Source organism: Chitinophaga varians, from assembly GCF_012641275.1.
Taxonomy (GTDB): Bacteria; Bacteroidota; Bacteroidia; order Chitinophagales; family Chitinophagaceae; genus Chitinophaga; species Chitinophaga varians_A.
The window spans coordinates 2,594,727-2,652,397 of record NZ_JABAIA010000001.1 but is presented as its reverse complement, the minus strand read 5'-3'; the positions used below and the strand labels follow the sequence as shown (position 1 = coordinate 2,652,397).

At 47.7% G+C, this 57,671-nt stretch carries 45 protein-coding genes and 6 tRNA genes (1 of these 51 only partly in view); 24 read left to right on the top strand and 27 right to left on the bottom strand.

Going from position 1 to position 57,671, the window contains the following annotated elements; translation table 11 throughout:
- Nucleotides 1–854, bottom strand: partial view of a cytochrome P460 family protein gene (locus HGH92_RS10745; protein ID WP_168870715.1) — the 5' portion only. The gene continues 82 nt to the left of window position 1, outside the view; only the first 854 of its 936 coding nucleotides appear in the window; its start codon is at nt 852–854; the stop codon falls past the left edge of the window.
- Between the two features lie 217 nt (nt 855–1,071).
- Between HGH92_RS10745 and HGH92_RS10740 the strand changes: the two genes are divergently transcribed.
- The 10 genes from HGH92_RS10740 to HGH92_RS10695 all read left to right on the top strand — a co-directional run bounded on the left by HGH92_RS10740 (nt 1,072) and on the right by HGH92_RS10695 (nt 15,452).
- Nucleotides 1,072–2,166: a LytTR family transcriptional regulator gene (locus tag HGH92_RS10740; protein ID WP_168870714.1), complete on the top strand. Its 1,095-nt coding sequence runs from the start codon at nt 1,072–1,074 to the stop codon at nt 2,164–2,166.
- 350 nt (nt 2,167–2,516) lie between these two features.
- Nucleotides 2,517–6,257 carry a DEAD/DEAH box helicase gene (locus HGH92_RS10735; protein WP_168870713.1) on the top strand — a complete coding sequence of 1,247 codons (3,741 nt, stop codon included), beginning with the start codon at nt 2,517–2,519 and terminating at the stop codon, nt 6,255–6,257.
- A 259-nt stretch (nt 6,258–6,516) separates the two neighbouring features.
- Nucleotides 6,517–6,858 carry a hypothetical protein gene (locus HGH92_RS10730; protein ID WP_168870712.1) on the top strand — a complete coding sequence of 114 codons (342 nt, stop codon included), beginning with the start codon at nt 6,517–6,519 and terminating at the stop codon, nt 6,856–6,858.
- A 108-nt stretch (nt 6,859–6,966) separates the two neighbouring features.
- Nucleotides 6,967–7,044 carry a potassium-transporting ATPase subunit F gene (locus HGH92_RS34150; protein WP_211092629.1) on the top strand — a complete coding sequence of 26 codons (78 nt, stop codon included), beginning with the start codon at nt 6,967–6,969 and terminating at the stop codon, nt 7,042–7,044.
- Between the two features lie 52 nt (nt 7,045–7,096).
- Nucleotides 7,097–8,815 (top strand): potassium-transporting ATPase subunit KdpA, encoded by a 1,719-nt coding sequence (gene kdpA, locus HGH92_RS10720; RefSeq protein WP_168870711.1) that lies wholly within the window; start codon nt 7,097–7,099, stop codon nt 8,813–8,815.
- Nucleotides 8,816–8,837: 22 nt separating this feature from the next.
- On the top strand, nt 8,838–10,886 hold the full coding sequence (gene kdpB / locus HGH92_RS10715; RefSeq protein ID WP_168870710.1) for a potassium-transporting ATPase subunit KdpB: 2,049 nt from the start codon (nt 8,838–8,840) through the stop codon (nt 10,884–10,886).
- Nucleotides 10,887–10,907: 21 nt separating this feature from the next.
- Nucleotides 10,908–11,471, top strand: coding sequence for a K(+)-transporting ATPase subunit C (locus HGH92_RS10710; RefSeq protein WP_168870709.1), 564 nt, complete (start codon nt 10,908–10,910; stop codon nt 11,469–11,471).
- A gap of 55 nt (nt 11,472–11,526) precedes the next feature.
- Nucleotides 11,527–12,615 (top strand): porin, encoded by a 1,089-nt coding sequence (locus HGH92_RS10705; RefSeq protein ID WP_168870708.1) that lies wholly within the window; start codon nt 11,527–11,529, stop codon nt 12,613–12,615.
- A gap of 6 nt (nt 12,616–12,621) precedes the next feature.
- Nucleotides 12,622–13,746: a sensor protein KdpD gene (locus tag HGH92_RS10700; protein WP_168870707.1), complete on the top strand. Its 1,125-nt coding sequence runs from the start codon at nt 12,622–12,624 to the stop codon at nt 13,744–13,746.
- A complete protein-coding gene (locus tag HGH92_RS10695; RefSeq protein WP_168870706.1) occupies nt 13,743–15,452 on the top strand; it encodes an ATP-binding protein in 1,710 nt (569 codons plus the stop codon). Before HGH92_RS10700 ends, HGH92_RS10695 begins: the two co-directional genes overlap by 4 nt.
- Here the strand turns inward: HGH92_RS10695 and HGH92_RS10690 are convergent, their stop codons facing one another.
- Nucleotides 15,453–18,461 (bottom strand): PAS domain S-box protein, encoded by a 3,009-nt coding sequence (locus HGH92_RS10690; protein WP_168870705.1) that lies wholly within the window; start codon nt 18,459–18,461, stop codon nt 15,453–15,455.
- 277 nt (nt 18,462–18,738) lie between these two features.
- Here HGH92_RS10690 and HGH92_RS10685 point away from each other — a divergent pair, with 277 nt between their 5' ends.
- Nucleotides 18,739–19,440, top strand: coding sequence for a porin family protein (locus HGH92_RS10685; RefSeq protein ID WP_168870704.1), 702 nt, complete (start codon nt 18,739–18,741; stop codon nt 19,438–19,440).
- A 77-nt stretch (nt 19,441–19,517) separates the two neighbouring features.
- Here HGH92_RS10685 and HGH92_RS10680 read toward each other — a convergent pair whose 3' ends face one another.
- Together HGH92_RS10680 and HGH92_RS10675 are read right to left on the bottom strand one after the other, a co-directional pair.
- A complete protein-coding gene (locus tag HGH92_RS10680) occupies nt 19,518–20,294 on the bottom strand; it encodes an enoyl-CoA hydratase-related protein (protein ID WP_168870703.1) in 777 nt (258 codons plus the stop codon).
- A gap of 122 nt (nt 20,295–20,416) precedes the next feature.
- Complete coding sequence (locus HGH92_RS10675) at nt 20,417–22,402, bottom strand: S9 family peptidase (protein WP_247654865.1); 1,986 nt, start codon at nt 22,400–22,402, stop codon at nt 20,417–20,419.
- 221 nt (nt 22,403–22,623) lie between these two features.
- On the opposite strand from HGH92_RS10675, the gene hflX reads away from it, so the two are divergent.
- From hflX to HGH92_RS10655, 4 genes are all read left to right on the top strand, one after another.
- A complete protein-coding gene (gene hflX, locus HGH92_RS10670) occupies nt 22,624–23,814 on the top strand; it encodes a GTPase HflX (RefSeq protein WP_168870701.1) in 1,191 nt (396 codons plus the stop codon).
- Nucleotides 23,814–24,158: a Rieske (2Fe-2S) protein gene (locus HGH92_RS10665; protein WP_168870700.1), complete on the top strand. Its 345-nt coding sequence runs from the start codon at nt 23,814–23,816 to the stop codon at nt 24,156–24,158. The genes hflX and HGH92_RS10665 overlap by 1 nt, the downstream gene beginning before the upstream one ends.
- 73 nt (nt 24,159–24,231) lie before the next feature.
- Entirely contained in the window at nt 24,232–25,890 is a 1,659-nt protein-coding gene (locus tag HGH92_RS10660) for an ArnT family glycosyltransferase (RefSeq protein ID WP_168870699.1), read from the top strand.
- A 129-nt stretch (nt 25,891–26,019) separates the two neighbouring features.
- A tRNA-Asn gene (locus HGH92_RS10655) sits at nt 26,020–26,093 on the top strand.
- A 172-nt stretch (nt 26,094–26,265) separates the two neighbouring features.
- On the opposite strand, the gene HGH92_RS10650 is transcribed toward HGH92_RS10655, so the two are convergent.
- Nucleotides 26,266–27,444 (bottom strand): M57 family metalloprotease, encoded by a 1,179-nt coding sequence (locus HGH92_RS10650; RefSeq protein ID WP_168870698.1) that lies wholly within the window; start codon nt 27,442–27,444, stop codon nt 26,266–26,268.
- Between the two features lie 369 nt (nt 27,445–27,813).
- Between HGH92_RS10650 and HGH92_RS10645 the strand changes: the two genes are divergently transcribed.
- Both HGH92_RS10645 and HGH92_RS10640 read left to right on the top strand, forming a co-directional pair.
- Nucleotides 27,814–28,419, top strand: a complete 606-nt coding sequence (locus HGH92_RS10645) for a hypothetical protein (RefSeq protein ID WP_168870697.1) — start codon at nt 27,814–27,816, stop codon at nt 28,417–28,419.
- A gap of 55 nt (nt 28,420–28,474) precedes the next feature.
- Nucleotides 28,475–28,548, top strand: a tRNA-Asn gene (locus HGH92_RS10640).
- On the opposite strand, the gene HGH92_RS10635 is transcribed toward HGH92_RS10640, so the two are convergent.
- The 3 genes from HGH92_RS10635 to HGH92_RS10625 form a co-directional block, all read right to left on the bottom strand.
- Entirely contained in the window at nt 28,514–30,076 is a 1,563-nt protein-coding gene (locus HGH92_RS10635) for a recombinase family protein (RefSeq protein WP_168870696.1), read from the bottom strand. The two genes, HGH92_RS10640 and HGH92_RS10635, sit on opposite strands and share 35 nt — an antisense overlap.
- A gap of 384 nt (nt 30,077–30,460) precedes the next feature.
- Nucleotides 30,461–30,802, bottom strand: coding sequence for a hypothetical protein (locus HGH92_RS10630; RefSeq protein WP_168870695.1), 342 nt, complete (start codon nt 30,800–30,802; stop codon nt 30,461–30,463).
- A gap of 286 nt (nt 30,803–31,088) precedes the next feature.
- Nucleotides 31,089–31,337, bottom strand: a complete 249-nt coding sequence (locus HGH92_RS10625) for a hypothetical protein (RefSeq protein WP_168870694.1) — start codon at nt 31,335–31,337, stop codon at nt 31,089–31,091.
- Between the two features lie 260 nt (nt 31,338–31,597).
- Here HGH92_RS10625 and HGH92_RS10620 point away from each other — a divergent pair, with 260 nt between their 5' ends.
- From HGH92_RS10620 to HGH92_RS10610, 3 genes are all read left to right on the top strand, one after another.
- Nucleotides 31,598–31,840 carry a helix-turn-helix domain-containing protein gene (locus tag HGH92_RS10620; protein WP_168870693.1) on the top strand — a complete coding sequence of 81 codons (243 nt, stop codon included), beginning with the start codon at nt 31,598–31,600 and terminating at the stop codon, nt 31,838–31,840.
- 105 nt (nt 31,841–31,945) lie between these two features.
- Nucleotides 31,946–32,638 (top strand): DUF3800 domain-containing protein, encoded by a 693-nt coding sequence (locus HGH92_RS10615; RefSeq protein WP_168870692.1) that lies wholly within the window; start codon nt 31,946–31,948, stop codon nt 32,636–32,638.
- Nucleotide 32,639: 1 nt separating this feature from the next.
- On the top strand, nt 32,640–33,131 hold the full coding sequence (locus tag HGH92_RS10610) for a hypothetical protein (protein WP_168870691.1): 492 nt from the start codon (nt 32,640–32,642) through the stop codon (nt 33,129–33,131).
- 612 nt (nt 33,132–33,743) lie between these two features.
- Here the strand turns inward: HGH92_RS10610 and HGH92_RS10605 are convergent.
- From HGH92_RS10605 to HGH92_RS10580, 6 genes are all read right to left on the bottom strand, one after another.
- A complete protein-coding gene (locus HGH92_RS10605) occupies nt 33,744–34,310 on the bottom strand; it encodes a suppressor of fused domain protein (RefSeq protein ID WP_168870690.1) in 567 nt (188 codons plus the stop codon).
- Between the two features lie 222 nt (nt 34,311–34,532).
- Complete coding sequence (locus tag HGH92_RS10600) at nt 34,533–35,387, bottom strand: class I SAM-dependent methyltransferase (protein WP_247654864.1); 855 nt, start codon at nt 35,385–35,387, stop codon at nt 34,533–34,535.
- Nucleotides 35,387–35,770, bottom strand: coding sequence for a VOC family protein (locus HGH92_RS10595; RefSeq protein WP_168870689.1), 384 nt, complete (start codon nt 35,768–35,770; stop codon nt 35,387–35,389). The genes HGH92_RS10600 and HGH92_RS10595 overlap by 1 nt, the downstream gene beginning before the upstream one ends.
- 77 nt (nt 35,771–35,847) lie before the next feature.
- On the bottom strand, nt 35,848–36,642 hold the full coding sequence (locus HGH92_RS10590; RefSeq protein WP_168870688.1) for a response regulator transcription factor: 795 nt from the start codon (nt 36,640–36,642) through the stop codon (nt 35,848–35,850).
- 144 nt (nt 36,643–36,786) lie between these two features.
- Nucleotides 36,787–36,957, bottom strand: a complete 171-nt coding sequence (locus HGH92_RS10585) for a class I lanthipeptide (RefSeq protein ID WP_168870687.1) — start codon at nt 36,955–36,957, stop codon at nt 36,787–36,789.
- A 275-nt stretch (nt 36,958–37,232) separates the two neighbouring features.
- Entirely contained in the window at nt 37,233–38,501 is a 1,269-nt protein-coding gene (locus tag HGH92_RS10580; protein WP_168870686.1) for a hypothetical protein, read from the bottom strand.
- A gap of 177 nt (nt 38,502–38,678) precedes the next feature.
- Between HGH92_RS10580 and HGH92_RS10575 the strand changes: the two genes are divergently transcribed.
- Nucleotides 38,679–39,746 carry a glycosyltransferase family A protein gene (locus HGH92_RS10575; protein ID WP_262888751.1) on the top strand — a complete coding sequence of 356 codons (1,068 nt, stop codon included), beginning with the start codon at nt 38,679–38,681 and terminating at the stop codon, nt 39,744–39,746.
- A gap of 5 nt (nt 39,747–39,751) precedes the next feature.
- Here the strand turns inward: HGH92_RS10575 and HGH92_RS10570 are convergent, their stop codons facing one another.
- Nucleotides 39,752–40,609 (bottom strand): RNA polymerase sigma-70 factor, encoded by an 858-nt coding sequence (locus HGH92_RS10570; RefSeq protein ID WP_168870684.1) that lies wholly within the window; start codon nt 40,607–40,609, stop codon nt 39,752–39,754.
- Entirely contained in the window at nt 40,606–41,184 is a 579-nt protein-coding gene (locus HGH92_RS10565; protein WP_168870683.1) for a carboxymuconolactone decarboxylase family protein, read from the bottom strand. The genes HGH92_RS10570 and HGH92_RS10565 overlap by 4 nt, the downstream gene beginning before the upstream one ends.
- Before the next feature lie 127 nt (nt 41,185–41,311).
- Between HGH92_RS10565 and HGH92_RS10560 the strand changes: the two genes are divergently transcribed.
- Nucleotides 41,312–41,384: transfer RNA gene (locus tag HGH92_RS10560), tRNA-Gly, on the top strand.
- 11 nt (nt 41,385–41,395) lie between these two features.
- On the opposite strand, the gene HGH92_RS34300 is transcribed toward HGH92_RS10560, so the two are convergent.
- A complete protein-coding gene (locus tag HGH92_RS34300) occupies nt 41,396–41,851 on the bottom strand; it encodes a DUF6438 domain-containing protein (protein ID WP_410493906.1) in 456 nt (151 codons plus the stop codon).
- Between the two features lie 356 nt (nt 41,852–42,207).
- On the opposite strand from HGH92_RS34300, the gene pth2 reads away from it, so the two are divergent.
- Nucleotides 42,208–42,603, top strand: coding sequence for an aminoacyl-tRNA hydrolase (gene pth2 / locus HGH92_RS10555; protein WP_168870682.1), 396 nt, complete (start codon nt 42,208–42,210; stop codon nt 42,601–42,603).
- On the opposite strand, the gene recB is transcribed toward pth2, so the two are convergent.
- The 8 genes from recB to HGH92_RS10515 form a co-directional block, all read right to left on the bottom strand.
- Nucleotides 42,600–46,013, bottom strand: coding sequence for an exodeoxyribonuclease V subunit beta (gene recB, locus HGH92_RS10550; protein ID WP_168870681.1), 3,414 nt, complete (start codon nt 46,011–46,013; stop codon nt 42,600–42,602). The two genes, pth2 and recB, sit on opposite strands and share 4 nt — an antisense overlap.
- Before the next feature lie 3 nt (nt 46,014–46,016).
- The gene (gene recC, locus HGH92_RS10545; RefSeq protein ID WP_168870680.1) at nt 46,017–49,223 is read right to left on the bottom strand and encodes an exodeoxyribonuclease V subunit gamma; all 3,207 of its coding nucleotides are present in this window, start codon (nt 49,221–49,223) and stop codon (nt 46,017–46,019) included.
- A 2-nt stretch (nt 49,224–49,225) separates the two neighbouring features.
- The gene (gene recD, locus HGH92_RS10540) at nt 49,226–51,055 is read right to left on the bottom strand and encodes an exodeoxyribonuclease V subunit alpha (protein ID WP_211092573.1); all 1,830 of its coding nucleotides are present in this window, start codon (nt 51,053–51,055) and stop codon (nt 49,226–49,228) included.
- A 99-nt stretch (nt 51,056–51,154) separates the two neighbouring features.
- On the bottom strand, nt 51,155–51,361 hold the full coding sequence (locus tag HGH92_RS10535) for a YwbE family protein (protein ID WP_078669488.1): 207 nt from the start codon (nt 51,359–51,361) through the stop codon (nt 51,155–51,157).
- A 51-nt stretch (nt 51,362–51,412) separates the two neighbouring features.
- A complete protein-coding gene (locus HGH92_RS10530) occupies nt 51,413–52,507 on the bottom strand; it encodes a slipin family protein (RefSeq protein WP_168870679.1) in 1,095 nt (364 codons plus the stop codon).
- Nucleotides 52,508–53,048: 541 nt separating this feature from the next.
- Nucleotides 53,049–53,135, bottom strand: a tRNA-Tyr gene (locus HGH92_RS10525).
- A gap of 4 nt (nt 53,136–53,139) precedes the next feature.
- A tRNA-His gene (locus HGH92_RS10520) sits at nt 53,140–53,212 on the bottom strand.
- Between the two features lie 10 nt (nt 53,213–53,222).
- A tRNA-Ile gene (locus HGH92_RS10515) sits at nt 53,223–53,295 on the bottom strand.
- Nucleotides 53,296–54,235: 940 nt separating this feature from the next.
- Between HGH92_RS10515 and HGH92_RS10510 the strand changes: the two genes are divergently transcribed.
- Nucleotides 54,236–54,511, top strand: a complete 276-nt coding sequence (locus HGH92_RS10510) for a hypothetical protein (RefSeq protein WP_168870678.1) — start codon at nt 54,236–54,238, stop codon at nt 54,509–54,511.
- 36 nt (nt 54,512–54,547) lie between these two features.
- Here HGH92_RS10510 and HGH92_RS10505 read toward each other — a convergent pair whose 3' ends face one another.
- A complete protein-coding gene (locus tag HGH92_RS10505) occupies nt 54,548–55,639 on the bottom strand; it encodes an MrcB family domain-containing protein (protein ID WP_168870677.1) in 1,092 nt (363 codons plus the stop codon).
- Between the two features lie 31 nt (nt 55,640–55,670).
- Nucleotides 55,671–57,524 carry an ABC transporter ATP-binding protein gene (locus HGH92_RS10500; protein WP_168870676.1) on the bottom strand — a complete coding sequence of 618 codons (1,854 nt, stop codon included), beginning with the start codon at nt 57,522–57,524 and terminating at the stop codon, nt 55,671–55,673.
- Nucleotides 57,525–57,671 lie beyond the last annotated feature (147 nt).

The following is a 57,671-nucleotide window of genomic DNA, read 5'->3' as shown; positions in this document are numbered from 1 at the left end:
AACACCGCTTTTTCACCATAGGGCTTCAGGCCGGTCCCCAGCCACCTGGCCCATCCCCAACCGGCTGTGGATGCATATTTCTGAGCATCTTTAATCATAAATTCAACCTGTACAAAATCTCCTGCCGTGATACTACCGTCTGCATTGGTTTGTTGCTTCCAGGCTGCTTTGGCAAAGATGCTTCCGTCCGGCCATGGATTTGTTTTACATTCCCGGATTGCTTTAACCGCGACTTCATTCCCATAAATAATCCGCATGGTGCCGTTATCGAACCGGTCTGTTATGCTTATTACTTTCCAGTTACGGTAATCAGGCAGGTATTCTATGCCATTGGGCGCAGGCCGGACAGGCAATCGGGAGGGGGCATCCTGGCTGCCGGCAGAACCGGTGAGTTGGGGACGCGCTTTATTCGCTGCCGGCCTGGACAATGTTCTGGCAACCAAAAAATTCTTTAATACCTGAATATCCCCGTCAGAGATTTTTTTGGTTGGATGTACCGTTGTATAGGACGGCAAAGGCATTTCATTTTCAAGGATTTTGTTCAGAGAATAAAATAATATTCCACTCTGTGCTGCAGGAGCCAATGAATCCCACTTCGAAAAATCCAATGCTTTGCGGCCTTTTTGTATATGGTCATATACCAGGAGGTTGGCCGGTGACAGCTTGTCATACCATTGCAGTGTTGTTTGAGACGAATGGCAATCGAAACAGGAATTGCGGATAATGGCATTTACTTCTTCCGGTATCCCGGAGAGATTAGGAGCTGGTACGGATGCTGGTTTGTCCGGACCCAAAAACTGTAGTACAAGGAAGCCTGTTCCTAACAGGGCTATCATCAGACGTATTTTTTTCATCGGTTTTTGAATTTCATCGGTTGGGACAAAATTATTGATATACAAAAGGTTAGGACATATAATGGACGCTGAGAGGGACAAAATAGAGGCTGAAAAGGAATATATGTTTGCGAGAGGGAGTGCATTCCGTTGAAGGTGACTGTTGTGTCTGGAAAGGACTGCCGAATTTTTCAGATCGACCTCAAAAGGGCCTACATTAGCAGCGAATAATCAAACAATGAAAAAGACCCGACTTTATCTGCTGACGTTTGCGGCGCTTGTTTTTGTGGCCATATTGGCAGGCTGGGGAGCACTTTATTATTATTATACAGAGGCCCGGGAAGCTTTATTTGAGCAGAAAATGGAATCGGGGCAAAGGGAAATCCGTGAATTGGGCACCTTGCTGGAGCAACAACTTCTGGCTGGTATATCGCCGGACGTGGTCATTGAAAACCTGCAAAAAAGCATCGTCAATACAGACGTTCAAAGTGAGTTTGTGTGCATGTACAACAGGGAGGGAATAGAACTTTGTCATCCCGATCCCTCATTAGTGGGGAAAAAAATCGTGGAAGGAAATTCCAGGCTTTCGGGATTCGGGAATTCAAAGGCTTTTAGTGATATACTTAAAAGCGGTAAGCTGATCTCGGGCATCAGGACTTTTCCGGTGAGTGCCAACCGCAGTTCGGAAATTGTAAGCGTCCATCCTGTAAACGGCACTGACTGGATGCTGGCCAGTCATGCCAATATAAAGGTTTTAAGAGCGCAACTGGACCATTTGTACCAGAAGTTTTTAGCAGGGAGTTTATTGTTGATACTCCTTGTTGCCGCTGGTTGTTTCGGACTGATGAGGGCCATATACCAGCGATATGAACAGCAGGTGGACCAGACCATTGCCGGATTAAATGAGGAGATCAATGGCCTGAGTGTGCTTAATCGTCAGCTGGAAACAAGGCAACAGAACCTTATTGCAGACAGGAAACCCGGGGAAGAGGCCACCAGAAAGCGGCTGATTACCTACGAGAAGGATGAGATCATTACTGTTGACGTGCAGGATATAGTGTACATATACCTTTCAGACAATGTTGTTTCCGCTGTCACTTTTCAACATAAGGTGTTGGTATTAAACAGTAGTCTGGACGATCTGATGGGGCAGCTTGACAATGAGATGTTTTACAGGGCCAACCGGCAATACATTGTCAATATGAACGGCATTGAAAACATATGGATATATGGCCGCAATCAGTTGAGATTGTTGACCAGTCCGGCATCCGCTGATCCTATCATTATCAGCAAACACAAGGTGGCGGAGTTTAAGAAGTGGTTGGACCGCTAACAACTTTACCGGATTATTCGCGTTAACGGGGCCTGCATTTAAGAGAAATGGCTATTTTTATTTATATGATTATAATAGATTGAAAAACAATGGTAAAATAATATCACCCAAAACGCATTATAATAATTAAATATAAAAATAATTATATATCAAATAAGGCGCCCTCCCCGGGCGGATCGCAGCGAAGTTGCCACCACCAAGAGATTGCTGTTTTGCGAGCATTTTGCCCGCTGTTTATTAAAGATTTCTGCTTACTTTTGTGGATTGCCTTTTTATCAGCGGTTAAAGATTTTTGATATATTTATTTACCCCGTAGTCGCTGATATCAAAAGCAGGCAACAACGAATAGTATGTCGCTGCCCCATTTGCTAAAATATGTTTACAATAACGGCACTGATGAAGTGATCCGCAGGGGGAAGCGTATTTTTTCTACCGGAGGAGTTGAGCTCATTGAGGCCGACCCGGTATTGAAATCAGCTACTTTCCGCGTCAAAAGTGACACGCATGCCAATTATTACCGGGTTTCCATCAATAAATACGGTGAAACCAGCGGTATGTCTATCCGTTGCCAGTGTCCCTATAACCTGGGAGACATTTGCAGGCACGAGGCTGCAGCACTGTTCCAGCTTCAGGAAATGCTGGACAAGAATCATTTCGAGAGCTTCGAAACACATTTTGATCAACAACACACCCTGATCAAAATGAAATCCATCGATATTAAAACGATCAAATTACTGACTTCCAGCACGATCATCGCGGAAGCGGAAGCGATCGTAAAGCAGCATCCCGCCAAGGTTTCATCTGCCAAGGATGAAAAGGTGGAAGCTGTGCTGACGTTGGATAAAAAGGAATACCCGCTGATCATCCAGCGCAATGAGGAACGTTTTTTTGATACCCATTGCACCTGCGATGAAACAGCCCATGCGCTCTGTGTGCATAAAACTGCGCTCTTCCTGCAGCTGTTGCAAAAGAACGGACCGTTTTATTTTGATACGCTGCGCAACTGGGACAAGGAAAAAAACAAGCTCCTCTCCCTCTATGGCTATTCCCTGACAGACGACCTGGACGGAAAGTTCGCCTTCTCCTATATGGACGGCAAACCCTTTCTGCGTGTGCTGGACCCTACCATTAAACGGGTAGACGGCGCTACTGCCGGCAGGCAGCAGCAGCAAACGGCGCCTCCACCGGAAGAAACCCTGACGGTGACACAACGGCTGGCTGCGGTCTTCAACGCCAACGAAACGTTATATCCTTATTTCAAAATAGATATTGTCGCCGGCGAAGTGAACGAAGAGCAGACCGCCTTTGTATCACTGGCCAGCAAACTGGACCTCACCAAGTACGTGGACTTTTACCAGTACAAGGAAAAGGACCGGGAACTGATAGCTCCCATCCGTAAACTCCAGGGGCCGGAAGTCAGCAAGTTTCTCAGCAAAAATTCGCCGTTCGCCGGCATCTGGGAAAACATCACGCATGAAAATGCGGAAGAGCTGCCTACCGAAACCAAAGAACTGATGCTGGAATACCTGCATCCCAAACTGGCGAAGCTGTTTCCGCAGCTGGCCGAACATGGGCTGGTATTTTATCTTCCCAACAGGCAGCAGTTCAAAACAAAAAACCTGGAACCCTTACAGATAGGCGCTGAAAGGCTGAAGCTCATCCTGAAGACCCACAGCGGCAGTTCCCATGTGGAAATCACCTGCTACGTGTCTATAGAAGGAGAACTGATCGACGTATCTAAAAATAACTGGGAAAGCCCGCTGTTATTCCTTTACCAGAACACGCTGTTCCTGTTCGAAAGTCCACAGGACGCCCTGCATGTAGCACTCTTTCAGCAGAACGGCGGCAAACTGAAAATCCCTAACAAGGAATGGCCGGTATACCTGAAAGACTACCTGTTGCCCTTAAGCCGTCAGTACGATATCCGTTTCGATAAAGAACTGCTTGCTGAGGTGACAGACATCGAACCGGAATGCCGCGTATACCTTAAAGAGCTGGGCGAAACCTTCATTATCCAGCCTGGATTCGCTTATCGCGGACAGGAAGTGGAATGGAACGAGGAAGAGAAAATCACCGTACAGGAAGGTAACAAAGTACTGGTCATCCGCCGCAATAAAGAAGCGGAAGATGCCTTTGTGAACCGCCTGCGCACCCTGCATACCAATTTTGCACAAAACGATAACCAGCACTATTTCTACCTGCGCGCCAAAGAAGCCCTGAAGAACAACTGGTTCTTCCTTTTCTTTGACGCCCTGAAAGAAATGAACGTGCGCGTTTTCGGTTTCGATAACCTGCGCAACTTCAAATTCAGCTCACATAAGCCGGTCACCAACCTGCAAATCAGCTCCGGCATCGACTGGTTCGATGCCCAGATTGAAGTGCTGTATGGCGACCAGAAGGTCAGCATCAAAGACATCAAAAACGCGCTGGCCAACAAACAGAACTATGTGCAGCTGGCAGACGGCTCCCTGGGCCTTCTGCCGGAAGAATGGCTGCGTAAATACTCCCTCCTCTTCAAAGTAGGGGAAGAAAAAGACAAAGGCCTTAAACTCAGCAAATACAACTTCAGCGTGATCGATGAACTGTATGAGTTCATTGACGATGAAGCGGTAGTAATAGAACTGGAACAGAAACGTAAAAAACTGTTGCAGTTCGATGAAATCCGTAACATCTCCCTGCCATCCAACCTGCAGGCAACGCTGCGCCCCTACCAGGAAAGCGGCTTCCAGTGGCTTAATTATCTCGATGAGATCAAATGGGGTGGCATCCTCGCAGATGACATGGGTCTTGGTAAAACCATCCAGGCGCTGACCTTCCTCCAGTATTACAAGAATAAAAACGGCGGAAAATGTATGGCACTGGTGGTATGCCCCACTACCCTGATCTATAACTGGGAAAACGAGATCCGTAAGTTCACGCCGGAAATCAAACACCATATCCATCATGGCCCTACCCGTATCAAGGATTCGGAAGAACTGGCCAAATTTGATGTGATCATCACCACCTACGGTACGCTGCGCAGCGATATCCAGACGCTGATGAAACTGGAGTTTGACTATGTGGTGCTGGATGAATCCCAGGCGATCAAAAACCCGCAGTCCAAAGTGACCAAAGCGGCCCAGCTGCTGCAAACCAGGAACAGGCTGGCGCTGAGCGGTACGCCCATGCAAAACAATACTTTCGATATCTACGCGCAGATGAACTTCCTGAACCCGGGCATGCTGGGCAGCGTGGACTTCTTCCGTAACGAATTTGCCACACCGATAGACAAGTTCCAGGATGAAGAAAGAAAAGAACACCTGCGCAAACTGATTTATCCGTTCATTCTTCGTCGTACCAAAGAACAGGTGGCGAAAGACCTGCCGGATAAAATCGAGACGGTCATCTTCTGTGAAATGGACCCCGAACAGCGTCATATTTATGATGCTTACCGGAACACTTACCGGTCCAAGATCCTGGGCGTGATAGAAGACCAGGGCATGGAACGTTCACAGCTGACCATATTGCAAGGCCTGATGAAGCTGCGCCAGATATGTGATTCTCCCGCTATCCTCAACGATACGGAACAGTATCCCAACCACTCTGTGAAGCTGCATGAACTGACCCGCGAAATTGCTGAAAACATCGGTAACCACAAGGTGCTGGTGTTCTCCCAGTTCCTCGGTATGCTGGGCCTGATACGGGAACGCCTGCAACATATGAAGATACCGTACGAGTACTTCGATGGCAGCACCTCTACCATGGACCGTGAAAAGGCTATCCAGAACTTCCAGCATAACGACGAGTGCCGGGTGTTCCTGATATCACTGAAAGCCGGTGGTGTGGGCCTTAACCTGACGGCGGCCGACTATGTGTACATCGTAGACCCCTGGTGGAACCCCGCTGTGGAGCAACAGGCGATAGACCGTACCCACCGTATCGGACAAACGAAAAATATCTTCGCTTACCGTATGATCTGTAAAGACACGGTAGAAGAAAAAATATTACAGTTACAGGAACGTAAAAAATCGCTGGTGAAAGAGATCATCTCCGATGATAGCGGCTTTGTGAAGAAGCTGACCAAAGAAGATGTGTTGTACCTGTTCAGTTAAAGCATTTAAATTTCACGACTGTAAAAAATGATCAGCGCTTCCCTCCCGGGAGGCGCTTTTTTTATGTCGATGCCCACCTTCCCGTTTTTGAAAAGACCATGCAGATTCTGCATGGTTGCCCCCTGTCATTTTTTTATCTGATCATGTTGGCATTTAATTATTTGATTGATTTTTAGATAGTTATATAAAATTTCTAACGCTTTTTTAATACTGGCATTTGGCTGGTATGCCAGTCATTGTATCAAAACATTTGATTCACATGTTACCAGACTCGAAAATCTCACAATTGATCGGTTTACAGATCCCCGGCCTGTCGTTCCCTATGCAACAGTTGACGGCCAGGGAAAGAGTGAGCAAAGTGATCCACACATTTGCCGACTATACCGGCAACATGATCCGTCATGAACAATTGCAGGAAGTGAAACGTTGTTTTACCATTGCCGGGGTGTTATACCGCAATGGTAGCAGCGTGCTGCGGAATGCTATTGAAAGTGTGTTTATGTATGCGTTGTCTCCCATCTTATGCACGCAACACCGGGACATGTTACCAGCTTCCCTTCGAACTGTCAGGATTCAACATTTACAAACAATAGCGCTTTAAAACATTTTTTATGATGACTGTATTACTGGTACTCGCGGGCCTTGCCTGCTTTGCCTTGTTCTTTGCCTCTGTCGATTATTTTGAAAAAATCTGATAAACATCTCCATTATGAACGCATTATTCGTGCTATCAATACTGGTCTTCGGCTACATGATCTATGTACTGCTGAAACCGGAGAAATTCTGAGACGGCCTATTCACTTGTAGCCGCATGCAACATGCTTTTTAACTAATTAGAAATGACAACAGAAATTTTAGGCGTTATTGCCACCTATGGACTAACATTACTACTGGCCTGGCCACTGGCGAGGTATATCGTAAAGGTATTCAAAGGCGAAAAAACCTGGTCCGACTTTATGGCTCCGATGGAGCGGCTGTTCTTTAAGATCTCCGGCATCGATCCCAAAGAAGAAATGACCTGGAAAGAACATCTGAAAGCGTTGCTGACCATCAACCTGGTGTGGTTTGTATATGCCTTCTTTATGTTGATGTTCCAGGACAAGCTGCCACTGAACCCTGACGGTAACCCGGGACAGTCGGCAGACCTGGCGTTCAACACGGCGATCAGCTTCCTCGTGAACTGTAACCTGCAACACTATTCAGGTGAAACCGGTGTTACCTATCTTACCCAGTTGTTTGTACTGGCATTCCTGCAATTTGTGAGCGCTGCTACCGGTATTGCTGCACTGATCGTTGTATTCAAAGCATTTAAAGAAAAGACTACCACCAAACTGGGCAACTTCTGGGATATCTTTGTAAAGACCAATACCCGTATTCTCTTACCCTTCTGTATAGTAGTTGCGCTGATCCTGGCGTTCAACGGCACTCCTGCCAGCTTTGACGGTAAAGATACCGTAGTGACCATGCAGGGCGACACTGTGAATGTGTCCCGCGGCCCTGCTGCCGGCTTTATCGCTATCAAACACCTGGGCACCAATGGTGGCGGATGGTTTGGCGTTAACTCCGCGCATCCGCTGGAGAACCCGAACTACCTCACCTGGATGACTGAAATGGTGGCGCAGGTAGTGATCCCTATCGCCATGGTATTTGCACTGGGCATGTTTATCAACCGCCGCAAGTTTGCCTATGTCATTTTCGGGGTGATGACCATCGGGATGATCATGCTACTAATACCCACTATGGTGGCGGAAATTAATGGCAACCCGGCCATCGCGCATATGGGCATACAACAGCTCACCGGCGCCATGGAAGGCAAGGAGGTCCGCTTCGGCCCTGCCGCTACAGGCTACTGGAGCACCGTGACCACCATTATCTCTACCGGTTCCATCTGCGGATTCCATGACAGCACCATGCCGATGACCGGCCTGATGGAATTGTTGGCCATGATGCTGAACTGCTTCTATGGCGGTTGTGGCGTAGGTATCCTTAACTATTACATTTTTATCATCATCGCGGTGTTTATTTCCGGTCTTATGGTAGGCCGTACGCCTGAACTGATGGGACATAAACTGGAGGCCAGGGAAGTGAAGATCGCTGCGATCATCACCCTGTTGTCACCTTTCCTGATATTGGCGGGCACGGCCCTCTCCTCCTGGGTACTGGCTCATCACCCGGATGCTGACTGGGCCGTGAAGCCGTCAGCCTGGCTGAACAATCCCGGCTACCATGGCTTCTCCGAGATGCTGTATGAATATACTTCCTCCAACGCCAACAACGGCTCCGGTTTCGAAGGCCTTGGCGACGGCAATGTATTCTGGAACGTATCCACCGGCTTTGTGCTGATACTGGGCAGGTTCCTGCCGATCATCGGCCCTGTGGCCATCGCAGGTATCATGGCTTCTAAAAAATACATTCCGGAATCTGCCGGTACCCTGCGTACAGACTCGGTCACATTTGGCGCCATGACATTCGCCGTGATCATTGTCCTCACCGCTTTGTCCTATTTCCCTGCGCTGGCGTTGGGCCCTATTGCAGAGTATTTCTCCCTGTACAGATGATAAACCATAATGAACAATTACCATGAAGAAAAGAGATAATACATTGTTTCCGAAGGAGCAGGTGATGCAAAGCCTGAAGCAGTCCTTCGTGAAACTGAATCCGAGACTGATGATCAAAAACCCGGTGATGTTTACCGTGGAGATAGGTACCGTGGTGATGCTGATTGTTGCCCTGTACGCTGCCTTTACCAAAAATACTGATCAGGGTAGTGCGGCTTATAACTTCACCGTCTTTTTCATACTCTTCCTCACCGTGCTGTTTGCCAACTTCGCAGAAGCCATTGCAGAAGCGCGCGGTAAAGCGCAGGCAGAGAGCCTTCGCCGCACCAGAGAGGAAACACCGGCCAAAAAGATAGAGCTGATAGGAGAAATTTTCACCAACGAAATCAAAGTGATTTCTTCTTCCGCGCTGCGCAAAGGCGATATCTTCGTTTGTGATCCGGGTGATATCATTCCGGCCGACGGGGAGATCGTTCAGGGCCTCGCCAGCATCGACGAATCAGCTATCACCGGTGAATCTGCACCGGTGATCCGTGAAGCCGGCGGCGACAAATCCAGTGTTGTAGGCGGTACCAAAGTACTGTCTGACCATATCAAAGTACGGGTGACCACCGAACCGGGCGAATCATTCCTCGATAAAATGATCGCTCTGGTAGAAGGCGCCAGCCGTCAGAAAACACCGAACGAGATAGCGTTGACGATCCTGTTGGCCAGCTTCACCCTCGTGTTCATCATTGTATGTGTGACCCTGAAACCATTCGCGGACTACGCACAGACACCGATCACCATCGCCGCTTTTATCTCCCTGTTTGTCTGTCTGATCCCCACTACCATCGGTGGCCTGCTTTCCGCTATTGGTATTGCAGGCATGGACCGCGCCCTGCGTGCCAACGTGATCACCAAATCCGGTAAAGCTGTGGAAACAGCCGGCGACATCGACGTGCTGCTGCTGGACAAAACCGGTACCATCACCATCGGTAACCGGAAAGCCACCAACTTCTACCCTTCCAATGGCCATGCACCGGAAGAATTTATCAGACTGTGCGCCCTCAGCTCCCTGTCTGACGAAACACCTGAAGGTAAGTCCATCGTGGAACTGGCCGGTAAAGACATCGTCAGCAAACTGACCGTGAACGGCGCCAGCCTTGTGAAATTCACCGCCGAAACCCGCAGCAGCGGTATCGATCTGGCCGATGGCAACCGTATCCGCAAAGGCGCTTATGATGCCATCAGAAAGCTCACCGAAAAAGAAGGCTTCCATTTCCCGGAAGACACACAAGCCCGGGTGGAAGCTATCTCCCGCGATGGCGGTACCCCGCTGGTAGTGGCCCTCAACAGCAAAGTACAGGGCGTCATAGAGCTGCAGGACATCATCAAACCCGGTATCAGCGAACGTTTTGAACGCCTGCGTAAAATGGGTGTGAAAACCGTGATGGTAACCGGCGACAACCCGCTCACCGCCAAATATATCGCTACCAAAGCCGGCGTGGACGACTTCATCGCGGAAGCCAAGCCGGAAGACAAGATGACGTATATCCGCAAAGAGCAACAGGAAGGCCGCCTCGTGGCCATGATGGGCGACGGTACCAACGATGCGCCGGCACTGGCACAGGCAGACGTAGGCGTAGCTATGAATAGCGGCACCCAGGCGGCCAAAGAAGCCGGTAACATGGTGGACCTGGACAACGACCCTACCAAGCTGATTGAGATCGTGGAAATCGGAAAACAACTGCTGATGACACGCGGTACCCTCACCACTTTCTCTATCGCCAACGACGTCGCGAAATATTTTGCTATCGTACCGGCACTTTTCGTAGCCTCTATCCCTGCCTTGCAGGGTATCAATATCATGAAGCTGCACAGCCCTGAAACAGCTATTCTCAGCGCTGTGATCTTCAACGCGATCATTATCCCTATGCTTATTCCGCTGGCATTGCGCGGTGTGGCTTACAAGCCTATCGGCGCCAGCGCACTGCTTCGCCGGAATCTGCTGATATACGGTGTGGGCGGCGTGGTCGCTCCTTTCATCGGTATCAAACTGATTGATATGCTGATCGCTCTCTTTATGTAGTCAAAAGAAAAAATTAAGAAGATGAAAAAGTATCTCCTGCCCTCTATTAAACTGACCGTTCTCCTGCTGGTGCTGCTGGCAGGCATCTACCCGCTCATCATTGCCGGTATCGCCAAAATGGCGCCCGGTAAAGGCGGCGGGGTAACGGTAACGCATAATGGAAAAGTAGTAGGGTATGAAAATATAGGACAGAAATTCACAGACGATAAGTATTTCTGGTCCCGCCCCAGCACGGTAGATTACAATGCTGCCGGCTCCGGCGGCTCCAACAAAGCGCCTGGCAATCCGGATTACCTGAAAACCGTGGCGGAAAGAATCGACACTTTCCTGGCACACAATCCGGACGTGAAAAAAGCCGATATCCCGGCAGAACTGGTGACAGCTTCCGCCAGCGGCCTCGACCCGCACCTCTCTCCTGCTGCGGCTTATATACAGATACCACGCGTGGCCAAAGCCAGGGGTATTGCTCCTGAAAAACTGAAACAACTGGTAGATGCCAATACCAAAGCACCTTTGCTGGGTATGCTGGGCCCTTCCACTGTCAATGTCCTCAAGCTCAATGTTGCGCTGGACGAGCTAAAATAAACGAATGATTTCCGGTGAGACTTCACCGGAAATCTATTTAACCTATATACGTTTTATGAAGAAGACTTTATTGCTGGTCGCCATTCTGGCTGCCGCGGTTACGCTCTTTGCCCAAACCGAACCAACTACAGAAAAAGAAAAGGAAAAAGGTAAACTGACATTTTCCGGTTATGCGGAAGCTTATTACAGTTATGACTTCAATCAGCCGGCCAATCATACCAAGCCCGGTTTCCTGTATAACTTCAACAGGCACAATGAGCTGAACCTCAACCTGGCCATGCTGAAAGCCAACTACAACTCCGACAGGGTTCGGGGCAATATCGCCCTGATGACAGGTACTTACGCTCAGTATAATATGGCTGCGGAACCTTCCATCTTCCAGTATGTATATGAAGCCAACGTAGGCGTAAGAGTTGGTAAAAACGTATGGATCGATGCCGGTATCATGCCCGCCCACATCGGTTTTGAAAGCGCTATCGGAAAGGACTGCTATACGCTCACCCGCAGCATGCTGGCAGAAAACTCCCCTTACTTTGAAACCGGAGCCAAAGTGACCTGGACGCCCAACGAAAAATGGTCATTTGCCGCCATGTACCTCAACGGATGGCAACGTATCAAACGGGTAGACGGTAATCAGACACCTGATTTCGGCACACAGATCACCTTCAAGCCATCCGATAAAGTGTTACTCAACTGGAGCACTTATGTGGGCAACGATTTCCCTGACAGCACCCGCCGGATGCGTTATTTTAACAACCTTTACGGTACCTTTGGGATAACAGAAAAATTCAGCCTGATAGCAGGAATTGACTATGGCCTGCAACAGAAAGCAAAAGGCAGCAGCGGCTTGTCTGACTGGTATACGCCGATCGTGATCGCCCGCTATGCTTTCACTGATAAACTGGCGGCAGCGGGAAGAGTGGAATACTTTAACGATGCAGACGGCGTAGTGATTGCCACGGAGACTCCGCACGGCTTCCAGACGACCGGTTATTCCCTCAACCTGGATTTCACCCCTGTCAGCCATGTGATGTTTCGTATTGAAGGAAGGATGTTTAACGGCAGAGACAAAACATTCATCAAAGGAACAGAACTCAAAAACAATAATGCTGCCCTGACGGCATCGCTGGCAGTGTGGTTTTAATATACCATGACAGAAAAAGAAAACACCGTACAACATTACCTTAACCTGGCAAACCGCAGTGGCCGGGGCAAGTTCAAGATCTACATCGGCATGAGCGCCGGCGTGGGCAAGACTTACCGCATGCTCCAGGAAGCGCACGCCATGTTGAGGAACGGCATCAATATCCAGATTGGATATATAGAAACACACGGGCGTACCGAAACACACGCCCTGCTGGAAGGCCTGCCTGCGATCCCCCGCAGGCAGGTTTTCTATAAAGGCAAGATGCTGGATGAAATGGACCTCAATACCATCCTGCTGCTGGCGCCGGAATGGGTGGTGGTGGATGAACTGGCACACAGCAATATCCCCGGGTCTAAAAACGAAAAACGCTGGCAGGACGTGATAGACCTGCTGAATGCGGGCATCAACGTGATTTCGGCGGTCAACATTCAGCATATCGAGAGCATCAACCAGGAGGTGAAAGCCATTACCGGCGTGGAAGTGAAAGAACGGGTGCCTGACAGTATGCTGCAAATGGCCGATGAAGTAGTGAACATAGACCTCACTGCCGATGAGCTGATCACACGGTTGAAAGAAGGCAAGATCTATGACCAGTCTAAAGTAGACACTGCCCTGCGCAATTTCTTCCAGGCCGATAAAATCCTTCAGTTGCGGGAACTGGCGCTTAAAGAAGTGGCCACACAGGTAGAACGCAAGGTGGAAACAGAAGTGCCGCGCAGCCAGCAGATGCGCCATGAAAATTTCCTGGCCTGTATTTCCACCAATGACGAAGTGGCGCGCAAGGTTATCCGCAAAACCGCCCGCCTGGCGGCCTATTATCATGCAGACTGGTTTGTGCTGTATGTACAGACGCCGCGCGAAAGCGTTGAAAAAATACCACTGGCCGCACAGCGTCATCTGATCAATAACCTGAAACTGGCGACAGAATTAGGCGCGGAAGTTGTGCAGGAACATGATGCGCGTATTTCTGATGCGATCATCCGCGTAGCGCTGGATAAACAGATCACTACGGTCTGTATCGGCAAACCGCATATCAGTTTGTTCCGGATCATTTTGCGGACCAACCTGTTTAACCAGCTGCTGAAAACACTTTCTTCCAACGATATAGATCTGATTATCCTGTCATGAGTACACTGAGGCTAAAAACGAAGATTACTTTGGGGGTGTTGTTCCTCTACATTATGCTGCTGATAGTAAGTGTACTGGGATACTATTATCTGAACCGGCTGACAGAAAAGGCCAAGATCATCCTGAAAGACAATTATGAGTCGCTGGAGTACGCGAAGAATATGATGGTAGCGCTCGAAGACCTGCCTCAGCACAGAACGCAGGCCTTGCAGCAGTTTGCCACCAACCTGAAGCAGCAACAGGCCAACGTGACAGAGCGGGGGGAACGCACAGCCACTGCGCAGGTAACGGCTTTGTTTAACAAGCTGCAGCATGACAGTGTTCCCAATCCGGCCGATGTGGCGGCGATCAAGAAAGGGATCTATAACATCATGGACCTCAACATGAACGCGATCGTTGGAAAGAACGAGCTGGTAAAGCGCACGGCCGATCATGCCCTGTTGTATATCGCTGTTATCAGCGGTGTATGTTTCCTGCTGGGCTTCACCTTTGTGTATAATTTCCCCGGTTATATCGCCAACCCTATCGATGCGCTGACAGAAGCCATCAAGGGTATTTCCAATAAACAATACAGCAAGCGGCTGCATTTCAAGTCCAACGATGAGCTGGGCGAACTGGCCACGGCTTTTAATACCATGGCGCAGCGGCTGGATGAATATGAGCACAGCAATATTGCCCGTATCACTTTCGAAAAACAACGCGCCGAAGCGGTGATCAGCAGCCTGAAAGACGCCACCATCGGGTTTGATACCCAGAACACCGTGCTTTTTGCCAATGCGCAGGCGCTGCAGCTGCTGAGTATCCCTGAAAAAGAACTGATAGGCCATTCGGCAGATGAGCTGGCGAAGCAGAACGACCTGCTGCGATTCCTGATCAACCCCCGGGAGAATGTGCCCCTGAAGATCGTTGTGGACGGCAAGGAATGTTTCTTTACGCAGGAAGCAGCTGACATCCGGCATGAAGACAATCGTATAGGCTATGTCGTTATCCTCAAAAATATCACTGCTTTTAAGGAGCAGGACCTCGCGAAAACGCATTTTATCGCCACTATTTCTCATGAGTTAAAAACCCCGCTGGCATCTTCCGATTTCAGTCTCAAGCTGCTGGAGGATGAACGTATCGGGCCATTGAAGCCGGAACAACGTGAGCTGCTGGAAAGCATGAAGCAGGACAACCAGCGGATGATCAAAATTGTGGGCGAGTTGCTGGACCTGTCGCAGGTGGAAAGTGGCAATATCCAGCTGCAACCACAGCCTGTCACGGCCTTGAATATTGTGCAGTATGCGCTGGACACCGTGCAGAAACAGGCGGCCCAGCGGGAGATCACCATCCGGCAAAGCGTGCCTGAAGTGCTGCCCCAGGTAATGGCTGATGTGGAAAAAACCGCGTGGGTGCTGGTGAACCTATTGACCAATGCCATCCGTTATTCTACGTTGAAATCGGCGATAGACCTGAAGGTGGAAAACACGGGCACCAATATGTTGTCTTTTTCCGTGCAGGACTATGGCAAAGGAATACCGCTGGCCTTTCGCGACCGGATATTTGAGCGTTTTTTCCAGGTGCCGGGAGTAAAGGGGCATAAAGGAAATGGCCTCGGGCTGGCCATTTCCAAAGAGTTTATCGAAGCGCAGGGCGGTGTGATCGGCGTTTCCAGTGAAGAAGGCAAAGGCAGCCTGTTTTACTTTACGCTGCCGGTAGCACAGTAATCACAGGCAGATGGCTATATGTGCCTCAATATCGGGTTTGTAGCGGTTAAATAATTCTTCTATCCTGGCGGCTTTGCGGGAGATCTCCTCATAGTTGTTATCGAGCACCACTCCCCTGTTGATCTCATGCGCCAGTTGTACTGCTTCGTGCATGGAAACAAACCCCAGGTTGCCTTTCAGCTGATGGGCGAGATTACCGACTTCCTCCCAGTTTTTTTCTTCGATATATTGCCGCATTTGGGAAATGTAGGCGGGCATGGACAGCACCAGTTCTTCCAGCACAATTTTCACTTCATCTTCCGCTACCGCCGAATGGATAAACTCGAAGCTGATAGCCGGTTTTTCGTTGGGCGCCGGATCGGACGGCGGCAGGCCGCTTCCGCCTGAACCGGCTGGCGTGGACAGCTGTTGAGCCGGACCGGGGCGGTGTTCCGGTTGCGGGCCCTGGTCATCGCTGTTGTTGGTAGAAGCCTGGATTTTCCGGAACAGGTCCTCTTTCTCAAAAGGCTTGGACACGTAGTCATTCATCCCCGCCTGCAGGCAACGTTCCCTTTCACCATCCAGCGCAGAAGCAGTGAGGGCAATAATGCTGGTATTGATACCATTGTTACGGATAGCACGGGTGGTTTCATAACCATCCATGCCCGGCATTTGTAGGTCCATAATGATACAATTATAGGATTTGGTACTTAATATTTCGAGAGCGGCCATGCCGCTGTCAGCAACGTCTATGCGGGAGCATCCGCCTTTCTTCAGCGTGTAGTAGGCTACCTGCTGGTTGATGCGGTTATCTTCCACGATGAGGACTGACAGTCCTTTCAGTGGTTGAGCCGGTGGCTGCGGCTGCGGCTGGCCCGGCAGCTGTGGCCGTGGAAAAGGATTTTTTGTGAAAGGCAGTTCAAAGTAAAATACAGAGCCTGTGTCGGGGCTGCTTTCAACTTTGAGCGTGCCGTTTTGCAGGTCTATCAGGTGTTTGCAGATGGTGAGCCCAAGGCCGGTGCCACCAAAGTCGCGGCTATTGCCTTTGTGGCTCTGGGAGAAGCTTTCGAAGATCACGTCCAGTTTATCGGCGGGAATACCGATGCCGGTATCTTTTACTTCGAAGCCTATCCGGAGGCCGGAATTATTTTTATCGGCCGATACCAGTGTAACCGTGACAGTTACATAGCCTTTGAGTGTGAATTTAATTGCATTTTCGATCAGGTTGGTGAGGATCTGACGGAGCCGTACAGCATCGCCCAGAAGTTCCACGGGCATGTTTTCCGCCGTACGGACATTGAAGACCAGTCCCTTTTCCCTGGCTTGCAGCTGCAGCGGGAAAGTGGTGCTGCTGACAACTTCCCGGAGGTTGAACGGTTCGCTGACCACCTCCAGTTTGCCTGCTTTTATTTTAGAGAAATCGAGTATTTCATTGATGATGACCAGCAGGTTTTCGGCAGACCGCCGGATGGCGGTCACATATTCCTGTTGGATGGGAGAAAGGCCTTTTTCCTGTAGCAGGAGTTGTGTCATTCCCACGATACCGTTCATGGGGGTACGTATTTCGTGGCTCATGTTGGCCAGGAAAGTTTCCTGGCTTTTCTGCGCCTCTACTGCTTTTTCGCGGGCTTCCTTCTCTTGTTCCAGGTAAAGTGTTTTCTCCGTAAGATCGGTGCCGATGCAGCAGATACCGATCATTTCATGGCTGGCGTTGCGGAGGGGAAACATGGTGAGCAGGAAATGGTATGTTTTGCCGTCTATGGTCAGTGTTTCTTCTGTTTTTTCCCTCGTGCCGGTTTCCATTACTTTTCGGCTCATGCCGGCATACCGTTCTACCCAGGGATAGCGGAGGTCTGTGTCGGTTTTTCCTACAATATCATCTTTGGAGACGCCCATTACTTCCATAAACCGGTTATTGACCAACAGATAGTTGCCGGGCATATCTTTTACGAACATCATGGACGGCATGTTGTCCAGAATGGCTTCCAGTCTTTTCTGAAGGTATTGGACATGTTGTTCCTTGCGGTATTCGCGGTCAATGTCCCGGACGATGCATTCAAATTCCTTACTGCCGTTTTCGCCGGTGATGAGATAGGCCAGTTGTTCCACCCATTTTTTCTCTCCGGTGCGGGTGGTGATTTCAAAACGAAGCGACGAGTATTCGTCCCCGTTTTCCAGCTGTTGCAGGTAGAAGGTTTTCAGCCGTTCAAATTCCTTGTCATCCAGGAGCAGGGAGTAATGTTTACCTATCAGCGTGGTATTGGGATAGCCTGTCAGTGCTTCCGCCCGGGGGCTGACGTAGGTAAAGAAGCCGTGTTTCGTGGATTGGTAGATGATTGGTTCGGCTTCTTCCACCAGGCGTTTGAAGGTTTGTTCGCTTTTGAGCAGCTGGTTGCCCCAGTCTTTTATTTTTACAGACAGTTTGAAGATAAAGCGAACTTCCCCGATCAGGAGGATGATCATGAAGGCGCTAAGGCCGAGGGTCACCCATAAAGACCAGGAGGTATAGGAGGAATCTTTACGGATGCGTTGAAGCAGTTCCTGTTGTTCCGTATCGATGTAGGTATTGATCAGGTTCCGGAGGCTGGCTGTCTGGGCGGAGAAGGCGGTGCCGAGGATCATTTCCTCTGCCTGGGCCGGGTTGGTATTGGCGGTGGCGATGATCTGTTGTTTGGTATGGCGGCGTTGCAGCAGTAGTTGTTGTATGGCCTGGAGGTGTTCTTGTTGGGTGGTGGTGTTGTGGGTATTGCCGGACAGGCGCTGGAGTGCTTGCTGGAGGCTGTCCTGCAGCCGTACTTCCGGAGGTATGAGGCGGCCGTTGCTCAGCAGGAAGTCTTTAATACCGGCGGTGCTTCTGTAATCTAATATGGAGATGGCCCTGGCCTGATTAGTGGTTATCTGGCTGGTGCGTATCCAGTCGGCAGCAGCGTTGGTCCTTTTCCGTACCGTCACGGCGTAAAATATGAAGCCGCTAAGTACCATGAGTACGGCTATCACGAGGGTTATGACGGTGAGGGTTATATTTCTCATCTGGCTTTTGGTTTCACAGACTAGTTTGCTGTTTTGGCCGGGGTAGTTCCCCCATTGGAGGATTCATTCCTGAAATTTAGCTAAAAAAAAGCATTATTGTTGTTCATCTTGTTCATTTGTTGGGAGTGGCACATGTAAAGAATATGAGTTATCAATATGACTTTTTATGTAACTTTCGCGCCGAAAAGGAGGTGGTTAGGAATATTTTAACCAATTCTTTTACAATCATTCCAATATATTTGCCTAATATTCTTTTTCCTAAGTATTAAAATATTTTATGAAAAAAATAATTTTTACCCTTGGCCTGATAGCTGTAGCTGTGGGTGTATTTGCACAGGAAGGCGGTTCTCCCATGAACAAGGCAGTTAGCAGGGCCACCCATTCCCGGGATTTTCTGATGATTCAGATGTCCTATGATGGTTGGGCTGGTGCGCCTGATAGTATCAAGACAGGTTTCAACAGGGGCTTTAATATCGCGTTGATGTACGATTTCCCGTTCAAGAAGTCTCCCCTGAGCGTGGCGGCTGGTTTGGGTATCAGCACCAGCGGGGTATATCTGAAAGACCATACTTTTGACATTTCCGGCAAAGTGAGCCCGGACAAGGCTTCTTTCCCTGCCAGCAATGCATATAAAAAATACAAGGTAGCCACTACCTACCTGGAGATTCCTATTGAGCTGCGGTACCGCAGTGTGCCGGACAATGCCAACAAAGGTTTTAAAGCAGCGTTGGGCGTAAAAGTGGGCACACTGGTAAATGCACATACCAAAGGCCGCAACACCGGTGCTAACGGTTCCAAAAACTGGGATAAAGACATCAACAAAGGCTTTTTCAATCCATGGCGTTTCTCTGCCACTGCCCGTGTAGGTTATGGCAACTTCGCCCTGTTTGGCGCCTATTCCCTGAACCCGATGCTGAAAGACAACAGCGATCTGGATATCAGACCTTATCAGATCGGTATCTGCCTGAGCGGACTGTAATCGTCCACAGGGTTAAAAATATAACGGCCATGGTTGTATCAAACCATGGCCGTTTTTTATTGCTTATTGTTTTGGTATCAGTTGCCGGTGAATGCCGGTTTTCTTTTTTCAAGGAAAGCGTTGATGCCTTCCCGGTTGTCGGTGGAGTTACCGGCAATTTCCTGGCAGTAGGCTTCGTATTCGAGCGTAGCGTCCAGTGATTCAGTCATGCCTTTGGTGAGCATTTTTTTCATCAGCGCGATGGCTTTGGTGGGGGCTGCGGCGTAGTAGGCAGCTTCGGCATCCACGGCGGCATCGAGTGCGTCCGCCGGTACTACTTTATTGACCAGTCCCATTTGCAGGGCTTCCGCAGCAGTGACTTTAGAGGCTTTGGTGGCCAGTTCAAAAGCGCGGTGGTAGCCTACGGTGCGCGGCAGGAAATAAGAGGAGCCGGAATCCAGTACCAGCGCGATGTTCACAAAGATCTCGATCATGGTGGCAGCTTCGCTGGCGATGATCATATCGCAGGCCAGTGCGAGGGAGCATCCTGCGCCGGCAGCCACGCCATTGAGTTTGCAGATAACCGGCTTCGGCATATTACGGATAGCGCGGATAATTGGATTGTAGCGTTTTTGCAGCGATTCGCTCAGGTTGCGTTTCCCCGCTTCCATAGACGCTTTGAGGTCTTGCCCGCTGCTAAAGGCCTTGCCTGCTCCTGTCAGCACCACTACCCTTACCGCGGGGTCTCTCTCTGCCTGTTTGAGGGCATCCTGTAGTTCATAACTGAGCGGATCATTGAATGCGTTGTAAACTTCCGGGCGGTTGAGCGTGATGGTGGCCACGCCATTGGCGGTTTCCAATAACAGGGAGGTCATAATAATTACGAATTAGGAATTACGAATTACGAATTACGAATGAAGGGTTTAATTATAGAAAGGTCACTAAATAACCGTTTTAAAAATAAGCCTTTAATTCGTAATTCGTAATTCGTAATTGTTTAAAGTGTTTCTTTCAGCCAGTTGAAGAATTCCCGTTGCCATACGATGGCGTTCTGTGGTTTTAACACCCAGTGGTTTTCTTCAGGGAAATAGAGCAGTTTGCTTTTGATGCCTTTCAGCTGCGCGAGCTGGAAGGCTTGCAGGCCCTGCTCTATGGGCACGCGGAAATCGATACCGCCCTGGATGATCAGGATGGGCGTGTTCCATTTGTTGGCGTGTTCGCTGGGATTGAAGTCCTTATATGCTTTTGCATTGGCAGGGTCCCAGTAAGCGCCGATGTCCCAGTTGGCGAACCACAGTTCTTCGGTGGTGCCGTACCAGCTTTTCAGGTCAAACAGGCCATCGTGGGCGATGAAGGTTTTGAAGCGGTTTTCGTGTACGCCAGCCAGCATGTATACGGAGTATCCGCCGTAGCTGGCACCGATGGCACCGAGGCGGTTTTTGTCCACATAGCTTTCTTTGCTTACGTCATCGATGGCGCTCAGGTAGTCGCGGATAGGCTGGCCGCCCCAGTCTTTGCTGATGGAGGCATTCCATTCCACGCCGTGGCCGGGCATGCCTCTTCTGTTGGGCGCTACCACGATGTAACCCTGTGACGCGATCAGCTGGAAATTCCAGCGGAAGGAATAGAACTGGGAAAGGGCTGATTGAGGGCCGCCCTGGCAATACAGCAGGGTTGGATATTTTTTAGCAGGATCGAAGTCCGGCGGTAAGATCACCCATACGAGCATCTCTTTGCCGTCGGTAGTTTTCACCCAGCGTTTTTCCACTTTGCAGGAACCTATTTTATCGTAGGTGCCTTTGTTGACGTTGGTCAGCTGTTGCAGGCCGCCTTTCTGGAGGTCAACGGTAAACAGTTCCGCCGCGTGGTTCATGTCTGTGCGGGTCACCACCATGGTGTTGCCTGACTGTGCCACCATGCCGTTGATATCAAAATCACCGGAGGTGATCTGGCGTATATGCTTGTCCGTTGTTTTGGACGGATCTTTCTGCAGGGCTATTTCCAGCAGTTGTTCTGTGCCTTTCAGGACGGCGAGGAAGTAGACTTTTTTGCCATCATTACTGAAGCGCACAGCGGAAGCGGTGCCATCCCAGTTTTGGGTGAGGTTGGTTTTGGCGCCCGTAGAGCGGTCCAGGAGGATGACATCATTTTTATCTGCCTCAAACCCGTCGTGGGCCATGCTGAGCCAGGTGAGGTATTTACCGTCCTGGCTGAAGGCGGGGGCCATATCATAGCCCATCATGCCTTCAGAGAGGTTGCGGGTGGCTTTTGTAGCGATGTTGTACTCATAGATGTCTGTATTGGTGCTGATGGCGTAGTCTTTACCATATTTTTTCTTGCACACATACAGGATGTTTTGGCCATCGGGGCTCCATATCAGGTCTTCGGCTCCGCCATGTGGCATCTGCGGGCAGTCGTGTGGTTCGTCGGCCATAATATCTACCGGCGTACCTATCTCCCCGTTGTTATAGGTAGCATAAAATACGTGGGAGAAGTTACCGTCTTCCCAGGTGTCCCAGTGGCGGTAGTTCAGGTTATCGTAGATCTGAACGTTGGATTTCGGGAGGTCGGCGTAGTGGTCTACACCGGAAATTTTTTTCACTTTCACCTCTTTGGTAAACGTGATGTGTTTGCCATCGGGAGAAATTTTGATGTTTTGCATTTCACCGGTCCCGTTAGTTTTCTGTACGGCGCTGGAGCCGTCAGCATTCATTTCCCACCATTGGCCTTTGAGGGAGTAGCCAATTTTGCCGCCGGGGAGCACGGCCACATCGCCTTCTCCGCCGGGCGTTTGGGTCAGTTGTCTGGGCGCGCCGCCTGTCAGTGGAACGGCATAGAGGTTTCTTTCACTCTTGTTGTCGGCCAGGCTGGGCTGTGACACGCTGAAGATAACGGTCTTCCCGTCGGCGCTGATGGCCTCTCCGCTGACTCTGCCGAGCTGCCACAGCAATTCGGGCGTCATTTTGTCCTGGGCTGTCGCCATAGTTGAAATTAATAGTCCTGTCAGTAAAAATGGTTTGTACATGATCTGCAAGATGTTTTGGATCACCTAAATGTAGGAAACTACCTGCTGATTCTGCTGGTTTGAGGTATTTTTCTGATGAACGGAGTGATGGCAGTCATCTTCATATAATAGAAAAAACAATCTATGGACGGCATCAACTGCGTAAAAACAAGTATTTTTGCAGCAAATTTTTAAGCACTTTGATAGAAAAAAAACAAGTCGTCCAAAAAGAAGAGAAAGCCGTCATTGTAGGGGTCATCACTAAAGACCAGACGGACCGGCAGGTACAGGAGTTCCTGGACGAGCTGGTGTTTCTGGCGGAAACGGCCGGTGCCACCACGTTAAAACGCTTCACCCAGAAACTGTCCCATCCGGACAGGGCTACTTTTGTGGGTAAAGGTAAACTGGAAGAGATTCACCAATATATCGCCAGCAGGGACGTGTCGCTGGTCATCTTCGATGATGAGCTGACAGGTTCGCAGATCGCCAATATCGAAAAGGTACTGAAGGTAAAAACGATTGACCGCAGCGACCTTATCCTTGACATCTTTGCCCGCCGCGCCCGTACAGCACAGGCCAAAGTGCAGGTGGAGCTGGCGCAGTACCAGTATATCCTGCCCCGTTTGCGCGGTATGTGGAGCCACCTTGAACGTCAGGGCGGTGGTATTGGTAGCAGAGGCCCTGGTGAAACGGAGATCGAAACGGACCGTCGTATCGTAAAAGATAAGATCGCCCTGTTGCGTAAGCGGCTGGCTGAAATAGACAAGCAGTCCCTTACCCAGCGTAAGGAACGTGGCGAATTTATCCGTGTAGCGCTGGTAGGTTATACCAACGTGGGCAAAAGCACCATCATGAACATGCTCAGCAAAAGCGAGGTGTTCGCGGAAAACAAGCTGTTTGCCACGCTTGATACCACTACCCGTAAAGTAGTGTTTGAGCAAACGCCTTTTCTGCTTAGCGATACGGTAGGATTTATCCGCAAGCTGCCCCATCACCTGGTAGAGAGCTTCAAATCCACACTGGATGAGGTCCGCGAGAGTGACATCCTCTTGCATGTGGTAGACATCTCCCATCCGCAATATGAAGAGCAGATAGAAGTGGTGAACCGCACACTGCAGGAGCTGAAGGCCTTTGACAAGCCTACCATCATGGTCTTTAACAAGATGGACCTGTACGAAGCCAACACTTTTGATAAATGGCTGGAAGAAGATATCAAAAAAGATATCCTGCAGTCGCTCAAACAGAACTGGGACACCAAGACCAACGGCAACACCGTTTTCATTGCCGCCCTGGAAAGACGTAATGTGGAAGAGCTGCGCAAAACCATTATGGACAAGGTAGCCCAACTGTACAGAGAACGTTATCCCTACAAAACAGAATTTTTCTATTAATGGCCAAAAAGTACACCTGGCATAAACTGGACGAAGGATATTTGCCACTTGCCGACAATGCGATCCGTGCACAGGAAGTGAACGGAAAGATGATCAGTGTTGCCCTGCACCAGGGCCAACTGTACGCTTTTGCTCATAAATGCCCGCATGCCGGCGGCATCATGGCCGATGGGTTCATCGATGCTGCCGGTAATGTGGTGTGTCCGATACACCGCTATAAGTTCAGCATGAAAAATGGCCATAACTGCAGCGGCGAAGGATATTATCTTAAAACCTATCCCATAGAACAGCGGGAGGACGGCCCTTACATAGGAATGGAAAAGAGCGGTGGCTGGCTGTGGTAACAGCCGGTTTATCTTTTTGTTAATTACCCCCCGCAGGTTTTTATCCGTCAACGGATGAACGTAACTTTTGCTCATGTTACCGTTACCTTCAACTGTTCGCCCGTTTGCCTTTTCAGAGAAGCAGATCTGGGTGTTTATCGTTTTCCTGCTGGCTTTATTACAGTTCAGCGCCCTTCAGGTACCCATCCTGGAGCCCGATGGCGCACTCTATGCCGGCATCGCCAAAACCATGGTGCTGAAACATGACTACCTGAACCTCTACGCCGACGGTCATGAATGGCTGGACAAGCCTCATTTCCCTTTCTGGATGGCCGCATTGAGTTTTCAGTTGTTCGGCTTTCATACGTGGTCGTATAAACTACCGGCCATCCTTTTTCTGCTGATGGGCGCCTGGTATACCTACCGTTTTGCGCTTTCCCTTTACGGCAACACCACTGCCCGCTGGGCCGTGTGTATCCTGCTTACCGCGGAACATCTTGTCATCTCCAACAATGACGTGCGGGCAGAGCCTTATCTGACGGGCCTTATCATCGCCGCAGTGTATCATTTTTATCAGAGCGTGCTGCGGCCGTGGTGGTATCATCTGTTGCTGGGCGCGCTGTTCACCGCCTGTGCTATTATGACCAAAGGCATTTTCGCGCTGGTGCCGATAGGCGCCGCCATCGGCGGACATTTACTGTTTACCCGCCAGTGGAAACTGGTTTTCAGCTGGCAATGGCTGGTAGCGCTGGCCTTCACCGCATTGTTCATTATGCCGGAATTATACGCTCTCTACCAGCAGTTTGACCTGCATCCGGAGAAGATCGTCTTCGGTCATACCGGAGTGTCCGGACTGCGTTTCTTCTTCTGGGACAGCCAGTTTGGGCGTTTTATGAATACCGGGCCTATCAAGGGCGCAGGAGACCCATTCTTCTTCTTTCACACGCTGCTATGGGCTTTTCTGCCCTGGCCGGTGATGCTGTACGCCGCCGTGATCATGTTTTTCCGCAAATGGAAGCAGCAGCCGGAATACTATTGTATCTGCGGCGCACTCGCTACTTTTATACTGTTTTCGCTGTCGCGTTTCCAGTTGCCCCATTATCTCAATATCATTTTTCCTTTTTTTGCCATCCTTACCGCACACTATATCCTGTCGCTGCATACCGCCAAAGGACTTCGTTTTTTCCGTACCACGCAGTATACCATCATCATCCTGCTGGCGATAGCCGGCGTAGTATTGGACCTATTGTACAAGCCAGCCATGGGATATGCGTGGCTGGTACCTATCGCAGTGCTCATCGTTTTATATATGCTGCTGCACTACTGGTTCGACAAAAGCACCAAAGAGGCCGTGTTTTACCGGACTGTCGCCATGAGCATCCTGTTGAACCTTTATATCAATACTATCCTGTATCCCGATATGATGCAGTACCAGAGCGGCAGCGAGGCGGCGCGTTATGCCAATGCCACTATTCCCGGCGTGCCGGTGACGCTGTATCAGCACAACTCCTATTCTTTCGAATACTACCTGAACGCACCGGTTCCCCGCACCGACACCGCTGTCACCGGCGTTGTCTTCACCACGCCCGAAGGGTTAACAAGCCTCCGGGAGCAAGGATATGACTACACGTTGCTTCACCGGTTTCCTCATTTTTATATCAGCAAACTGGACATGCCTTTTGTGCGGAAAGCTACGCGTGCCAGTGCCCTCGGAGAAAAAATGCTGGTCAGGGTTAAAAAAGTGTCTCCCTGAAATCCTTTGTGGTAGCGGGTTTTAAAACTTTTTAGAAAAATTTTTAAAAAAAGTGGTCATAAGATTTTGCAAAAATGAAATTTTACCTATTTTTGCAATCCCAAATCGCACAAACGATACGGGAAACACTCCTCCTTAGCTCAGTTGGTTAGAGCATCTGACTGTTAATCAGAGGGTCGCTGGTTCAAGTCCAGCAGGGGGAGCGAAAAGAGAAAGGCAATCAGCAATGATTGCCTTTTTTATTTTTCACAGGGCTTCACTTTTTTCTCTGAGACTGTTGCAGCGTATACACATAAAATAAAACGCCTTCTGCCAACGTAGCAGAAAGCGTTTTATATCGACGTCATCTTTCATCCACCATTTAATGGCTTGGCGCTACTGCGCCACTATCCACTGGCTACTTACAAAATAGGCCGGTACATCCGTGTTTTGCGCGGTACCGTTTTGGCTCTCCAGGTTAAGGTAACCTCCTTTCCATTGATTTCTCAGCCTGATGTAGCCATCGGTGTATTCAAACGCCCAATAGGCACTTCCGTAAGAGATGGGCAGTAGTATACATTCCACGTAGCTATAGCCGTGCTCAATGTTTATATACTTCCCGGACGACACATTTCTGATACGTGTATATCCGTTTATTTTCTCCAGGTTCCATTTGTAGCGGTCGTCCGGAGCGGTGCTGCTATATCGTACTATGCCGTTGTCGTCGTAGAGGTAGGCATTGGTCCATCTGTTTTTGAGCCGCACCCATGCAGGAGGGCCGGGATATACTGTAGTAAGCGCTACTTTGTCTTCAGCAGTGAAGGGGCGGTCTGTATTGTTGGAGCAGGCTAGCATCCAGGAATTGGCTGAGGGGGCACTTGGTGTGCCCGGAATATACTCTGCACCAACGCCGGCTGTGCCTTCGTTGCCGCCGGTGCCGCAGCTGAAGGCCCGGTTCATGTAGTCGGTATGGCGGAAGCCTATAGCATGCCCTATTTCATGTGCTATGGTGGTGATGGCATCCGCGCGTTGGGAGGTGCCGTTGTAGTAATAGGTGTTTAGTTTAATGGGGCTTGCAGGATTTCCGCCTGAGGGGAACCCGGCGCTATAGCCGAGTACGTTGCTTACCTCATGGAATGCCAGTATGTTTATTTCAGCCCTGGTGTCTGGCGTGCGGATCATCCTTATGCTGATGTTGAGCGCATTGTATCTCTCCAGAGCTTTGTCCAGTGCGTCCTGCATATAGGCGTCGAAGGCAGGATCTATGTACACATAAATTGTCCGGAGTGGCCCGGGAACGGTATTAGTACTCCTGTAATGCTCCACTTTTACCTTGGAGTTTACAGGATTGGCGGCCAGTTCATCGATCTGTTTTTCTGTAAGAAAGATATCATATTCCACGAGGTAGCCGTCTTTATATTTCTGCAAGCCTTCGCTGGTATGGAAGCCCGCTGCCTGTAATTTTGAAATGATATTATCAGAGACATTTCGTGGGGAAGGAGTGTTGTCTTTTTTCTGGCAGGCTAACAACAGGATCATTAATAAAGAGGTGAAGTAATAGGCTAATGGTTTCATGAGCGTACAAATTTGGGTTAAGAAAATGTAATGGTAGTATGGATGGAAAGATGAGGGTTTTAGTATTAGCTGGGTTAATAGGGTTTCTTTGTTGGAAAAATCAAACAGTACTGAAGATACAAAATTTAAGTGATTTTTTCCTTCATAAATAGAACGGTCATACGAAATTTATACGCATAACTTTGCGCTTACTTTCGTTTTTATAGTCAATCTTACCGATAGCGCAAACCGGCTGCAGTACTGCTATGCTTTTCGATAGCAGGCGTCCGCGGGAGTAGTCTAAATACTTGCAGGAAACAGGAAACTTACTATGGCAGGATGTTGGAACAATACAAAAAAATGTATCTTCCCAGTATTTTCCTATAACTTATGAAGCGCCTGTTACTGTTACTTTGGCTGTTAGTCCTCGTCATCTCAGCTATGGCCCAGGGCCATGATTTTGTTCTGAATGAAATCAGAGAGAACTCCACCGCCCGTAAAATCGGCAGTTTACTGATTATTTCCGCCGGACCGATGTCCACCCGCAAGATTGGGCAGGACATGAAATATGCGCTGGATAAGCAATTTCGCAACAAATCATTTCAGACTTCGGTCGTGCATCTCGGTACGATAGAATACTGCACTGATGATAATATCGCCAAGGCTTCGGCCATGTATCCACATGATGCGGTGCTGATAGTGGCACCCAAAGAAGTGGAAGATAAGTCGGTGATAAAGAGTCTTAACAAACCGCTGCCCACAGCGGCCTTGGTGATGCTTTTAGGCCCTGCCCGTGCCCCCGACCGCCATATCCGGAAGGAGTTCACCAATCAATTGGAAACGTTTTACCTGCTGGACAAATCCAATTTGCAGGAGCCTTTCTGGATTGGTCAGTCTAATGTTTCCACCGACTTGGGCTCCAATAAGTACTTTGACTATCTCATAAAGCATCTCCTGCGCATCTGGAAAGATGAAGGGATTTCTGTTGGCGGGTGATAAATTTTATTTGAATTGTAAATACAATTGTTACATTTGCGGCCCGGAGTAATATTCCTCCTTAGCTCAGTTGGTTAGAGCATCTGACTGTTAATCAGAGGGGCGCTGGTTCAAGTCCAGCAGGGGGAGCACTACTAGACAAAGGTTCAGAATTTTCTTCTGAACCTTTTCTTTTTTCCTTTAAACCCTTACTGGTTCTAAGTAAGAGATCAACAGCCGGGGTATAGGTAGGAGTTTGATAAGTGTTATTTTCAAAAATTAGCTTATCCTCCAAAATTACCCCTAGAATTCTCCGCTTGATTTCAACGTCGCTTTTCTTATAAACTCCGGAAAGATTTCTTAAAAGAATTGAGGTATTAACCAGATAGTTTTTGAATTGGTGCTTCATATTACCCTCTAAGGTTGTTTTCTGGTTGATTAGTTCATTAATGTAGCCATCTAGCCTTTTTCTGGCGCTATTATATACATCCGCCGGAATCCGTTCATTTATGTAGTCATCTTCCTTATTGCTCCGTTTCTGCTCATAATCCACTATCTGCTTGTTAATACCTTTAAGCTGATTCTTTATATTTGACCCGTTCCTATCAAATGTATCTTCAAGTATCTTTTGATAGCAGGTTATGATGTTTTCGTCTATATTGAATGTTTTGGTTAATAAGTTTTCGAATTGCTCATTAGCGAATAGGGCGGGGTAGCGTCTGTGCCCTTCCTGACATTGATAATAGACAAATTTCTTTTTCTTAACAGCACTGGAGGTCATATTTTTACTACATTGAGGACATTTAAGGAAACCTCTTAAAGGATGCCTTTGATCTTGATAACGTATATTTTTTGAGCGTTTTCGGTTATCAAGAATATCTTGAACCCTTTGAAAAATATGTTCATCAACTAAGGGTGTATGAATCCCTTTAATGTAGATTTCATCTTCCTTATCTGTGGCTTCAAGTTTGATATTACCTATATAGACCTGATTCCGTAAAATATTAATGAATGCTTGTTTACTTCTCTTTACTCCATAGTTATGCTTTTCGGATACTAATCTTTGTACTTCAGGAATAGAATAAATACCTGTACTATATAATGAAAAAGCATCAGTAATAAAACTAGCTTTAACGGGATCAATAACCAACCATGAAGAACGCGAATCTTCCCTATGATACTTATATCCTAATGGAGCAGTACCATTCCATTTACCTTGTTTTCTCATGGCTCTCATTCCATCTTTTGTACGCTGGCAAATCTTGTCACGTTCTATATCACCACCTGCAACGTAAACACTAAGCATAAGTTTACTTTCAGGAATAGAAAAATCAATTTCCTGCTCAATTGCGTTAACGGAAATTCCCATTTTTCTTAAAGTTGATATGACCGTAAAGGTTTCCTCAAGGCTACGGGTAAACCTGTCCCACTTGGTAAACAAGATAGTGTTAACAACGCCCTTGTTCGCTTTTATATACTGCATTAAGTTCTTCCATTCCGGGCGGTTAAAATTTTTAGCAGAATAATCTTCCTTAAAGTGCTTTATGATTGAAATTCCGTTGTCGTTACAATGTGATTTCAGTTTGTCATATTGGTGAATTAAGCTGTAACCATGTTGAGCTTGATCGTCAGTAGATACCCTTGTATAAAGGATGGCATTTTTTTTCTTTAAATTCATATTCTATTTTTAATATTATGTGTAAATGTTTGGAACTGTTTTGATTAAAAAAAAATTGTGAAATCCCCTTCTGGCGGAGCTTTATTTGATTCCATGTCAAATGAAAACTGTTTTTAATGTGTTTAAAAATGATTTTCCCACTCTGAAATATCTCTATTCAGCTATTGATAATTAACCAATCTGTGCGTCGTATTCTATTTGTGCGAGGGTGTAAAGTAGCTCTAGCAGGAGCTTTGCATCGGGAATTGAAAGATGTATTCCATTCGTCTTAAAAAATTCAATTAACTCACTAACCGTCATTAAAATCATTAAAATGTAGACTACATCTGTGTTTAGCGAGAATTGTAATCAGTTTAACCTTCATAAATTTTTAAGTTTATTGTTTTAAAAAAATATTTCTTTTGTTCCAAAAACCCCATCATTTGTAAAATTCAGCGATAATTTGGAATTGGATTTTAAATAATCAGATACTCTTGCATTAGAATCGAATTTTCTGTCTTTCTCAATAGCATAGCCTTTCTTGATGGAGGAGCCATCTATTTTTAGTTTAATCTCTTTGATGTTTTTAGTGAAAATTAACTCAATGATAGCTTCAAATTTCCTCTGGCTTTGTTTATCTAATAGTTCCCATCCACATATAGGACTATTACTTGAATCACTCTGACCCTCTTTATTTAAAGGTGTTTGATTGCAAAATTTTTCATTTAATACCTTTTCGTTTCTCATTTATTTTTTTCTGCGATTTTGATAAAGGTGATGGAGGAAAAAATAAAAAAGAAAAAATTTGACATTTTTTTTCAAACTTTATTTTTGAAAAATTTCATAAAAAAATTTGTTTTTTATATCCTGTAGAATGGCTGTGGGTTTGAGGTTGAAAAGAAAAAAATGTATAGTTTTTATTATCAATACATCATTATTATCAATGATTTTTAGCAACAGAGGGAATAAAAAAAGCCGTTATTTTATCTAACGGCTTTGAATATTCACATCATAAATTAAGAGTGTGGATAAATTAACCACCAAAAATACCAAACTTAAATTCATACATTAAATACAGCATGTTAATACAGGTTAATATCCATCCAGCTATTCTTAACCCTTTACCCTTTAAACTCTCATTCTCTTTAAGTCGATAGTAGGAAACGATACCGGAAATAAAACCGACAGGAATAAATAGTATAGGAAGAATAGCAAAGCCTCCTAGTCCTGCTGCAAATGTTATGATTGCAAACGGGTCTGTTTTCTTTTGTTCTTGTTCCATAAATTAATTGATTTTTGAAACGGTTCTAACATTGCCCTCGGGATACTGTGCTATTGCTTTGCTTCAAGATCAGATGTAGCTTCAATAATTGGGGTAATGGTACGGGAAAAGCCATGACTATCCTTAATTACTACCATAACGGAGAATTTGTAAGTGGTTGCCATATTAAGAGGATTTTATTACTGCAAATATAATACACGTACCTGTATGTGTGAAATATTTTTTGGGACAATGATTCTTTGTGGATTAAACCAGAAATAATGGCTGATCCACTACACACTCCCATTGAGCAGTATATTATTGACGCAGTAAAGGCTAAAAGAATAGAAAAGGGGTATTCTCAGAAGGAATTGGCCTATTTGCTTGAGGTTTCAGTTGGGTTTATCGGGGATGTAGAAAATCCTAAATACCGGGCTAAATATAACCTAAATCATATCAATGAATTGGCTAAAATATTTAAGTGCTCGCCTAGGGACTTTTTACCTGAAGCGCCTTTTGAATAACATTTTATTTAAAAGGAATTTTTTAACTTTCTTTATTAATCAATTGCAGTATCTCTGCTTTTATTACTTCATAACCTATACAAACAGCTGATTTAAGCGTATTATATGAGCTATACTTTTAATGTTTATTGTGATGAAAGCTGTCATTTGGAAAATGATCATAAGCCTTATATGATACTTAGCTACATAAGCGTACCATATAATGTATTACGTATTTCAAAGGAAATGCTTCTTAATTTAAAAGAGTCACATGATGTAAAGGGCGAAATTAAGTGGTCAGAAATATTTGCTCACAAAGAGAAATTTTATAATGATCTGATAGATTTCTTTTTCAACACTGAATTGGTTTTTCGCTCAATTATTATAAAGAAGAGCGCAATACGTAAAGATGAAAACAACCCAAAGTATTTTGATGACTTTTATTATAAAATGTACTACCAACTTCTATATCACAAGATAAATATGGAATATAATTATAATATATATCTTGATATAAAGGATACTCTTAGTGCTAGTAAAGCCAGAAAGTTGAAGGATATTTTAAAAGTTGATTATGCTCATATTCGGACACTCCAGAATATTCGTTCGCATGAAAGTATTTTTATGCAGCTCACAGATTTTTTTATGGGAGCAATTAACTATAAATTAAATGTTCCTGATGATGAAAAAAAAGGAAAGGTTTCCATAGTTAAAAATCGGCTGATATCCAGAATTGAAAAGAAATGCAACCACCCATTAAATAGCAAGACCAAAAAGAATGAGGAGAAATTCAATCAATTTTTCATAGAATTGAGTTAACATGCCCACCAATCTTACTATAGCTTACAACCACCTTTTAGATCTACTTTATAATTCGGAAAGAGAAAATTTAATATCATTTCGAAGAGTTTTTGATCGAGATATTGCAGCAAATCCCAACTTTGAAATGGAGGGAAGACAAATTCATCCTACGACAATTGAAGGACAAGATAAGATGGATGTGTTGTTTAGACATCTTACTACTGTAGTTGTTGATGAGGCTACAAGAAAAAGAGCATTTGAATCCGAAAGGTCAATTCGAATACATTGGATAAAGTATCATATTGAGAATAAGAATGATTTCCTGACTTTCAATGTTCCTGATGAAAAAAGAACATACATCCTTAATAGAGCAGAAAAGTATGTAATAGTATTTGAAAACCTTAGAAATCAGCAAGATTTCTATTTGCTAACAGCATATCATTTACAAAGTGGAACATTTAAAGCAATTATGAAAAAATTTGAAAAAAGAGGAATCGAAGGATTGCCATAAAGCGGAAAACGCTAATCACCTAGGACTAGCGTTTTCTGAATTCCTTCTCGGCATGGAGATGAATCTCAATGTAAAAGTAGTGAAAATATTTCGGAATTCACACTGTGGATAACTTTTCTTTTTTAAATCAAATGAAATAAGTAAAAGATTATTTATTGATTTTCATATGATTATAAGTTATTTTTTAAAATATTTGAAACTTAATTTTAATAGAAATCTACTCTATTAAGATGAGCATTGATAATGATCTCTATCTAATATTTGGCAATTTAAAAATCAATCCTTCTTAGGTTTAAATCCATTATCCCTATTAAATAATTGCGGAAGATATTCTTCTAATACTTACTAAGACCTGAATTTTTGTAATCTGCTTCTAAGGCTAATGAAAGCATGTTTAGCTTTTTCAGGCTCTCATATAATGAGTTTAATATTAGTCCAGCAGGGGGAGCAGGAAGAAAAGGTTTGCAGCGATGCGGACCTTTTCTCGTTTTGAGTATCGCTTTAATCTCCATTTTGTTATGCATAATCCATATGCATAATCCAGGTAGGAGAAACAGCTGCTTAAGCAGCAGATAATTCCCTTTGATCCAATCATAGATGAATAACCTGCTATCAGCCTGTCACCAAACACCTCCGCTCCGGATTTATATAATCCAACTCCCCCTCTTCAAACAACTGTTCCAACGCTTCACAACCATTTTCAACCTTATAATCCCTTTCTGCTTTTGTTATGGGAATAAGCCAGTAGCAATGAATTTCATCTCCTCCAAGATTAAAAAGCTCCAGACTATTCCCGTCGAGATAAGGCAATGATATAAAGGCATGATCACAGATGGAACTATCCAGCCACGGTTGGCCTACATTGACAGTATGGTGGATATTCAGGGGACGGCTGGTTCTATGATAAGAAGCGCAGTAGGTTAACAGCTCCACTAATTTGGGGTCGGACTTTGGGGAGAATACAAACAGCTCGATCAGGTTGTCGTCTGTTCTGTCGGCAGACATGCCAACCGTACAATAGATAAAAACGCCGTGGCGCTTATTGGGAGGTATTTCAAGTATATAGAAATCGGGGTGAAGCTTTTCCCTGGGACCTTTGTCAAGTATTGTCTTTGTCCCTTCCGCACCAAAATATTGTTGGTAGTGTTGCGTTAGCTGAGTTATGTATTGTGCCTGCATACAAATCAGCAAATAAACGGTTTTTTGTTTTTATTTAATAAAGGAATTCCTATACGCATCACTGGACGGAGCTGAAAACGTTCAGCATCAACGAAGGTGGTTTTACTTTCACGAAAGAGGCAGTGCCGGGGTTTCTGGAAAAGAGAGGCAGCAAATGGGTATATCAGGACAGCATGGAGACGTTTAGAACGTTGATGCTCCCAGGTGTCCTGATAATTCCCATTAATACTCCCCTATCGCCGCCGTTAAAAACATCTCCCCGCTGGCTGGCGCCAGTCCATCCGTTCTGCCGGAAAAATAGCGTGCTTTCAGTTCCGCCGGTGATACAATGGATACATTTTGTAAACCATTTTCCCTGGCCAGTTCCAGAACCTGTTCCGGGGTAAAGAAGCTGACAAATGGATTGCCGGAGGCTTTGGCGCCCTGGGTAGATGCTTTTTGCAGGGCAAGGTCTTCTTCTTCCAGCAGTTCCTGCGGAAGCAGGAAGGTGATGGCTGCTTTGGTGCCGGGCGCCATGGTGGCCACCTGTTGTAACATCTGGCTGATGGCTTCCCGGGAAAGATAGAGGGTAACACCGGTGCAGGCTATCACGGCCGGGATGTTTGGATTAAATCCGGCGTGTAATAAAGTATCCCACCAGGACTGTCCCTTTTCAAAGTCGACACCTACGAAATGCAGTGATGACGGAATAGGATGACCTGTTTCAATGAGCCGTTGACGTTTCCATTCCAGCGTATCGGGACCGTCGATCTCATAGATCTGGAGGCGGGAAGCTACGGCTGGATTACGTTGAGCGAAGGTGTCCAGGCCTGCGCCCAGAATGACGTATTGAGTAATACCTTTCTCTGCTTCGTGGAGAATCAGGTCTTCTATAAAACGGGCTCTGGCAGCCATGGCGGCCCGTACCCTTCTGGAGAAGACGGGGTCCATATCAGGACGTTGTTGCCAATCTTCTCCGGGGGCTATGAGCTGAAGACCGGTGGTATCTTCCAGTATATGCGGCGGCGCATCGAGTTGTACATGCAATGCTCTCCAAAGGGCTGTCCGTACGGCGGTGGAATTGGGTTGTTGCATCATTATGCTTTTGAACGTAAACCAATAATATTTCCTTCTGTGTCTTCTATCAGTGCGATAAACCCGGCTTCGCCGATATTGACCTTAGGTTGGAGGACTTTGCCTCCGGCGGCTGTTACGCGGCCCAGTTCACTGTTGATTTCTTTGGTATCGAAATATACCAGTATTCCGCCGGGCCCGGGATTTACTTTATCCAGTTTCACCAGTGCCCCCATGCTGCCGCTTCCCTCCTCTTTACCGGGGAAAAGCGCGTAGTCCATATGTGAATGCCGGTCACTTTGTATAGGCGTCACAGTTAGTTCTGTCTGAAACACTGCTGTATAAAATTTTTGGGCCCTGTTAAAGTCTGTAGTATAGATTTCAAACCAATTCACGACGTTTTTCATCTTGTATCTTTTTTTGAGATGATAGATGATGTAAAATTAGAACGATGTGAACGAGCGGAATTGTAAAAAACCGACAGCTACTTCATCCATTCGGGAAAATTAGGCAGTTGCTCCTTTGCCTTATGAAGGAAGTGTTTGGGCGAAGCGCCGGCAAACAGCTGGAATTCCTTGATAAAATGCGCCTGATCAAAGTATTGTTGCAGATGGGCGACGGCTGTGAGCGATCCGAAGTTGGACTGCCTGATAAGTTCCAGGGCCGACTGAAAGCGGCAGATGCGGGCATACATTTTCGGCGTTACACCGATATGATGTTTAAAATACCGTTCCAGCGTGCGTTCAGAGATATTGAGGGCCGACTGTACCTGTGGCAGTGTTTTCCCCTGTTGCAGTAAATGAATGGCCCATCCGGTTTTTCCGTCTGTCGTATCGTTTTTATTTAGCTGTCGCAGAAAAAAAGTTTCCAGTACCTGTACCTTTTGTTCGAAGGTGGTAGCATGAAAAATTTGTTCGCTGAGAGATGTGCGGACGAGGTCATCTAAATCGATATACTGATTGGTCAGATCGTAGGTTGTCAGGGGAAAGAGGCATGTCAGTATGCCGGGATGGAAACTGACGCCTACATTGAGGAACGTTCCTTTCACCTGCATATTGGCATACTGTGTCTTGGGACCATAGAGAAACAGCGGTGGCAGTTGCTGCTGGTAATGGTCGCGGAAGGCTGCCGGATGCTGCTGGAAGATCATCCCGGGAATGCCGTCGGTCATGATCTTGAAGTCCTTCTCCACAGTGGAAGAAGAATACTGTTCCAGCATCCAGAAATAACGGATATATTTTCGCAGTGGCTGAATAGGATGGATAAGCCTGAAGTCCATGGTAATTCCGTTTCTACATAAGTGAAGATACATAAAATACAAAGTACCGGACATAAATATCCCCGTCCGGAAGATGGATGAGTTAAGACAAAGCAAGCCACCTCCCGGAGCCGGGATATACCTTAAACTACAGGCTACCGTGTATTAGCAGCAGACGTGGTCCGGAGTGGCGCTACAGTCCGTTGGACGGGTGCCACAAATGGGTTTCACAGTGGCGCCGCCAGCTACTTTGGCTTGCTGTTCAACGGATAATTCGGTAATAGTGAGTTTGTTGAGGAACAGTTTCGGGTTCAGTACGGGTTTTTTCTTTTTCATGTTTTTGGATTTTGAGTGGTTAGGAAAAATGAGTGGCATGGTTAACACGTGAAACCAGGTTATTTGAGTTTGTTGGGTTGTTGGCGCAGTTAAGTACAGTAATCTAATATACGAAAGTATGTCTGAAGAAACAAAATCAGTTTCTGTTATAAACTTTACATGATATTATGTTCCCGGCTGTACGAATATCCGACGGATGGCATATAGGATAACAAACAAAAAAGCATATCGATAGAACGATATGCTTTTTTATTATCTGGAGAGAATTCAATTTATCAATCATAATCAGACAGCCTCACGGCAAATACTACCCTGTTATCCTGGCCGTATTTGGCTGTTTCATATTCTGTGAGGTTCCACAGGTAACCGGTAGCGCTATCGCGGAAGAGATCTTCTGCGCCGTGAGGCCAGCGGTAACGGGTACCGGCGGCGGTGCCATCATTGTAGCGTACCAGGCGGGCGGTAGATCCCAGGTAAGAGCTGGTGCCGGTAATGGTCATGAACGTTTTGCTGCCTGCCCGGAAAACGCCTTGTATGCCGTAAACATTGCCACTGTCATTGTCTTTGGGAACAATAACTGTCGGCTGCGTGGTGGTGCTCACCTGCCCGGCTGTATTGATCGGAAAGCCGAAAGCCTGTGGTGTGGCGGTTTCTGACGAGGTGATATATTGCGACGTCCACAGGTATTTATCTGCGGAGGTCGCGCCTTCGCCCAGCTCTATACAGGAAAACGGCTTGGCGTTCGTGATTTTATAGTAGCCTGTCTGTGGCAATATATAGGCGTAGTTAAATGCTTTGAGATCACCGTTGGATTCTTTGCCGATACGTGTTTCGGTGGCGTCGCCGGCGGCAGGTACAAAAGTATCGAGGTCAAAAACCCGGATGCCCAGATTGGTATCGGCAACATATATCTTGCCGGCGTAGTAGGCCACCCCACCTGCATGAATGGTAACCGGACAAAAAGCATCCAGCTGCGTGTACGGGTTGGAAGGCTTGTACAGCGCGGAGTTGGACATATTGGCGGCGTTTTGCACCAACAGAATATGGCGATAGGTAATGTTGGCCATATTGGTGATGTCTACCAGGGAAATGCGGACACCTTTATGCTGATTATTAATACCAGCGATAGTACCGGGATCTACACCGTACCATGTTACGAGCAGAAATTTCCTGCCTCCCCGGGAAAAGCCGGTAATGCCTTGTGGGCGCCATTCCTGCGTTTGTTCGTCACCGCTGTTCCATTTGAAACCTGTTACCTGGTTGGCTGCCGGGATATTGAAACCGTACACCGTGTTGTAACCGCTGGTAGACGCTACCCTGTTAAGGTCCAGCTGATCGGGCGTTTTAAATCCATAAGACGACAGGCTGTTGACAAAACTGCTCTCGTCGGTGAAGGTGACCGTACTGGCGGCAAGCGTGGCTGCATTGGCGGTCTGCTGTTGTGAGGCTTTGTCGCCGGGTGCGGCCTGGTCTGTCATGTTTTTGCTGCAGGCAGCCAGACAGAGGGACAACGCCAGTGGAAAATGATAAGCGTGAAGCTTCATAGGATGTTAATTAAATGGTTGAAAAGAAATCATATAAAGGCTGCAAAACTAAAGCAGCACGGAGGTATATCGTGGAACCTCTCAGGAAGTTAATGATAACTTCACATTTTTGCAAGCCCCTCAAACAATCAGCCTGCGGGAATGTTATGATCTCGTACACCTCATCCATTAAAGAACATGTTGGAACATAAAATATCCTGCTGTACGGTGTGTATGAACCGTACTATGCACCTGAAAGAAACCCTGCTGCGGAACATACAGGATAATGTAGGATACCGCCCGCTGGAATTTGTGTTGCTTAATTATGGTTCCGCTGATGATCTCCATGAATGGGTACAACAAACGCTCGGTCCATACATCGAATCTGGTCTGCTCGTGTATTACCGTAATCCGGAACCAGCATACTTCCACATGAGCCATGCCAAAAACATGGCCTTCCGCCTGGCATCAGGCGATATCCTCTGTAGTATAGACGCAGATAACTACGCCGGCAAAGGCTTTGCGGCATATGTAAACCGTTCTTTCAATGAAGAACCGGCGGCCTTCCTCTCCCCTGCCGGCATCGGTCCTGGAAAAAAATGGTGGGATGTACAAGGACGTATTTGCCTGAAAAAAGAAGACTTCCGCCGGCTGCACGGCTATGATGAGCGGGTAATGGACTATGGTTATGAAGACCAGGACTTCAAAAGCCGGCTGTTGGCACTGGGAAGGAAAAAAGTGATTATCCGCGACCCTGCCTATCTGCAGGCCATCCGGCACGATGATACGCTGCGCGTCGCCTCCGGGTTCACCACATCAAAGATCAGAGATCTGCTGGTAGGGCATTATTGTGAACAAACATCGGAAGTGATCTGCCTGCAAAATGATTTTACCTTTGAACGGTTCTTTGTTGACCGTGACCTGTTGCACTACGAAAGCACACAGGATGACATTCACCCTAAAAGGCGGTATGCAGGCACTTATCAAATCCGGGAAAACGATATCCGGTTGTATAAGGAGAACGGAAGGGATTACCTGCAACTGACCCTTCAGGATAAGGATACTTTGCTGACGGCAGATAACCGCCTCTTTTACCGCGTCACCTCCCCTGTCCTGCTGAATAATTTCCTGCTTCAGCGTGCCATTTACCTCGGGAGACAGGTGTTTTTCCGCAACCGCAGGAAACCTGTCTGTGTAAACCCTGATGGCTATGGCCGGGGCAGGGTATATCGCAATTTCTCCACAGAACCATTACTGCTGGCGTAAATGGATTATCGGCAAAGCTCCACCAGCCTGTCCAGCCGCGTCAGTTTCCTGGGGTTGGCAACTGCATAGATCCGGGTTATCAGCCCGTCTTTCACTTCAAAGCTCACTGCGGCGGTGGCGCCATCGATGTTAATACGGGCACCAGGTTCGCCGTTAAGCCACACGCAGGTTGCTGATACCTGCCGGTTGGGCTGCACCAGCAATCCGGCTATGCGCGCAGCGCCATGTACCGGTGCTTTGGCAGCAGGTACCAGCCCGCCACCATCGGCTGTCAGGACTACATCCGGGGCTAATACCTCCATCAGTTGCTGTAGCTGCCCGGTTTGCAGGGCGGAAAGGAACCGTTCTACAACGGCCCGTTGCTCGGTTTGACTGACCTGTTTCCGTGATTGCCTGGCTGCCACATGCTGCCGCGCCCTGCTGGCAATCTGCCTGACAGCGGCAACAGACTTCCCGATGGCTTCGGCAATTTCGCCATGCGGCATACCGAAGACATCGTGAAGTATGAATACCGCCCGCTCCGTTGGGCCCAGCGTTTCGAGTACAATCAGCATCGCCATAGAGACGTTTTGCTTCAGTTCAAAGTCCCCGCCCATATCAGCGCTTGTCAGCAACGGTTCCGGGAGCCACTCGCCCACATATTCCTCGCGACGGCGTGACAAGGTGCGCATGTGATTAAGCGCAACCCGGGTGACGGTCCTGACCAGGTAGGCCCGCGGATCATGTACCTGCGTTTGATCGGCATCAGACCATCGCAGCCAGGCTTCCTGTACCACATCTTCTGCATCTGCGGCGGAACCTAACATCTCATAAGCCACAGTGAATAACAGGCTGCGATGTATGATGAACGGGTCTTTGGTCATAATTTGGATATTAGGCCGGTTTTCCCGACACGGTTAGCCAGTGGGATCTCACAGGAGTCGGCATATCCCTGCGACTTGATGCCATGGGCGGTATTAATCCTGGAAGCGAAATTGGCAAAGCCAATAACGGCGGTGAGTTCCACCAGCGCCGCGGGGCCAAGCTGCCGCAGCAGGCTCGCTGCCAGCTCGTCGGTCACGGTCGTTGGCGTATTGGTCATGGCTTCGGCGTATTCCAGTACTTCCCGTTCCAGCGGGTCGAATACGTCCGATTCCCGCCAGCGGGGCACCTGGCTGGCCTTCACCGGGTCCAGCTGCTGGTTTTGCGCCATGAAATAATTGATGTCAAGGCACCAGCTGCAGCCAATCTGTGCGGCAACAGCCATATGGGCAAATGTTTTGAGGCGTTCGTCAACAGTTTTCCACTGACCAGCTTTATGCCCGAATTCGAGGCTGGCTTCCGCTACCGGAGGGTTGTGCCATGCTACCTCTACAGGCTCGGGCACAGCACCAACCTGTAAAATCATATTTTCCCTGAGCTCGGCAGGGAGCGCTGCTTTTGGAATACGTAGTGCCATAATGTTATTGGTTTAACAAGAAGACACCTGAAGTATGGCGAATGTGACAGGATTTTTTGTAAATCGGCGTAAAAAATTTTTTTGCTTTTGGTTCAGTCCGGATTTTTTTTAACTTTAGTAAATACCTGCGGAAGTAGCTCACCTGGTAGAGCGACAGCTTCCCAAGCTGTAGGTAGCGGGTTCGAGTCCCGTCTTCCGCTCTATCTTCCTGTCAGGGATTTACGAACGTGAATGGGTGCCCGCTCTTCTGTAAAGGCACCTTGGCCGGCAGGTCCATTAAATACTTCAATAATTGGTCCATTACCAGAGGAAGTTCATAGTTATTAATAAACTGTCGTTTATTATTATACCATACCACCACGGTATATCTTGGAACATCGTATATCCGCTGCTCCCATGTTTTTAGCTTGTCCAGCGCCGAGATGCTCAGTAAATACTGTAGCTGCTTATATGTGCTGTCTGGTAGCCTACTCGTATAATGTCCCGTCTTAACTGCGTAATATCCGCCTATAAATTTCATCTGCCTGTTTTTATATACCTGAAACTCCATCGCCGGACATTTACCCAAACAATTGGTTGATTTAAAATACAGACTGTCAAAACGAATGGTATCGGTAGCGGTGAGTACTTGGCTTTTATAATATAGCACCGGCTGACCCTTTACCATTCTGATAGCGCCGGAATCTGCCGGGACCAGTACCAGGCTGTCTGATGTCAGTCGATTAATCCTAAACCGAGGGTTACCTATGTTTCTATAGCCGATATTAAGACCACTGGGTTGTAAGTGTAAGGTATCTCCCTTTACCTGGTAAACCATATTTATGTGGTATCTGCCAAAAAAATCAAATACACAATGGGAGGAATCAAACGCCACATACGCCAGTTCAGGCCCTACCCAGGCCTTTTGTAATGAGGAGGGGCCGGACTGGGCTGTCGCTGCGGAAGGCAGTATTAACAATAGCAGTAATAGGGTCCGTATACGCATAAGGGTTACATTTACAGTAATATTATAAAAAAAATTTCATGGCATCGAGAATTGTCAAACAAGTTATTGTCATGCGCAAGGACCTGAACATGCGGAAGGGAAAAATGATTGCGCAGGGAGCCCACGCCTCTATTGCTTTTTTGACCCGCGAAGCGAGTATAGAAGGAAATACTTTGCAGACCCATCTCCGTAATCCGGAAGAAGTGCAGGAATGGTTCACCAAAGGATTTACCAAGATCTGTCTGTCAGTGGATTCGGAAGAAGAACTGCTCCGCGTGTATCAGCAGGCGGTGGAAGACGGGCTGAATGCCACACTGATCACCGACTCAGGGCTGACGGAATTCGGCGGGGTGCCTACCAAAACCTGCTGCGCTATAGGCCCTAACCTGAATACAGAAATTGACAGGATCACCAAAGACCTGAAGCTGCTTTAATACCGGTGGCTTTTGGCCGTCAGCATGTCTTCTATGAATGTGATCGTGTCAAGGTCGGGCCGGGCGGTAAAGATGCCATAGTTGCCATTGTTGCGGATACCGCGGACAAAACAGTAGATCACGCCGCCAAAGTGCTTCTGATAGTCGAAATCGGGCAGTCTGCTTTCCAGGTATTTCTTCACGGCCACGGTATAGATCAGGTATTGCAGGTGGTAGTTGTTGTCGTTCATGGCGGCTGCCAGCGCTGTTGGGGCATAGTCTTCCACATGACCTCCCAGGTAGTTGGATTTCCAGTCGAGGATGTAATACCGGTGATGATGTTCGAAAAACAGGTCGATCTTACCGTTCATAATACCTTCGAGCTCCTGGTTCCTGTCCTCTGAAAAGCGTTTAACCGTTATTGTTAGATCGTTGTCTGAGAGCGTATTCAGCATATTGGCGCGGAACAGCGGTACCGGGAAGTCAAATTCCAGTTCGGCGAGGCGTTTGTTCCTGCCCACAGAGGCCAGCTGGAAACTCGTTTTACCTACCTTGATCTGGGTGTGCATCACGTGTTGCAGCAGTTCCTGTAACATAGGCAGGTAAAGCTCTTCCTGCCCCGGTACAAAACGGGCGATAGCTTCATTGACCCAATATTCCCATTGACTGTCATCGGAGAAATTAATGTTCTCGAAGAGGAAGTGCAGCAGGTTCCCCGTTTTAGCGCCTTTGCGCAGGGTATTGAATATAAAGTTATCATATTCGTTTTCCTGTTGAGCGCTGCGGATACGGGGCTTCTGCTCCGGTTTGGCGGCCAGCATGGTGTAACTCATCTTGCGCCAGTTCTCCTCCCGGAGGAAGAAAGACACCGGCGCATTGCCGGCATTACGATTGGGCGCCAGCTTGCTTTTGCGGTACCGTTGCTCCGGTTCCTGCGGCAGGGTATCTTTTGTTTCTATGAGCAACGGGTCCGGCGGGTAATGCCGGAAGGCGTCCATGAATTTGGTGAACGAAGACTTGTTATTGCTGGTGTTATTAAACAGGTAACATTTATACACCGCGCGGGTGATAGCAACATAAATCAACCGGCGGTCTTCCTGTTCCTGCTGCCGTTGCTGCGCCGCTTTTTGTTCGGGAGAAACCCTTTTAGCCTCAGCATTGATATAATCTCCGGTGTCAGGGTCGCGGAAGCTGAGGTAATCACTGTCAGCATTCCTGAAATCCAGGTAAGGCGCCAGTACTATCCGGTAATCCAGGCCTTTGCTTTTGTGAATGGTAACGATATTCACGGCTTCTTCATCGCTTTCTACACGTTGCGTATACTCATCCCCTTCTACCGGCATACCATCGATGCCGCGTTTCAGCCAGGAAATCAGGTCCCGCATAGAGAGGTTCTTGCGGTTCTGTACCTGGTGTACCAGCTCTGCCAACTGATAGAGGTTCGTGATGGTTCGTTCGCCGTTTTTGGAGTGGTCACCCAGCAGTACGCCGCGTACGCCGAAGTCGGCGATAAACGTCATCAGCGCAGTATAGGCGCCGTTTTCCTGCCACAGGGCATGGTAGTGTCCAAAACGGGTAAGGGCTATTTCGTCGTCGAGGTTCAGGATATCCTGTACGCTGAAGCCGGTAAAGGGCGACAACAGCGCCCGGTTAATAGTGGAACGCTCCGGCGTTTCCATGGCCTCCAGCAGGTACAATACATCAAGCGCTTCGGCAGTATTCAGCACTTTCGTATCGTCGATGGTAACTGCCGGAATGCCCAGCTGGGCCAGCTTTTGTTTGATGTCCCGGCCTTCTTTGCCGGTACGTACCAGGATACCAATATCTGACGGGGTGATTTCCTGTGTTTTGTCTTTGACGATTTTATATGCCGGGTCCAGCAGCAGTTGCGCTACCTGCGCGGCCACTGCGCCGGCGATGGTGTCCTTGTTTTTACAATTGAAAATGGTAATGGGCACCTCTTTTTTATCGTTGTAATACAGAAAGCCTTTGCTGCTTTCTTCGGGGGCCATCACATCGATGTACTGAATACTGTCTTTCTCACCGGCAAATTCAAACGTATCGAAACCGGGCGTGGGCTTGAAGAAAGCATTCATGGCCGCAATCAGGTTCTCCGATGAACGATAGTTATGGTTCATATCGTAGAGATGCTGTACGCTGTTGCGGGCGTCGAAGTAGGTGAAGATATCGGCTTTCCGCCAGGCATAAATACTTTGTTTGGGGTCGCCGATGTAGAACAGGATGGTGTTTTCGCCGAAGGCCCGGTTGAAGATTTCATACTGCTGGCGGTCGGTGTCCTGGAATTCATCCACAAACACGGCTTTGTATTTGTTTTGCAGCGAGGCTATCAGGCCGGGGTTGTCTTTTTGAACTAAAGCCAGGTTCAGGTGACTGATTAGGTCATCGTAATTCAGCATGTTGCTATGCTGTTTGTAGGCTTTTACGCCTTCGGCGACTTCCTGGATCGCCAGACAGTTCAGTTGACGGCGAAGGGCATCAATATGTTCGCTGATCATCTCCCCGAAAGCATCCTGTGCGTCTATCAGCTCCAGTATCTCCGGAAAAAGTTCTTTGATATAACCGGAAGACCTTCTTTTTTGAATGATCCCGGCGAATTCAACAGGATTGTCAATCTTCGGCAGGATATCTTTTTTTGCGTTGGCTTTGGTGTTACAGGCGGCAATCAGCGCTTCCCTGTTTTGCAGGATGTAATCATGCAGCGCTGTTTCTGCGGCAGTTTGTTGCTGACGGATATTGTTCAGCTCTTCCAGCCAGCTTTGTTGTTGGGCCGCGGTAATGTAATAGCGCTCCCGTGGCTGGTATCCCAGGTATTTTTTTCCGCTGAGATGCTCCTGTAATACTTTTTGGATATCGGTACGCATGCTTTCGCGCCACAGCATCTGTAGGATGACAGGGTGCAGCGTGGTGACATGTGTGCGCCAGAATTTATTCAGTTCGTTTTCGATGATAGGTGTGGTGTCGGGGACCATTTCTGCGCCGAAAAGCTGGTCTGTCTCAAATGCAAACTCATTGAGCGTTTGCTGGCAGAAGCTGTGGATGGTGAGTACCGAAGTTTCGTCGAGCAGCAGCACGGCATCCCGCAGCCGGTGGTTGACTTCAATGGCGCCCCATTGGTCAACAGCCTGCAATACCAAATGAACGATAGTATCATCATCTACGGGATTACCGAAGCTCACGGTATAAGCCTTGCGGATGAAGAGCCGGATACGGTCTTCCAGCTCGGCTACTGCCGCTTTGGTAAACGTCACCATCAGGATATCTTTCACTGATAGTTGTTTTTCCAGGATAAGACGCAGCACCAGCACCGCGATGGAATATGTCTTCCCCGTGCCGGCACTGGCTTCTATCAGGTTACTCCCTTCCAGTGGTACTTCAGTCGCTACGAAATGTTGATATCTGTTCTCCGTCATCGTTTACTCATAATATTCAGGAAAAATTTCAGCCAGCGGCACAATAAGCTGATCACATAATCTTTTGTAATCAGCCAGTACAGTCTCATCGCTGAAAAATCCTTTTTCATATTCCTGGAGGATATAATTATCGTTACAAGGGAACTGATAATTATTCAGTTTTTTTTCCACCAGCTCGTCAAATGCTTTGCTGTCAAGATCTGGAAGATCTTTAGGCTGGGTACCGAAATCAGGGTAAAAAGGAACGATCTTTTCAAATCCTGATTTATATATTTTCATTAACTCACCTAAACGGTTATACGCCATTTCTTTTGAGATCCTTGTCGCCTGAAAAATAGCTTCTTTTTTAGCGCCGGAGATATACTGCATCCCCTGCACGGTGCCGGACGCAATGCCGGCAAGGTAGCGCACATAAGCTTCTACCATGTATTTGGTCTCGTTCTTTGACCAGGATATTTGTATGAGCTGGTCATTGTAAATATTATTGATAGTGCCTTTGAGCAGGGTACCATCGATAGTTGTTTCAAAAGAGGCTTTCTGCTCTGTGGCGCCCTGGGTGGCATTTTCATACAGGGTACGCACGGGATGTACGCGCTCTTCTACCTGTTGAATGGCCACAAACGCCATATTGTTAAGTGGCAGCTGTCCTTTTTTAACCAGTCTTTTTTGTAGAATACGTTTATCCGCTTCCGTTACCGGCAACAGCTGATTTTTAATACTCCATTGCTGGAGGTTATCGAGGCTGAACAGCTCCGTGTCGCTCAGCAGAATTTGTTCGTCGTTATAGTAGATGCCCAATACCTTGTTGTAATAGGCTTTGAATGGGTTCTTGAAGAAGCTGACCAGCTCGTCGAGGTTTATTTCCCCGAAAATGATCGGATCGATTTTTTTCTGTTGGTTGATGACCGCCTTTCCTGTGTCCTGGTGACTGTTCAGGTAACTGTACAGGCGATCGTTTCCCATGCTGTATTTGCGGCTGAAGCCCTGTAGTGGCTGTTGTGTGATCAGCATGTCCCGCACTTTCTCTGCGCCGTCTTTTACACCGGAGATAATGTAGTCTACCAGCTCATCTACCAGTGCGGAAGGTGGTAGTGGCGTATTGTCTTTGGCGTTGCGGCCTACATAGCTGATGTAGAGATATTGCTGAGCAGACAACACTGTTTCGAGGAAAAGGTGTTTATCGTTTTCTTTTACGTTACGGTCTCCGCGCTGCCATTGTTTTTCCATCAGGTTGAAGCTCGACTTGATTTCCCGGCGGGGGAACTTGTCGAAGTTCAGGCCCATGAGCGCTACCACTTTAAAAGGGATACTACGCATAGGGATCAACGAACAGAAGGTAATGCCGCCGTTGACGAACAGGCCGGCGCGGGTGGAACCGGTCAACGCCTGCAGCAGGCTGTGGCTGAACACTTCAAAGGCTACCGGTTCCTGCATATAGTCATTCAGGGAATGGTAGTCGGTCAGTTGTTTGATCAGCGCATTATAATCTTCATCTACTTCTTCCTGCTGTTCAAACACCAGGCTGTGGACTACCTGTTCGGTATATTTCACCCAGTCGGCGATACTACGGAGTTTCTTTCTCTCTTCGATAGCTGCCATCAGTACTTCTGCAAAGTGGCAGAAGCGGATGGTTTCATGGGCGTCGCTGCCTTCCTGCACGTCCAGCGGGAAAAAGCTGTCGTCGCCGTAGCCGTATTCTTCTTCCCCGCTCATACAGATGCCGTACATGATACGTTGTATACCGTAACGCCAACTGACAAAATGGGTCTCTTCTGATTTTTTTCCTTCGATACCGAAGCGGATATTGGCTGCTTCTACGATGCTTCTGAGATGCACCGGATCATTCAGCCCGAAACGGTTACGGATATAGGAAAAGTCCAGCAGCTGCATCACCGCCTCTGCGGTGAAGTTGTCTTCATTGATGGTCAGTAGTGCGTAAAGGGCGTTGAAGAGGTTGTCGTTGTCGGTATAACTTTCATCCGCAATAGTGTAGCGGAACTTATATGGTGCGTTATTGAACACCGCCTTGATGTAGGGAGCGTACGCATCAATATCACTCACCATGACTACAATATCACGGGGAGAAAGATATTCCTGGCGCTGGTCCACAAGGTGAACGAGGTAGTTGTAAAGCACCTCCACTTCCCGGGCAATGGTATAGCAGGAATTGATGGTAATGGAGCCGTCCTGTACATCTTCAAGGCTCAGCAGAAGGCGGTGATCTGTGGCAGCACTGAAGATATCGTGTTGTACTTTATGCAGCAGCGAGTCTGGTATTGGTTCTTCGATGCCTATTTCCTCAAAGGCGTTGATGAATGCATCGTATTGGAAAAACAGGCCGAAAGTGTTTTGTATCACGCGGCCCCAGCCGGTGAGCAGGGCGTTGCCTACGTTACGCGGATCGCTGGATTTCTGTTCTTCCAGTCCTTTCTGCCGCCAGCGGGCCAGTTGTTTTTCGCTTTTATCATCAAACCAATACACCACTGGTGCAGGATTGATGATATGGAAGTGAATATCTATATAAGATGACAGCTCATGGAGGATCTTGATGTGGTAGGCCGTGATGATCGACAGGCCGAAAAGGTGCACTGCCGGCATTTTGGTGGACAGGCCTGCGTGCGGCCCTTTATAGAAAAGGGTTTCGAGGATATAGTTGCCTACCAGTGTTTTGTCCGGCAGGGCGTTGCCGGAAACGGCTTTCACCTTGGCCCAGAGCCAGGCTTGCCATTCATCGTCTTTTAGTAGATCGGGGTTGGCCTGGCTCCACTCTTTGATCATCTCCGGGCGGTATACCTGGTACTGGTCGAATAAGTCGGCCACTTTTTCGGCCAGGCCCATGCGTTTCAATTCGCTCTCTCCTTCTCCTTCGTTGAAATAGGTGGCCACTTCGGGGTACTTCTCTGCAAACGCAGGTTCTCCCATTAGTTTAAACAGCAGCCAGCTCAGGTTCTGCGGAGAGAGCACCTGTGTGAAGGGGCCGCCCAGCAGCAGATACAGGTGAAAAAGCAGGTCATTGGGTTTCATGAACCGGCAGTTGGCCGCGATGCCCATTTTATAGGCCAGCTGCAGCTTCAGCCAGTTGTTCATCCCTTCCGTCTGGGTGATGATATAATGTGGCTGGAACACGCCGTTGCCGGCGGCCTTCAGGTCGTCTGAAAGGCCGCTGGCCAGACTATTGAGCGAATTCGAAACCTTGAGATATATAGCCATGTTTAATTTCCTGTTTTGACATCGGCTGCCTGCGCCAGGAAGCGGGCGGCAATGCCGGAGGCCCTGGCCACAAAACGTTCTGCAGCGGCGAGGATGACATCTGCGGAGCCCTGCACGTATACTTTGTTCCGTGCGCGGCTGACCGCGGTATATAGCAGCTCCCTTGTCAGGATGGGCACATCGGCCGCATCCGGGAGCACTACCAGCACCTGACCGAATTCTGAACCCTGGCTTTTGTGAATGGTCATCGCAAAAGCTGTTTCCGCCAGGGTGAGATAACCGGGCAGTACGCCCTTCAGTTCTCCGTTGCTGTCTTCAAACCAGGCCATCAGCACGCCATTCTCATCAAGACGGATGATGCCGGTATCACCATTAAACAACCCGTGTTCATAATAGTTGCGGGTAAGAATAATCGGGCGGTTTTCGTAGAACTCCGCGGTGATCCTGATTTTGCCGTGATCATGGAGATATCGTTCTATGTCACGGTTGATAGCGTAGAGGCCTTGTGCCCCTTCCCTTACTGCCACGAGCACACGCTGATCGTTGAGCTTACGGAGGGCGTTGCGGGTATCTGGTTCGTTGATGAACGATTCATATCCCGAGATGAATTTATGGAACAACGTCACATCGCAGGATTGGTCGATGATCACCTGATCGTCGGCGCCGGCGGCAAAGAAGCTGCGGATAGCCGGTTGATCGTTCCTGATCAGCGCCTTACTGAACTTGCCAATACCGGTATGACCAGTAAAGCGGTGACTGCGGCGCAGTTCCACCAGGTGTTCAAACAGCGGGTGCCGTGAATTTGTTTGTGCCTGTGTCGCCGGTATTTTACGTTGGTCATCGAAGATGAACCGGTTAATCAGCTGTAGCCGTTCATGAGAGAACATGTTCAGTTTTTCCTGTGCCTGGCACAGGTCTCCGAACAGGCTGCCGGCCTCTACAGAGGCCAGTTGGTCCTTATCGCCCAGCAGGATAAGGCGTGTCTGCGGATGGATCGCGTCCAGCAGTTTGGCGAAGAGGGCCACATCTATCATAGAGCACTCATCGATGATGACGACATCATAGGTGAGCGGATTTTTTTTGTTATACCGGAAATACGGGCTGTTTTTGATGGACTTGAGTAACCGGTGGATAGTCGACGGGCTCAGTTCCTGGAATTTCTCCGCAATAGCCGCATCTACCGGGATATTGGTGTTACGTAAGCTTTCCGCCATCCTCGCTGCGGCTTTTCCGGTAGGCGCGGCCAGCGCCACTTTAAGGGCCGGGTCGGTAGCGTACAGGATGGCCAGCAGTTTGGCCACGGTGGTGGTTTTACCTGTACCGGGGCCGCCAGTGATGATGGTGAAGTTATTCAACACACCGGTGATGGCTGCTGCCAGTTGCCAGTCGGCCGGATCATCGCCGTCGCGCAGGTTACTGCCAGCGGGAAACAGTAGCCGGACCAGTTCCTGCTGTTGTTCCAGCAGTGCAATTCTTTCAGATAGCAGTGCTTTCTCGGCCGCTAGGAAATCGTTGATATGCTGCAGGAAGCTGGTTTCGTAGCGGTAGTACCGTTGCAGGTACAGTCTGTTTTGGAACAATACGAACGGCTGTGAATCGTTGCCGTTTTTTCCGACCAGCGGGATAGTGGCCAGCGGGGCGGCCCCGTTTTCCTGGAGTTGGTAGAATCCTGGCAGATTTTCCTGTTCTTCGCTGATGGTGTCGAGGTCGAGGCAGATATGTCCCTCACTGAGCTTTTTAGACAACAGGTAAGCATACGGCTTCAGTACCGGCACTTCGAAGTACTCGGCAAACTGCTGGTGAACATCATTGAGGGTGGTTATATTTCGCATGTAAAATCGCACTCTGGAAACGTCGTCAAAGTACGACTTTTCTGCGTGATGGGGAATGCCCGGTCACCTGATAATTGGTATTTATATGTAGTGGAAATGTCAGTCTTCTTCCGTGACATTGATTTCGGCCACGCGGCCAACCTGGCCGTCTTCCAGGCGGACTTTAATACCGCGGGAATGGAAGGGCGCGGAAGTGAGTATGTCCTGAACGATGCCGTAGGTGCGTTTGCCGGTACGCTGATCTTTTTTAAGGATGATCGCTACTTCCAGGCCTGGGTAAATATCGTTTCGGTTACGTCCGTGCATAGTTGAAAAAATTAGAAAAGAGTCAACCGCAAAGTTAACTCTTTTCTGATTTTATTTGCTGATGAAGAGCTGCCGGAGCTGATCTATCAGCACACCGTTGCCGGAAACGCTGATGTTGTTGATTTTCTCCGCGATTTTCTCCACATATTCCATTTCTTTCAGCTTGAACAGCATGGGATTGTCCTCCATCAGTTTGGCGGTATTCAGCAGGCTCCTGGTGCTGGCGGTTTCTTCCCTTCTCATGATGATATTGGCCTGCGCTTTTTTCTCCGCCACCAGTACCTGGTTCATGATGTCTTTCACGTCGCCCGGCAGGATGATGTCCCGGATGCCGAAGCTGGTGATGGTGACGCCCAATGCCTCCGCATTTTTGCTGACAGCCTCCAGTACGAAGGCAGACAGCGCGTCTTTTTTCTCCATCAGCTCATCGAAGCCGAGGCCCGCGATGTATTCCCGCAGTGCCAGCTGGAAAAGGACATACAACTGTTTTTCATGGTCCTTGTTGAGCAGCATCGCTTTTTCGATGTTGTCTACCCGGTACTGTGCCCAGGCGTTGGTCCGCAGTGCAGCCTTGTCTTTGGTCAGGATTTCCTGTCCGTTGATCTCCAGCTGGCGCTGTCTCATGTCCACCTTGCTGACCAGGACAGGGATATCATTCTTCCACCAGTAGTAGGTACCGTGAGAGAGGGTGATTTCGTATTTTCCATCGATCAGCAGCACTGCCTTTTCGTAGTTCTCCACCACGGTGGACCTTACGAAAGGCGCTACCAGTTTATGGTTCAGCGTGGAACGGTCTATATTCTCCGTAATGTTCACTTTGCTGATGTCGGCCCTTACGAATTTGTATTCGATCAGGTTTTTCCAGAAAGTGTACCTTCCGGTAGTAAGCACTTTTTTCAGTAAACCGTTCTCGTACAGCAGTACGATCTCCGTTTCTTTTACGTCGATGACGTGCAGCGCCTCGGCGAGTGCTGCATCCTGCAGGAGAATGTTGAGTTCTACCGGTGCGGTGAAAGCAGTATTGATGTCATACACTTTCACATCTTCGCCAAACAGCCAGTAGCTGCCGGCTTTCAGCATGCGTTGGTATACGCCTCTTTTGAAGACGAGACCGATTTCATACGCATTGATGAGTACCCTTTTCATTTCTTTTTATTTTTTGGGCGGATGAAATAATAAGCCAGAGATATGTGACCTTCCCGTTTTCACGGAAACGACTTTCACTTCGTGTGTTCGTATCTGTTATGGCGGAAGGAAAGTAACAAAGTGATACGAATGACACGGATATATACAGCCGTTTGCTGGTGTCCACCGGATGTACCGTTGCGCCCTTTTGACGCGGTGGCGTGGGCATATAACCCTGACTTTTTGATGGTGCACTTTTTAATGAAGATGTGCGCTTCTGAAGGATCCCAAGTCCTTTGCCTGACCATCGGCTTACCTCTTTCGAGGTGGGAATCGAACCCGTTTGTTTTCTATTGCTCTACCAGATGAGCTACTGATTTTTCAGATCAGAGAGGAATCGAACCTCTTACCCATAGATTAAAACACAGGAAACAAATGATGCCGCAACAGCATACAACCAGTTACTACCGTTGCACTGCGGGGCTATATGAAACCCGCGCCTGGTTTGCGTATACAACTGTCCCTGCTTCTTTGTCAAAGAAGAATTTAAGGCTGACAGCCCTGGTGCGAGTGGCAGGATTCGAACCTGCTAAGCCCGAAGGCGATGGTTTTACAGACCATTGCGATACACCGTCATCGCAGCACTCACATAAGGGGTAAAGGCGGGAATCGAACCCTGATCCTCCGATCCACAATCGGGTGTTCTGCCGTTGAACTACCTTACCCGTTTTTCTTGTCGGCCAGACTGGATTTGAACCAGTAACACACTGCGTATAAGGCAGCCGCTCTCACCGTTGAGCTACAGGCCGGACTTTTGGGGCAACAAAAAAACCGGTCATTTTACAACGACCGGTTTCAGATTACTTTTACACGATGATACGTGCAGGGGTTTACCGAAGTCGTTGTCGTTTAGGGGCATAATACTGCTTACGGCCTATTGGCTGTATGCTAAAATGAATATGATATAGTGTTGACTGTTTCATGATTTTATAAATTAAAAAAGCCCTGCAATCTCTTGCAGGGCTTGTGTTATATCGAATTCGTTGATTCAACTATTCTGTAGCATAACATGCCCCGCAATCCGTACGGCCTATATAGCCTAACGCGATGAACTTTTGTGTATGTGTATACTTTGGATGCATGTTTATGATTTTTTTAACAGTGCAAAGATGGAGAAAATATTTTAATATCTCCAAAATATTTTTTTATTCCTGATAAGAAGTTTGATTGTTTTGTCCGTTGTAATACTTCGTGGTACTACGTTTCATTTAGTTTGAAAAGTTTTATATGATATAACGTCATAGTATATACGTTATTTTGATGTAGCGTGTATTAGATGAAATAATAGATTGTGGATCAATAAAATGAAACTGAGCCCACGCCTAATTGAGTGAAACAGAACATCTTGTTATTGGTTCCTCTAATCGTACCGGATGGAATTGAAACGCTTTTAGATGAGGGTCTTTTTAAACTGCTAAAGAAGTTTTAATAGTACTTGTGGAATTGAATATTACGGACGGGGAGTGTACAGTGTCATCCGTTTTCATGTTTGTCAATCGGAGCTTGGAATAAATTTAATGACGGGTTATAATTTATTAATTCGAATAGGTTTGATTATTATACTTTAACAGTAATAACATTAATTGTATGTTAATTTAATTAATGTGAAATCCATTGTTTCTTCCTGCCTATTGATTCCCGATTTTCCCTTAAATTTATATCACGTTTTTAACCCAAAAAGTAACACCAATGTACATCTACAGAACACTCCATCATCCGGAAGGATGGAAAGGTCTGGCCGAATTTGAAATCCGGGACAACCAGATCTTCACTACTGTTCATCATGCCAGCGGAACGCATACGCAACCCTGGTTTGAAATCTCCAATGATAAGGTTTATCCGACAGTGTACCACCCCAGTGGACGCAGTTCTTTCCCTTGGTTTGAAATCAATGGGAGCGCTGTGAAAACGTCGGTACATCATCCGAAAGGAGTACAGGGATTACCGTGGTATAAGATACAGTAGGTGTCCTAATGAATAAGAGGTGTTGTAAAGCACCTCTTATTCTATGATGTCGTCTTGTTTAAGATAGATGTCTAAAAGCGCTTCTTCTGAGATATCGATATTCCGACGTTGTAGCCCTAATTTTCTCTCCTCGTAAAACCGAATAATCAGCTCCTTTTTGTAGTCGTTTTCACCATAATGGAAGGCCCTATGGCAAGTTGGGCACAAGGCGATGATATTTTCTACCACATCAATGCTATAAGGATAGTTGTCTTGCATTGCCATCGGTAGAAAATGATGTGCTTCTACAAAGGGATGTTTATTTTTCTTGGAGGTAAAGGTCGCATGACGGGGATCAACTTCACATCTATAACCAGCACGCAGTAATGCATCCGCCGAAATGCTTGGATTCCTTTGCCATTTCGTTGGTGCCCGCAGTACTTTTGGTGGACGAGGTACTGGTCCATCTGGTAAATGAATAGGCGTCGTCGTTTGTATGTCAAGCTGAAAGTCTGCTTCCGTGGGAACAATTTTATGAAGAACATCTGTACCAATTTCTTCTTTCATAATTTGATACAGGTTGGTCATTTTTTGAAGGTCATTTAATAGCATTTGATCACTAGGCATCTCTTCAATGAAGTACACCTTATGGAAGAGTGTACCATAGATATAGCCTTTTGTACGCGTTCTCTCCGCTAATAAGCCCAATTCGACAGAAGAGAACGAGGTAAGCGTATCGAATTGGTTTCTAAGCGCCTGTTGGAGTTTCAGAATGGCTTTTCTTGCCTGTCGCGGATGATCGTAGTATTTTTCAAACTGTGTCCATGCTACCAATAGTGTGAGGTAGAATTTGGTCATTCGTGGATCAAACAGATAGGCAATATAGTATCCCCTTTCTGGTGAGGTAGTAATAGCTTTGTCTAGAATACATAGATTGGGTACTTCAGTCATAATACCTTTACCCACAGAGCCTTTGAAGTCATACTGTTGCAAGGATAAACCTGACATTTGTTGAATTAATTCAGGTAGCTCTTTAGTCATAATTTTCGTAGAACGAAGATGACCATAATTTTTTTCTGCGGACTCTTTAACACTATTTTTCTCTCCAGGATAGATATCAATAAATTCTGAAAACAGTTCTGTCAACATGATTTATGGGTTCACATCAATAATACAAATATTACTTATACCCCGCCGCCTGTAATTCAAACAACTCGGCATACTTCCCTCTCCTCTCCAGCAGTTCTTCATGGCTTCCTATTTCCGCGAGTTGTCCTTTCTCCAGCACCAGGATCCGGTTGGCCATGCGCACGGTAGAGAACCGGTGTGATATCAGCACGGCGGTCTTGTCACGGGTCAGGTCTGCGAAGCGGAGGAACACGTTGTATTCCGCGCGGGCGTCCAGGGCGGAGGTGGGCTCGTCGAGTATGAGTAGCTGTGCGTCTTTCATATAGGCGCGGGCGAGGGCTATTTTCTGCCATTCACCACCGGAGAGGTCTATGCCCTGATTGAAACGGCGGCCGAGCATCTGTTCGTAGCCAAGCGGCATTTTCGCGATGAGGGGTTCAGCAAGACTTTGCCGCGCTGCGTCCTGGATGAGGTCCTGGTCGTGGCTGTGGGTAATATTGCCGACGGCGATATTCTGGGAGACGGTCATCTGGTACCGTTGATAATCCTGGAAGATAACGCCTACCTGTGTACGCAGTTCGGAGAGATCGTATTCCCGCAGGTCTACGCCATCGAGGAGGATACGACCTTCTACGGGGTCATAGAGGCGTGCCAGCAGCTTGACCAGCGTCGTTTTTCCCGCGCCGTTTTCTCCTACCAGGGCCAGTTTTTCTCCGGCATGGAGGGTAAAGTTCAGGTGACGGATAGCCCATTTGTCGGAGTTATGGTATTTGAAGCCTACGTCTTCAAAGGTGAAACCCTGTTGGATAGGATGTGGAAATGGCCGCGGATGCTGCGGTGAGCGCATCTGCGGTTGTATCTCGAAGAAATCGAAGAGGTCTTTCAGGTACATGGCGCCTTGTGTTACGCTGGAGAAGCGGATCAGGATGCCCTGGAAGGTGGTGCGCAACTGACGGAAGGAACCGGCTAGGAAAGCGAGACTGCCGATGCTCAGGACGCCGGTGACCGTCTGCAGAATGATGATCACATAGGCGGCATAGTAGCCGGCGCTGCCCAGCAGGGCGAACAGCGTGCCCCAGACGGCATGGCGTGATTCGAGGTTCTTTTTATCGTTGTAGAACTTATCGGAGATCACGCGGAAGCGCTGTATCAAAAAATCAGACAGATCGAAGACTTTCACTTCTTTGGCGGTTTCATCGCTGGCGCCGAGATAGCGGATATAGTCCAGCTCACGGCGATCGGATGTCTGGCCCCAGGTGAGCCGGTAATGCAGATGGTTGAAGTGGGACTCATTCAGGAAAGCAGGGATCACTGCGACAAGCAGGAGCAATATCAGCCACGGATTAAATACGATCAGGCCGGCGGCCAGAAAGCCCATGGTGATAAGGTCCTGCACCTGGCTGAATACCTGTGACAACAGAATGGTACGGCCAATGGTCTGTTGACGGGCACGTTCCAGCTTGTCATAAAACTCGGAATCTTCAAACTGGTCCAGGTCCAGTGATGCGGCATGTTCCATGATCTTCACAGAGGTATGATTGGCTACCAGGTCGCCTAACAGGCTGTCAATAAGGGTGATGGCCCTGCTGAGGGCATCTGAAAGGATGGCCAGCCCAAATTCCAGGGCCACCAGCTGCCATAAGAGGTGCGTATTATGATGGGCGGGATCTTTACTGATCAGTACCACTTCGTCAATGATGAGTTTACCAACATACAGGAGGGAAAGTGGCATGGCGGATTGCGCAATGCGAAGGACCCCGTTGCCAATCGTTAAGCCGCGGTTGGTCTGCCATACCATCCGGAAAAATGCAGGGATATTGCTGAGGGCGGCCAGTCTTTCGCGAAAAGTCATTTTATCTTCTGCTGCCCTTGTACGTTTCTTATGAGTGGTGCCATACTTATTCATGATATTAATTTACGGAAAAATGCCATGCGAAACCGGTGATCAATTCCCTATATTTGCTTCGGAGAATGCAAAAATCCGGATTTACATGGTAGTATTTTTTGTTCTTGTTGTGGCCGCGGCCGTTTTGGTGACCGCCGGCGCGGTAAC

Bases quoted from the DNA above. Each gene is read 5' to 3' on its own strand.
- recD (WP_211092573.1), bottom strand. From the start codon at position 51,055: ATGCGAAATATAACCACCCTCAATGATGTTCACCAGCAGTTTGCCGAG.
- HGH92_RS10710 (WP_168870709.1), top strand. From the start codon at position 10,908: ATGAAAAAGTATCTCCTGCCCTCTATTAAACTGACCGTTCTCCTGCTG.
- HGH92_RS10570 (WP_168870684.1), bottom strand. From the start codon at position 40,609: ATGACCAAAGACCCGTTCATCATACATCGCAGCCTGTTATTCACTGTG.
- HGH92_RS10630 (WP_168870695.1), bottom strand. From the start codon at position 30,802: ATGAGAAACGAAAAGGTATTAAATGAAAAATTTTGCAATCAAACACCT.
- HGH92_RS10605 (WP_168870690.1), bottom strand. From the start codon at position 34,310: ATGCAGGCACAATACATAACTCAGCTAACGCAACACTACCAACAATAT.
- HGH92_RS34150 (WP_211092629.1), top strand. From the start codon at position 6,967: ATGAACGCATTATTCGTGCTATCAATACTGGTCTTCGGCTACATGATC.
- HGH92_RS10505 (WP_168870677.1), bottom strand. From the start codon at position 55,639: ATGTTGACAGAACTGTTTTCAGAATTTATTGATATCTATCCTGGAGAG.
- HGH92_RS10660 (WP_168870699.1), top strand. From the start codon at position 24,232: ATGTTACCGTTACCTTCAACTGTTCGCCCGTTTGCCTTTTCAGAGAAG.
- HGH92_RS10530 (WP_168870679.1), bottom strand. From the start codon at position 52,507: ATGAAAAGGGTACTCATCAATGCGTATGAAATCGGTCTCGTCTTCAAA.
- HGH92_RS10575 (WP_262888751.1), top strand. From the start codon at position 38,679: ATGTTGGAACATAAAATATCCTGCTGTACGGTGTGTATGAACCGTACT.
- pth2 (WP_168870682.1), top strand. From the start codon at position 42,208: ATGGCATCGAGAATTGTCAAACAAGTTATTGTCATGCGCAAGGACCTG.
- HGH92_RS10615 (WP_168870692.1), top strand. From the start codon at position 31,946: ATGAGCTATACTTTTAATGTTTATTGTGATGAAAGCTGTCATTTGGAA.
- HGH92_RS10730 (WP_168870712.1), top strand. From the start codon at position 6,517: ATGTTACCAGACTCGAAAATCTCACAATTGATCGGTTTACAGATCCCC.
- HGH92_RS10645 (WP_168870697.1), top strand. From the start codon at position 27,814: ATGAAGCGCCTGTTACTGTTACTTTGGCTGTTAGTCCTCGTCATCTCA.
- HGH92_RS10700 (WP_168870707.1), top strand. From the start codon at position 12,622: ATGACAGAAAAAGAAAACACCGTACAACATTACCTTAACCTGGCAAAC.
- HGH92_RS10500 (WP_168870676.1), bottom strand. From the start codon at position 57,524: ATGAATAAGTATGGCACCACTCATAAGAAACGTACAAGGGCAGCAGAA.
- HGH92_RS10600 (WP_247654864.1), bottom strand. From the start codon at position 35,387: ATGATGCAACAACCCAATTCCACCGCCGTACGGACAGCCCTTTGGAGA.
- HGH92_RS10580 (WP_168870686.1), bottom strand. From the start codon at position 38,501: ATGAAGCTTCACGCTTATCATTTTCCACTGGCGTTGTCCCTCTGTCTG.
- HGH92_RS10695 (WP_168870706.1), top strand. From the start codon at position 13,743: ATGAGTACACTGAGGCTAAAAACGAAGATTACTTTGGGGGTGTTGTTC.
- recB (WP_168870681.1), bottom strand. From the start codon at position 46,013: ATGACGGAGAACAGATATCAACATTTCGTAGCGACTGAAGTACCACTG.
- HGH92_RS10680 (WP_168870703.1), bottom strand. From the start codon at position 20,294: ATGACCTCCCTGTTATTGGAAACCGCCAATGGCGTGGCCACCATCACG.
- HGH92_RS10565 (WP_168870683.1), bottom strand. From the start codon at position 41,184: ATGGCACTACGTATTCCAAAAGCAGCGCTCCCTGCCGAGCTCAGGGAA.
- HGH92_RS10610 (WP_168870691.1), top strand. From the start codon at position 32,640: ATGCCCACCAATCTTACTATAGCTTACAACCACCTTTTAGATCTACTT.
- HGH92_RS10690 (WP_168870705.1), bottom strand. From the start codon at position 18,461: ATGAGAAATATAACCCTCACCGTCATAACCCTCGTGATAGCCGTACTC.
- HGH92_RS10625 (WP_168870694.1), bottom strand. From the start codon at position 31,337: ATGGAACAAGAACAAAAGAAAACAGACCCGTTTGCAATCATAACATTT.
- HGH92_RS10510 (WP_168870678.1), top strand. From the start codon at position 54,236: ATGTACATCTACAGAACACTCCATCATCCGGAAGGATGGAAAGGTCTG.
- HGH92_RS10620 (WP_168870693.1), top strand. From the start codon at position 31,598: ATGGCTGATCCACTACACACTCCCATTGAGCAGTATATTATTGACGCA.
- HGH92_RS10705 (WP_168870708.1), top strand. From the start codon at position 11,527: ATGAAGAAGACTTTATTGCTGGTCGCCATTCTGGCTGCCGCGGTTACG.
- HGH92_RS10650 (WP_168870698.1), bottom strand. From the start codon at position 27,444: ATGAAACCATTAGCCTATTACTTCACCTCTTTATTAATGATCCTGTTG.
- HGH92_RS10635 (WP_168870696.1), bottom strand. From the start codon at position 30,076: ATGAATTTAAAGAAAAAAAATGCCATCCTTTATACAAGGGTATCTACT.
- HGH92_RS34300 (WP_410493906.1), bottom strand. From the start codon at position 41,851: ATGGTAAAGGGTCAGCCGGTGCTATATTATAAAAGCCAAGTACTCACC.
- HGH92_RS10685 (WP_168870704.1), top strand. From the start codon at position 18,739: ATGAAAAAAATAATTTTTACCCTTGGCCTGATAGCTGTAGCTGTGGGT.
- HGH92_RS10675 (WP_247654865.1), bottom strand. From the start codon at position 22,402: ATGGCGACAGCCCAGGACAAAATGACGCCCGAATTGCTGTGGCAGCTC.
- HGH92_RS10595 (WP_168870689.1), bottom strand. From the start codon at position 35,770: ATGAAAAACGTCGTGAATTGGTTTGAAATCTATACTACAGACTTTAAC.
- HGH92_RS10740 (WP_168870714.1), top strand. From the start codon at position 1,072: ATGAAAAAGACCCGACTTTATCTGCTGACGTTTGCGGCGCTTGTTTTT.
- HGH92_RS10585 (WP_168870687.1), bottom strand. From the start codon at position 36,957: ATGAAAAAGAAAAAACCCGTACTGAACCCGAAACTGTTCCTCAACAAA.
- kdpA (WP_168870711.1), top strand. From the start codon at position 7,097: ATGACAACAGAAATTTTAGGCGTTATTGCCACCTATGGACTAACATTA.
- HGH92_RS10535 (WP_078669488.1), bottom strand. From the start codon at position 51,361: ATGCACGGACGTAACCGAAACGATATTTACCCAGGCCTGGAAGTAGCG.
- HGH92_RS10735 (WP_168870713.1), top strand. From the start codon at position 2,517: ATGTCGCTGCCCCATTTGCTAAAATATGTTTACAATAACGGCACTGAT.
- recC (WP_168870680.1), bottom strand. From the start codon at position 49,223: ATGGCTATATATCTCAAGGTTTCGAATTCGCTCAATAGTCTGGCCAGC.
- HGH92_RS10665 (WP_168870700.1), top strand. From the start codon at position 23,814: ATGGCCAAAAAGTACACCTGGCATAAACTGGACGAAGGATATTTGCCA.
- kdpB (WP_168870710.1), top strand. From the start codon at position 8,838: ATGAAGAAAAGAGATAATACATTGTTTCCGAAGGAGCAGGTGATGCAA.
- HGH92_RS10590 (WP_168870688.1), bottom strand. From the start codon at position 36,642: ATGGACTTCAGGCTTATCCATCCTATTCAGCCACTGCGAAAATATATC.